Annotated in this window: 54 protein-coding genes (2 of these 54 cut by a window edge); 21 read left to right on the forward strand and 33 right to left on the reverse strand. The window is 60.3% G+C overall.

The genetic code is table 11. The features are described 5' to 3' along the window. The 7 genes from AC1DYF_RS05150 to AC1DYF_RS05180 all read right to left on the reverse strand — a co-directional run. Nucleotides 1-1684, reverse strand: partial view of a methyl-accepting chemotaxis protein gene (locus AC1DYF_RS05150; protein WP_477875666.1) — the 5' portion only. 647 nt of this gene lie to the left of the window's left edge; the window shows 1684 of its 2331 coding nt (coding positions 1-1684); it begins with the start codon at nt 1682-1684; its stop codon lies beyond the left edge, outside the window. 296 nt (nt 1685-1980) lie between these two features. After that, complete coding sequence (locus AC1DYF_RS05155; RefSeq protein WP_477875608.1) at nt 1981-2424, reverse strand: GNAT family N-acetyltransferase; 444 nt, start codon at nt 2422-2424, stop codon at nt 1981-1983. 43 nt (nt 2425-2467) lie between these two features. Continuing rightward, nucleotides 2468-3181 (reverse strand): aminoacyl-tRNA hydrolase, encoded by a 714-nt coding sequence (pth, locus tag AC1DYF_RS05160; protein ID WP_477875609.1) that lies wholly within the window; start codon nt 3179-3181, stop codon nt 2468-2470. A gap of 64 nt (nt 3182-3245) precedes the next feature. Further along, entirely contained in the window at nt 3246-4208 is a 963-nt protein-coding gene (locus AC1DYF_RS05165) for a helix-turn-helix domain-containing protein (protein ID WP_477875610.1), read from the reverse strand. A gap of 137 nt (nt 4209-4345) precedes the next feature. Further along, complete coding sequence (locus AC1DYF_RS05170; RefSeq protein ID WP_477875611.1) at nt 4346-5779, reverse strand: hypothetical protein; 1434 nt, start codon at nt 5777-5779, stop codon at nt 4346-4348. A 123-nt stretch (nt 5780-5902) separates the two neighbouring features. Next, complete coding sequence (locus AC1DYF_RS05175) at nt 5903-7339, reverse strand: hypothetical protein (protein WP_477875612.1); 1437 nt, start codon at nt 7337-7339, stop codon at nt 5903-5905. Nucleotides 7340-7463: 124 nt separating this feature from the next. Further along, nucleotides 7464-8918, reverse strand: a complete 1455-nt coding sequence (locus tag AC1DYF_RS05180; protein ID WP_477875613.1) for a hypothetical protein — start codon at nt 8916-8918, stop codon at nt 7464-7466. 521 nt (nt 8919-9439) lie between these two features. Between AC1DYF_RS05180 and AC1DYF_RS05185 the strand changes: the two genes are divergently transcribed. From AC1DYF_RS05185 to AC1DYF_RS05195, 3 genes are all read left to right on the forward strand, one after another. Beyond that, nucleotides 9440-10042, forward strand: a complete 603-nt coding sequence (locus AC1DYF_RS05185) for a 50S ribosomal protein L25/general stress protein Ctc (protein ID WP_477875614.1) — start codon at nt 9440-9442, stop codon at nt 10040-10042. Nucleotides 10043-10271: 229 nt separating this feature from the next. Continuing rightward, the gene (locus tag AC1DYF_RS05190; RefSeq protein WP_477875667.1) at nt 10272-12635 is read left to right on the forward strand and encodes a putative bifunctional diguanylate cyclase/phosphodiesterase; all 2364 of its coding nucleotides are present in this window, start codon (nt 10272-10274) and stop codon (nt 12633-12635) included. Nucleotides 12636-12666: 31 nt separating this feature from the next. After that, entirely contained in the window at nt 12667-13386 is a 720-nt protein-coding gene (locus AC1DYF_RS05195) for a substrate-binding periplasmic protein (RefSeq protein WP_477875615.1), read from the forward strand. Nucleotides 13387-13704: 318 nt separating this feature from the next. Here AC1DYF_RS05195 and AC1DYF_RS05200 read toward each other — a convergent pair whose 3' ends face one another. The 3 genes from AC1DYF_RS05200 to AC1DYF_RS05210 form a co-directional block, all read right to left on the reverse strand. Beyond that, entirely contained in the window at nt 13705-14568 is an 864-nt protein-coding gene (locus AC1DYF_RS05200) for a hypothetical protein (RefSeq protein WP_477875616.1), read from the reverse strand. An 85-nt stretch (nt 14569-14653) separates the two neighbouring features. After that, nucleotides 14654-15589, reverse strand: coding sequence for a ribose-phosphate pyrophosphokinase (locus AC1DYF_RS05205; protein ID WP_477875617.1), 936 nt, complete (start codon nt 15587-15589; stop codon nt 14654-14656). 167 nt (nt 15590-15756) lie between these two features. Further along, nucleotides 15757-16539: a TetR/AcrR family transcriptional regulator gene (locus AC1DYF_RS05210; protein ID WP_477875618.1), complete on the reverse strand. Its 783-nt coding sequence runs from the start codon at nt 16537-16539 to the stop codon at nt 15757-15759. Between AC1DYF_RS05210 and AC1DYF_RS05215 the strand changes: the two genes are divergently transcribed. Continuing rightward, nucleotides 16496-17242, forward strand: a complete 747-nt coding sequence (locus AC1DYF_RS05215; protein WP_477875619.1) for an SDR family NAD(P)-dependent oxidoreductase — start codon at nt 16496-16498, stop codon at nt 17240-17242. The genes AC1DYF_RS05210 and AC1DYF_RS05215 overlap by 44 nt on opposite strands. A 76-nt stretch (nt 17243-17318) precedes the next feature. Here the strand turns inward: AC1DYF_RS05215 and AC1DYF_RS05220 are convergent, their stop codons facing one another. Continuing rightward, the gene (locus AC1DYF_RS05220; protein ID WP_477875620.1) at nt 17319-17759 is read right to left on the reverse strand and encodes a MarR family winged helix-turn-helix transcriptional regulator; all 441 of its coding nucleotides are present in this window, start codon (nt 17757-17759) and stop codon (nt 17319-17321) included. A 112-nt stretch (nt 17760-17871) separates the two neighbouring features. Here AC1DYF_RS05220 and AC1DYF_RS05225 point away from each other — a divergent pair, with 112 nt between their 5' ends. Further along, nucleotides 17872-18696 (forward strand): p-hydroxycinnamoyl CoA hydratase/lyase, encoded by an 825-nt coding sequence (locus tag AC1DYF_RS05225; RefSeq protein ID WP_477875621.1) that lies wholly within the window; start codon nt 17872-17874, stop codon nt 18694-18696. Between the two features lie 20 nt (nt 18697-18716). Beyond that, a complete protein-coding gene (locus tag AC1DYF_RS05230; RefSeq protein ID WP_477875622.1) occupies nt 18717-20210 on the forward strand; it encodes an AMP-binding protein in 1494 nt (497 codons plus the stop codon). A gap of 57 nt (nt 20211-20267) precedes the next feature. On the opposite strand, the gene AC1DYF_RS05235 is transcribed toward AC1DYF_RS05230, so the two are convergent. From AC1DYF_RS05235 to lgt, 6 genes are all read right to left on the reverse strand, one after another. Beyond that, the gene (locus tag AC1DYF_RS05235; protein WP_477875623.1) at nt 20268-22451 is read right to left on the reverse strand and encodes a DUF4189 domain-containing protein; all 2184 of its coding nucleotides are present in this window, start codon (nt 22449-22451) and stop codon (nt 20268-20270) included. A 184-nt stretch (nt 22452-22635) separates the two neighbouring features. Further along, nucleotides 22636-23400 (reverse strand): hypothetical protein, encoded by a 765-nt coding sequence (locus AC1DYF_RS05240; protein WP_477875624.1) that lies wholly within the window; start codon nt 23398-23400, stop codon nt 22636-22638. A gap of 74 nt (nt 23401-23474) precedes the next feature. Beyond that, nucleotides 23475-24626: a M24 family metallopeptidase gene (locus AC1DYF_RS05245; RefSeq protein ID WP_477875625.1), complete on the reverse strand. Its 1152-nt coding sequence runs from the start codon at nt 24624-24626 to the stop codon at nt 23475-23477. A gap of 4 nt (nt 24627-24630) precedes the next feature. Then, nucleotides 24631-25428 (reverse strand): peptidoglycan editing factor PgeF, encoded by a 798-nt coding sequence (gene pgeF, locus AC1DYF_RS05250; RefSeq protein ID WP_477875626.1) that lies wholly within the window; start codon nt 25426-25428, stop codon nt 24631-24633. A 175-nt stretch (nt 25429-25603) separates the two neighbouring features. After that, complete coding sequence (locus tag AC1DYF_RS05255; RefSeq protein ID WP_477875627.1) at nt 25604-26698, reverse strand: class I SAM-dependent methyltransferase; 1095 nt, start codon at nt 26696-26698, stop codon at nt 25604-25606. A 7-nt stretch (nt 26699-26705) separates the two neighbouring features. Beyond that, nucleotides 26706-27551, reverse strand: a complete 846-nt coding sequence (lgt, locus tag AC1DYF_RS05260; protein WP_477875628.1) for a prolipoprotein diacylglyceryl transferase — start codon at nt 27549-27551, stop codon at nt 26706-26708. A gap of 176 nt (nt 27552-27727) precedes the next feature. Between lgt and AC1DYF_RS05265 the strand changes: the two genes are divergently transcribed. The 5 genes from AC1DYF_RS05265 (at nt 27728) to AC1DYF_RS05285 (ending at nt 30677) form a co-directional block, all read left to right on the forward strand. Further along, entirely contained in the window at nt 27728-27988 is a 261-nt protein-coding gene (locus tag AC1DYF_RS05265; RefSeq protein WP_477875629.1) for an accessory factor UbiK family protein, read from the forward strand. A 375-nt stretch (nt 27989-28363) separates the two neighbouring features. Next, nucleotides 28364-28864 (forward strand): type III secretion system chaperone family protein, encoded by a 501-nt coding sequence (locus tag AC1DYF_RS05270; RefSeq protein WP_477875630.1) that lies wholly within the window; start codon nt 28364-28366, stop codon nt 28862-28864. Then, on the forward strand, nt 28861-29679 hold the full coding sequence (gene proC, locus AC1DYF_RS05275) for a pyrroline-5-carboxylate reductase (protein ID WP_477875631.1): 819 nt from the start codon (nt 28861-28863) through the stop codon (nt 29677-29679). The genes AC1DYF_RS05270 and proC overlap by 4 nt, the downstream gene beginning before the upstream one ends. Nucleotides 29680-29681: 2 nt before the next feature. Beyond that, nucleotides 29682-30023 carry a tRNA-binding protein gene (locus AC1DYF_RS05280; RefSeq protein ID WP_477875632.1) on the forward strand — a complete coding sequence of 114 codons (342 nt, stop codon included), beginning with the start codon at nt 29682-29684 and terminating at the stop codon, nt 30021-30023. An 81-nt stretch (nt 30024-30104) separates the two neighbouring features. Further along, nucleotides 30105-30677 (forward strand): protein tyrosine phosphatase, encoded by a 573-nt coding sequence (locus AC1DYF_RS05285; protein WP_477875633.1) that lies wholly within the window; start codon nt 30105-30107, stop codon nt 30675-30677. 24 nt (nt 30678-30701) lie between these two features. On the opposite strand, the gene AC1DYF_RS05290 is transcribed toward AC1DYF_RS05285, so the two are convergent. The 3 genes from AC1DYF_RS05290 to AC1DYF_RS05300 all read right to left on the reverse strand — a co-directional run bounded on the left by AC1DYF_RS05290 (nt 30702) and on the right by AC1DYF_RS05300 (nt 33231). Next, entirely contained in the window at nt 30702-32015 is a 1314-nt protein-coding gene (locus AC1DYF_RS05290; RefSeq protein WP_477875668.1) for an ATP-binding protein, read from the reverse strand. 77 nt (nt 32016-32092) lie between these two features. After that, nucleotides 32093-32803, reverse strand: coding sequence for a response regulator (locus tag AC1DYF_RS05295; protein ID WP_477875634.1), 711 nt, complete (start codon nt 32801-32803; stop codon nt 32093-32095). After that, nucleotides 32800-33231, reverse strand: a complete 432-nt coding sequence (locus AC1DYF_RS05300) for a MarR family winged helix-turn-helix transcriptional regulator (RefSeq protein ID WP_477875669.1) — start codon at nt 33229-33231, stop codon at nt 32800-32802. The genes AC1DYF_RS05295 and AC1DYF_RS05300 overlap by 4 nt, the downstream gene beginning before the upstream one ends. A 281-nt stretch (nt 33232-33512) precedes the next feature. On the opposite strand from AC1DYF_RS05300, the gene AC1DYF_RS05305 reads away from it, so the two are divergent. Together AC1DYF_RS05305 and AC1DYF_RS05310 are read left to right on the forward strand one after the other, a co-directional pair. Beyond that, nucleotides 33513-34406 carry a branched-chain amino acid aminotransferase gene (locus tag AC1DYF_RS05305; RefSeq protein WP_477875635.1) on the forward strand — a complete coding sequence of 298 codons (894 nt, stop codon included), beginning with the start codon at nt 33513-33515 and terminating at the stop codon, nt 34404-34406. 212 nt (nt 34407-34618) lie between these two features. Further along, nucleotides 34619-34780, forward strand: a complete 162-nt coding sequence (locus AC1DYF_RS05310; protein WP_477875636.1) for a hypothetical protein — start codon at nt 34619-34621, stop codon at nt 34778-34780. A 56-nt stretch (nt 34781-34836) separates the two neighbouring features. Here the strand turns inward: AC1DYF_RS05310 and AC1DYF_RS05315 are convergent, their stop codons facing one another. Beyond that, nucleotides 34837-35202, reverse strand: coding sequence for a nuclear transport factor 2 family protein (locus AC1DYF_RS05315; protein ID WP_477875637.1), 366 nt, complete (start codon nt 35200-35202; stop codon nt 34837-34839). A gap of 172 nt (nt 35203-35374) precedes the next feature. On the opposite strand from AC1DYF_RS05315, the gene AC1DYF_RS05320 reads away from it, so the two are divergent. Then, entirely contained in the window at nt 35375-36022 is a 648-nt protein-coding gene (locus AC1DYF_RS05320; protein WP_477875638.1) for an MBL fold metallo-hydrolase, read from the forward strand. A 54-nt stretch (nt 36023-36076) separates the two neighbouring features. Here AC1DYF_RS05320 and AC1DYF_RS05325 read toward each other — a convergent pair whose 3' ends face one another. The 3 genes from AC1DYF_RS05325 to AC1DYF_RS05335 all read right to left on the reverse strand — a co-directional run bounded on the left by AC1DYF_RS05325 (nt 36077) and on the right by AC1DYF_RS05335 (nt 38323). Beyond that, the gene (locus tag AC1DYF_RS05325) at nt 36077-36688 is read right to left on the reverse strand and encodes a BA14K family protein (RefSeq protein ID WP_477875639.1); all 612 of its coding nucleotides are present in this window, start codon (nt 36686-36688) and stop codon (nt 36077-36079) included. A 192-nt stretch (nt 36689-36880) separates the two neighbouring features. Beyond that, nucleotides 36881-37096 carry a cold-shock protein gene (locus AC1DYF_RS05330; RefSeq protein WP_477875640.1) on the reverse strand — a complete coding sequence of 72 codons (216 nt, stop codon included), beginning with the start codon at nt 37094-37096 and terminating at the stop codon, nt 36881-36883. A gap of 336 nt (nt 37097-37432) precedes the next feature. Next, nucleotides 37433-38323: a DMT family transporter gene (locus AC1DYF_RS05335; RefSeq protein WP_477875641.1), complete on the reverse strand. Its 891-nt coding sequence runs from the start codon at nt 38321-38323 to the stop codon at nt 37433-37435. A gap of 327 nt (nt 38324-38650) precedes the next feature. Here AC1DYF_RS05335 and AC1DYF_RS05340 point away from each other — a divergent pair, with 327 nt between their 5' ends. Next, a complete protein-coding gene (locus AC1DYF_RS05340) occupies nt 38651-38785 on the forward strand; it encodes a hypothetical protein (protein ID WP_477875642.1) in 135 nt (44 codons plus the stop codon). Continuing rightward, nucleotides 38785-39207, forward strand: a complete 423-nt coding sequence (locus AC1DYF_RS05345) for a hypothetical protein (protein WP_477875643.1) — start codon at nt 38785-38787, stop codon at nt 39205-39207. The genes AC1DYF_RS05340 and AC1DYF_RS05345 overlap by 1 nt, the downstream gene beginning before the upstream one ends. On the opposite strand, the gene AC1DYF_RS05350 is transcribed toward AC1DYF_RS05345, so the two are convergent. After that, nucleotides 39208-40344: a PQQ-dependent sugar dehydrogenase gene (locus AC1DYF_RS05350; protein WP_477875644.1), complete on the reverse strand. Its 1137-nt coding sequence runs from the start codon at nt 40342-40344 to the stop codon at nt 39208-39210. It lies immediately after the preceding gene. 142 nt (nt 40345-40486) lie between these two features. Then, nucleotides 40487-41425: an EAL domain-containing protein gene (locus tag AC1DYF_RS05355; RefSeq protein WP_477875645.1), complete on the reverse strand. Its 939-nt coding sequence runs from the start codon at nt 41423-41425 to the stop codon at nt 40487-40489. Between the two features lie 213 nt (nt 41426-41638). On the opposite strand from AC1DYF_RS05355, the gene AC1DYF_RS05360 reads away from it, so the two are divergent. Next, complete coding sequence (locus AC1DYF_RS05360) at nt 41639-42841, forward strand: pyridoxal phosphate-dependent aminotransferase (protein WP_477875646.1); 1203 nt, start codon at nt 41639-41641, stop codon at nt 42839-42841. Nucleotides 42842-43486: 645 nt separating this feature from the next. Beyond that, a complete protein-coding gene (locus AC1DYF_RS05365; RefSeq protein ID WP_477875647.1) occupies nt 43487-44284 on the forward strand; it encodes an EF-hand domain-containing protein in 798 nt (265 codons plus the stop codon). Nucleotides 44285-44352: 68 nt separating this feature from the next. Here the strand turns inward: AC1DYF_RS05365 and AC1DYF_RS05370 are convergent, their stop codons facing one another. Continuing rightward, nucleotides 44353-45954, reverse strand: a complete 1602-nt coding sequence (locus AC1DYF_RS05370) for a calcium-binding protein (protein WP_477875648.1) — start codon at nt 45952-45954, stop codon at nt 44353-44355. Nucleotides 45955-46014: 60 nt separating this feature from the next. Between AC1DYF_RS05370 and AC1DYF_RS05375 the strand changes: the two genes are divergently transcribed. Both AC1DYF_RS05375 and AC1DYF_RS05380 read left to right on the forward strand, forming a co-directional pair. Next, complete coding sequence (locus AC1DYF_RS05375; protein WP_477875649.1) at nt 46015-46416, forward strand: hypothetical protein; 402 nt, start codon at nt 46015-46017, stop codon at nt 46414-46416. Nucleotides 46417-46744: 328 nt separating this feature from the next. Further along, the gene (locus AC1DYF_RS05380; RefSeq protein WP_477875650.1) at nt 46745-47464 is read left to right on the forward strand and encodes a membrane-anchored protein; all 720 of its coding nucleotides are present in this window, start codon (nt 46745-46747) and stop codon (nt 47462-47464) included. Here the strand turns inward: AC1DYF_RS05380 and AC1DYF_RS05385 are convergent. Both AC1DYF_RS05385 and AC1DYF_RS05390 read right to left on the reverse strand, forming a co-directional pair. After that, nucleotides 47461-48318, reverse strand: a complete 858-nt coding sequence (locus AC1DYF_RS05385; RefSeq protein WP_477875651.1) for a 3-deoxy-manno-octulosonate cytidylyltransferase — start codon at nt 48316-48318, stop codon at nt 47461-47463. The two genes, AC1DYF_RS05380 and AC1DYF_RS05385, sit on opposite strands and share 4 nt — an antisense overlap. Continuing rightward, complete coding sequence (locus AC1DYF_RS05390) at nt 48315-49259, reverse strand: glycosyltransferase family 8 protein (RefSeq protein ID WP_477875652.1); 945 nt, start codon at nt 49257-49259, stop codon at nt 48315-48317. The genes AC1DYF_RS05385 and AC1DYF_RS05390 overlap by 4 nt, the downstream gene beginning before the upstream one ends. 172 nt (nt 49260-49431) lie before the next feature. Here AC1DYF_RS05390 and AC1DYF_RS05395 point away from each other — a divergent pair, with 172 nt between their 5' ends. Continuing rightward, nucleotides 49432-51474, forward strand: a complete 2043-nt coding sequence (locus tag AC1DYF_RS05395; protein ID WP_477875653.1) for an acyltransferase family protein — start codon at nt 49432-49434, stop codon at nt 51472-51474. 99 nt (nt 51475-51573) lie between these two features. On the opposite strand, the gene lpdA is transcribed toward AC1DYF_RS05395, so the two are convergent. The 4 genes in view from lpdA to AC1DYF_RS05415 are tightly spaced (at most 3 nt apart) and all read right to left on the reverse strand, a layout consistent with a single transcriptional unit that may run on beyond the window. Next, nucleotides 51574-52965 (reverse strand): dihydrolipoyl dehydrogenase, encoded by a 1392-nt coding sequence (gene lpdA, locus AC1DYF_RS05400; RefSeq protein WP_477875670.1) that lies wholly within the window; start codon nt 52963-52965, stop codon nt 51574-51576. A gap of 3 nt (nt 52966-52968) precedes the next feature. Next, nucleotides 52969-54231, reverse strand: a complete 1263-nt coding sequence (locus AC1DYF_RS05405; RefSeq protein WP_477875654.1) for a dihydrolipoamide acetyltransferase family protein — start codon at nt 54229-54231, stop codon at nt 52969-52971. 1 nt (nt 54232) lies between these two features. Then, the gene (locus AC1DYF_RS05410; RefSeq protein WP_477875655.1) at nt 54233-55246 is read right to left on the reverse strand and encodes an alpha-ketoacid dehydrogenase subunit beta; all 1014 of its coding nucleotides are present in this window, start codon (nt 55244-55246) and stop codon (nt 54233-54235) included. 1 nt (nt 55247) lies between these two features. Next, nucleotides 55248-56439: the 3' portion of a thiamine pyrophosphate-dependent enzyme gene (locus AC1DYF_RS05415; RefSeq protein ID WP_477875656.1), read on the reverse strand. The gene runs 41 nt beyond the window's last position; only the last 1192 of its 1233 coding nucleotides appear in the window; its start codon lies beyond the right edge, outside the window; the stop codon is at nt 55248-55250.

Consider the following 56439-nt stretch of genomic DNA (forward strand, 5'->3'; position numbering starts at 1 on the left):
CGACGGCGTCGCTGACCACTTTGCCCGAGCTTTCGGCCTGGCTGCGGGTGCCGCGGACGAGATCACGGGCCTCGCCGGCGCGCATGGACGTCGACTTGACATTGGCCGTGACCTGTTCAAGCGCCGCGGCGGTTTCCTCCAGCGAGGCTGCCTGCTGTTCGGTGCGCTTGGAGAGGTTGTCGGAGGCGCTGGAAATCTCGGCGCTGCCGGTGCGGACCTGGGCGGCCGTCTGGCCGACGCCGCGCATGGCCTCACGCAACTGCCGTACCGAGGTGTTGAAGTCGTGGCGCAGGTGTTCGAACTGGGCGCCGAACTCGGTGTTGATTTCGCATTGCAGGTCGCCGGCGGCGAGACTGCGCAGGCCGTTTGCCAGAACGCCGGTGGCCTGGGTGAGGCGGGCCTCGGTATCGGCTTCGGCGCGGCGCTGCACGTCGATGCGTTCGCGCTCGGAGGCGGTGCGGGCGGTTTCGGCTTCGGCTTCCAGCGCTTTGTTGTGGACAGCGGCCTTCTGGAAGACTTCGACCGAACGAGCCATTTCGCCGATTTCGTCCTTACGCTCGGCGCCGCCGATCTTGATGGCGAGGTCGCCGTCGGCAAGGGCGTGCATGTTGCGGGTCAACGTGCCGATCGGGCGCGCTACGCGCAGGATGATGACGAAGATGCCGGCAATGCTGAGAGCGGCAGCAACCAGGAAGATTGCGAGGTAGCCGAGCATGGCGCTGAACGCCTGCTGTTGGCTGGCCCCTGCTTCATCCACCATGCCGTCGGCGGCGCTGGCGGCGACATTGGCAATGAACAGCAGCGCTGCATTGCCGACCGGGCGCCATTGGTCGATCGGTTCTGGAGACTTTGCACCTGCGGCCAGCTTCTGCATCAGGGCGGCGCGGTGCGGCGCATAGTCGCCACCGAAATAGCCCGTTGCCGCGGCCTGATAGGCATCCTTGACGTTCTGTGGCGTATCTTGATGATCGACCAGCACGCCGACGGCCTTCCAGAGGGCTGCCACGGTATTGTCGCTTGCAGCAATCTTCTCCAGGTCTGCGGCCGTCATTTTTTGGCCCGAGGCCAGCGTGGTGTTGATTGCCAGGTTGGCGGCGCCGGCAGTGGCGCGCGACGTCCAGGCAAGGGCGCGGACTTCGATCATTGCGGTCATGGACGGGTCACGCAGGCGAATCTGCCCTTCGGTCGCCGTCGAGCCTGTTTCCAGTGCGGTCAGCAACTGCTGGCCGAGCGTGAGGCACTTGTCCTGAAGGCCCTTGTCGCGATCGGCAAGTTTTTGCGTCAGGGCATTATCGATGTCACTGCGGAACGCGATCACCTGATCGAAGACGTTCATGACGTCGGCGATCGGTGCCTTCAGATCAGGATTGTCGATCGTCGCATAGACGGATTTCGCTTCGGCCATGGCCTGGTCGACAAAGCCGCGATCCTTTTTCAGCGAGTCGAGTGTCGCATCGAGCGTACCGAGCTCCATGGTGACGGCGGAGGCACCGTCACCGCGCTCGTTGCGAAATTTTGCAAGCGTCTTGAACAGCGCACGGTCCAACTGGGTCAACTGGGAGACTTCATTGAATACCGTGTGGCGGCTATAGGCATCCAAAGCTGCGGATGCGGTGAGAACGCAGATCGCTGCGCTCAGGATCAGGAACAACCCGATCAGCGTATTGCGAATGGAGAGAGTCACGTCGGCCCCTATGTCGTTGTCCAGCGGACGGGTGTGCCCCACATCAAATCCGCCGATCCGAAAAAAATCATGATGGCCAGCTGAGACCGCCATCTCTCTTCCGCGTTGCTGCGTTGCGTTGCGGCATTGCTGCAATGGTTACGGAGTGGCCGAGGATAGGCAGCTGTTTGTTGAAACAGAATTAATAGAGACCCGTCAAAATCCGTAAAATATACTGATATTTCCCGGAAAAACGATCGAGCACGACGCTTCTTTGTGGTGCTTTGCGCGGAATTGAAATTTCAGATTGTTGAATTTTATCTGTTTCTAATCTGAAAGCCGGTCTTGCTCTGGGTAAAACCGCAGCCTTCATAAAACCGATGGACCGCCGGATCGGCACGGCCGGTCAGCAACATCACCTTGTAGCAGCCGGCATCGAAGGCCAAGTCGATCGCGTTGCGAATGACGGCCCGTCCGTGACCGTTTTGCCGGTGGCCGGGATGCGTCACGACGTTTTCAACCAACGCGTAGGAAGCGCCGCCGCGCGTCAGGTTGGGGACGATGATGAGGGTGCAGGTCGCGACCACGGTTTCACCGGCCTGGACACAGAGGATCGTCATGCCGGGCTGGGCAAGCATGGCGCGCAGCCTGTCCTCCGCAGCTGCGCGCGGCAAGGGCGGATCGGCGGGATTGAGGTGATGGTAGAGAAGGAGAAGCGCATCGAGATCGTCGAGGCGCGCGGCACGGATTTCGCTCTTCATGTCAGAACCTTAGCCAGTCGGTCATGACACAGATGTGACGTCATCATTCGCTTTTGGAGCCGAACAGCTTTTTCAACATGTCGGCCATCGGGCCGGAGGTGGGGAGATTGGGCTTGTGGTTGCGTGCCTGGTGCACATGCGACTGGGTTGCCGGCTTCGGCTTCTCGGCGGCATCAGGCTTTTTCTTCTGCTCCGGCGCGTTGCCCGACAGCTTGTTCATGAACTGGCTGGCGTCGCCCTTGAACACTAGGCCGGCGTTCAGCGCGATGTCATCGAGCAGCGGTTCGAGCCAGCTAAGGTCGGCCTTGGAGAAATCGCCGAGCACATGGCCGTGGACCAATTCCTTGACACCGGGATGGCCGATGCCGAGGCGAACGCGGCGATAGTCGCGGCCGCAATGCGCGTCTATGGATTTGAGACCATTGTGGCCGCCATTGCCGCCGCCGACCTTGACGCGCACCTTGCCGGCCGGCAGGTCGAGCTCATCATGGAAGACGGTGATGTCGGCCTGTGTCAGCTTATAGAAGCGCATGGCATCGCCCACCGCTTCGCCGGAGAGATTCATGAAGGTCTGCGGCTTCATCAGCAGCACCTTCTCGCCGTCGATTTCGCCTTCGGAAACCTCCGACTTGAATTTCTTCGACCAGGGGCCAAAGGGCAGTTTGCGGTGGATCGTGTCGACCGCCATGAAGCCGATATTGTGGCGATTGTCCTGATACTTGCCGCCGGGATTGCCGAGGCCTGCAAAGATGAGCATGGCGCTGCCTGTATGTCGTTCCTACGCCGTTTAGGCCGACATATCAGGCAAAAGTCAACAGCGCTCAGTGATGCAGGTCGAGCTTGTTGATCTTGCGGTGCAGGGTGGCGCGGCTGATGCCGAGCATTTGCGCCGTCAGCGAGACATTGCCATTGTTGCGCGACAGCGCCCGCCGCAATGCGGCTCGTTCGGCTTCCAACAGGTCGCGGCCATCCGGTTCCGCATGCTCGCGCAGCAGATCGGCAGCCGGTATGCCGTCGTCGATCATATGGTCGTCCAGTTTCAGCGCCAACCGGGCGGCGCGGGTGGCGCCGAGCACCATGTCGTCGCGGTCGACGGCGAGCAGGGCCGAGCCGGCATGCGAGACTGAATTGACCATGACGATGCGGGCGCTGCTATAGGCGCGGCGAAAGAGGTTGACCTCGATGCGCGAGGCCGTGTCGCGCACGGCCTGCGCCAAGACCGGCATGATCATCTCGGTTGCGTCCTGACGCGCGGTGGAGATGTCGATGGCCGCAATGATCTGGCCCTTATGGTCGCGCACGGGGGCCGTGGCGCAGGAAAGACCGATATTGGCCGAGAGAAAATGCTGATCGCGATAGACGGTGACGATGCGGCCATCGGCAAGCGCGGTACCGATGCCATTGGTGCCGGCGCTCGCCTCGCTCCAGTCATTGCCGGTCCACAGGCCGAGATCGCGAAAATCCTTGTCTTCCGATGCGATACCGCGGCGATCCAGCACGACGCCATTGCTGTCGGTAAAGACGAGGCAGCAGCCGGCCTTGCCAACCATGGAAAACAGCCAGTCGAGTTCGCGCGATGCTTCCTCGACGACGTGGCCGGAATGTTCGATCACTTCCTGAAACTCCGCTTCGGTGAGGCGGACCGGGCCGCGAATTTCCTCCGGCGAGAGCTTGTGGCGGGTGAGGCAGCGGTGCCAGGAGGCCGTGATCGGCGAGCTTGCGCCGGCGGATTTTGCCTGCGCGATCGCGTAGACCAAATCGGAATGCTGATTGGCTGCAGCCATTGGCTCCTCCCAGAGCGCCAGTTCTCCTCATGCAGGCTGAACATTAGCACAACGGGATGAGAAGCCAATTGATCTAGGTCATTCCTTTGGTCGCGCGAGGCGGGGCGCTGTCGCAGATTTGCGACAGCGCCGTAACGTCAGAAGCGAGGCAACGGGCGCCCATTGACGGTGACGGCCGCGGAGCGGTCGATATTGACGTTCCAGACGATCGTGCCATCCGGCTGTTGCTTACCAAGACCCTTAGCCATGAGGACAAAGAAGGATGCCTGGCCGAACTGCGGCACGCTGTTGGCATTGGTTTGCAGGAAGCTCACGGTCTTGTCGAGATCGCGGGCTGTGATGGTGAAATTCGCTTCGCCCTGATCGCGCCGATCGGCGAGATTGAGATCGAGCGATCCTGAGAGAGTAATGTCGTAGAATTGGGATCGGGCATAAGTGTCCTGGAAGTCCACTTTCAGCCCATGCGAAAAGGCCGCGAGCGCGATGTCCCTGCGGCGCTTTGCCTTGTTCTGCAGGCGCTGCGTTCGCACCATAGTCAGGAGGGCTGCCTCAGGATCAAGCCGCCTTAAGGTGAAACCAAATGCCGCCTTGTCAGGCATGGCCTGCTCAATGGCGTGCGGAAAGCGGCCGGGCTTTGCAGTTGGGTGATCGACGCTCAGATCGACACCGACTGCATAGTCCTGCGGTGTGCCGAAAAACTTCAAATGATGTTCGATGTGGTTCGCGAACAGCTTGATATCCCGAAATGACAGTTCGTCATCATCCCAAGTTGCGTGATCATCGAGATTTTCCAACAAAGAAGGATGGTCCCGAAACGCGACAATCAACTTCACTATGGTGGTGTTTATCGGATCGTCCTTCTGCATGAGAGCGGTCGCGATGCTGGTCAGTCCGCCCGCGTCGAAGCCTGCAAACGACGTGAGATCATGAACCGATTTGGCCTGCAGGACATATTCGTCCGGCAGCCCGCGGAATTTGCGCATTTCCCGTGCCGCTTGCGAGGTTATTTCTGCCGAGCCCTGCACCAGACCTTTTTCGCCATGCGCCACTTTCGCTACCACTCTGTAGTCCTTGATCGAACTTGAACTCAATTGCTCATTGTTCGCGCTATGGCTGCTAATGTCCAAATCCTTGATCATGAGCTTGGCGGTCGTCGATCGGACGGCTTCGTCGAAAGCGGCAGTCAGGTCGTAGCTACCGCTAAGGTACTGAAAATGCGCGGTCTGCCCAGTCCAGAACGTATCGCCGACAACCGACATGGCTTGCCCATGCGCTGCAATATTCCAGGTTTGGCCGACCGCCTTGTCGAAAAGGAAGTCGAGCGGCGTCATTTCCGTGATCTGGAAAATGCTCTTCAATTGCGTCAGGCCCGGCGCCAGGTTGACATGCGCTCGATATCGGTTGTCGCCTTCGGGCGAGATTTGGAGAAGGTCGCGAAGCGTAGCCGGCAGGGCGCTTTTCAGCTGCCGTTCGATGCCAAGCGTGCCATCGACGTTCTTGTCCACTGCGGCTTTCGCGGCAACAGGAATGAGAGCCATAATAACACTGGCGAAATATGCAGAAATCTTCATAAATATGCCCCGGCTGACTTCAGACTGGTCACAGTCTGTTCAAAAAACCAGGACGTGGTCAACCATGGCGGGAACAAAAAACGTCGGCGCGAGGCCGGCGTTTAGACGCGTGGGACAGTGCGCTCAATGCGCCATTTCATGGCCGTTGATCGTCAGCTTACCGGCTTTGTCGGCCTTGATGTTCCAGATCATCAAGCCGTCGCCCTGCGGCTCACCCATGCCTTTTGCCATCAGCAGGAAGAAAGATGCATCGCCGAACCAAGGTACGGTGTTGGCATTGGCCTGCAGGAATGAGACTGTCCTGTCCAGACCGTGGGCAGTGACGGTGACATCCATCTCGGGGCAGGGGTTCGGCAGGGCGAGATTTACAGAAATCCAGCCGGATACGTTTGCTGAATAATATTGCGAGTGCATGTACGTGCCGACCAAATCAAGGCGCATAGTCCCCGGTCGCCATAATATGTTCGATACCCAGTCCTCTGAGTCGGGGGCATCGGTGAAAGTCGGTCGCGTGAAGAATGCGCGTAGCGCGTCCTGAATTTTAACGTCGCTCAAGCGCATGCCAAAACCGGCTTCGTCCGGCATCGCCAATTCGACAGGATGTGGAAAAGTGCCGGGCTTGAGCAGCGGCTTTTCCATCGCCATGGTCGCAGTCGCCACACCCGGTCTGTCAGCGCTGAGTCTGACCGCGATTCTGATCAAGTCGGCAGAAACTTCGTGACCGCCAAATGTGATTTTCGGTTTGGAAATGAAGGAGTTTTCAATCAGACCGGAGAACAGAGAGGAGCCCGGCTTAAGGAGGTTGGAAAGCTCCTGCCTCTGCTCGGGATTCAAGGCACCAAGCGACGGTGCGCCATTCACCACAAACATTTTGAAGACCTGTTGTACGGTTTCCAGGTCGATACCCGTGACATTGTCGGTGTCGATGACGGAGGCCCCCGAGATTTCCAGCGGCTGACCGTGAAACTCTTGGCCGGTTACTCTTATCCGAAAGTTCTCTGTCACGGCATTCAACATTGCATCGACCTTGCCGGCCTTCGGATCGGTAGTCGTGAGCTTCAAAACGTAGTCGTGTGCAGACTCTTCCTTGCGCTGCGTTGGGCTGCCATTGGAATATTTCCAATCTTTGAAATGCAGATTGGCGTGCAAGGGATAGAGGCGGACGGGATCATATAAAGCGTCTGCCTGATAATCTCCGGCGTCGAACTCCAGGTGATAGCCCCTCGTTTCGTCCATGACCTCGCCCTTCATATGCAGGCCGCCATGCGCGGCCAGAATCCAGAGACCATCACTTCGTGGTGCGATCGTGCCGGCAATCGGGGTCATCTCGGAAATATTCAGCAGTGTCTCTGCGGCGTCGGTGACGGCCTTGATATCGATCCGGGTGTCATAGCGGTTGCCGGCGGGTAATATCTTGAGGGCTGCCCGGAACGAGGGAGGCAACAGGCTGGCAATCTGTGCTTCGATGGATTTCGCATTCTCACGCGTAACATCAGCTGCATTCGCCGCAAGCGGCGTTAAGCCGAGGACAAAGAAACTTAAATATGCAAAATACCTCATAAAACATGCTCCCGGCTACGTCAGGCTGACCGCACTCTGTTCAAAAAATCAGGACGCGGTCAACCATGGCGGGAACAAAAACGCCGGCGCAAGGCCGGCGTTTTCATGAAAAAATATAGTCCGCTCAGTGCGGCATTTCGCGACCGTTGATCGTCACCTTGCCGGCTTTGTCGACCTTGACGTTCCAGGTCATCGAACCGTCGCTTTCCTGCTTGCCGAAACCCTTCATCATCAGCAGGCCGAAGGAGGCCTGGCCGTATTGCGGCACCTTGGCGGCATTGGCCTGCAGGTAGTTGACTGTCTTGTCGAGGTCGCGCGCCTTGATCGTCACGTCGGCTTCGGGCCTGTCGCTGTCATTGGGGTTGACCAGCATCGTGCCGGTCAGCGACACGTCGTAGACATCAGACTTGGCAAAGACATTGGTGAATTCGATGTGCATGCTGCCATCGGGAAGGATGATCTTGTCGATCGCGGCGGAGTCGGCTGCCGTCAGCGGGTCGTCCTTGGTGAAGTCAGCATGTTCGAGCGCGTAGGAGACGACACCCTCGACGTTAAGGCCGGTGATGGCTACGCCGAAGCTCACTGATTTCGGCACTGCGCCCTCCGTGCCCGGAGGCAGGAGGCCGGCCGGCACGGTCGGGTCATTGGCGCTGAATTCGAAGCCGACGCGCGTGTCAGGCTTGATGCCGTTGAAATCGACCTTGTAGCCGATATCCGCCAGCTTCATCTGCATGTTCTGGGCGCTGATATTGATGTTGTGGAACTTGATGTCCTCGACCAGATTGTCGGTGAAAGGCACGTTGGCCTTCAGCAGCACCTTGAGCTTGGCGCTTTCGTCGGCCGTCAGCGTTTTCGTATTCGCCTTGAACTTGTCGAGCGCGAAGACGATCAGGTCGCGCATTGGGGCGAAGCCGATCTTGTCGGCCTTGACGTTTCCGTCGAGGCTCTCGGCGGTGATCGAAACCGGACCGGAATTCGGATCCGAGATGATTTCACTGAAACCCTTGGCGTTCAGGACCGCAGTGAGATCGGCGAAGCCATTGTTGACGTTGTCGGTGTGGGATTCGCCCGTGTAGGAATCGATGCCGACCTGGACATTGCCCGGCCCATTGTCCGATGCGAATTGGAGCTTATTCACAGTGGCCTTCGACGTGCGGAAGAAGCTGAGCTGCGGATCGAAGAGGGATTCGTAAGAATATTTGCCGATCGAATAGGTGAAATTCGATTTCTTGCCTTCGGCGGTGAAGAAGCCGGAAACGTTGAGGTTGTCGTTCGCCTCGGTCTTCCAGGTACCGTCATCCTGCGGTGTCAGGAACTGCACGAACGGACGTAGCCCGTTGATGGCGAATTCGGTGGGTTTCAGGTTCTTCAGGAAGGGAGCGATATCGACCGAGACCTCATAGCGCTGGGTGCTCGGCGTCACTTTGAGGAAGCCGCTGTCGACAATGTCCTTCGGCAGATAGTAAGTCAGTTTGTCGAAGATCTGCTTGGCGCCGGCTTCCGAAACGTCGGCGGCTCTGGCCTGCATGGGCGAAAAAGCCACGACAATTGCAACGGTTGAATACAGCGCAGCGCGCATGGTAGAACCTCCAAATACCTGTTTTCCCCCGGCACTCTGCCCGCTCGCTTGGAGAGCGTCAATGCCGACTGAAGCTTTAGGATCAAAACTCAATTAGGATAGGTGTTGTGCAGGTTGGATTTTGTTTCTGAGTAGGAGGAAAGGTGCAGGAAATGCCGACCATTTTCAAACCTTTCCGACGCCCGCAGGAACAAAATCCAGCCTGCCCTCCGGGTTGGCCGGGATGGGCCGCCTGATTGCAAACAATGCTCGACAAGACCTCAGGTCTTGCCTTGCGCTTGTTTGCTTCCATTCAATCCCATCCCGGCCAACACAACACCTATCCTCATTGAGTTTTGATCCTAACGTCTGAGCGTGACGGTTATTCGAGAGCGCCTTGCGTTCACCCGACATTTGCTATATGAGCGCCGCCATCCACCGGGACACCCTTGGAGGCACGGTGGAGGTTTGTCGCAAGACAGGCCGGTTTTCGGCGTCAAAACTATGCCGGGGACCCTCCATAACACTAGAAAGGAATAGCCATGAGCCACGTTGCTTACGAGCTCAAGGCCGAGCTGCGCGATCGGGTTGGTAAGGGGTCCTCCCGCGAACTTCGCCGCAACGGCCTCGTTCCTGCCGTCATCTATGGTGACAAGCAGGCCCCCATCTCCATCGCGCTTCCGGTCAAGGAGCTGACGCTCAAGATCCATGCCGGTGGTTTCATGACGACGGTGGCAACCATCGACGTCGACGGCAAGAAGATTTCCGTCCTGCCGAAGGACTACCAGCTCGACCCGGTCAAGGATACCACTGTGCATGTGGATTTCCTACGCGTGTCGGCGACCACCAATGTGACCGTTGAAGTGCCGGTCCACTTCGTCAACGGCGAAAAGTCGCCCGGCATGAAGATCGGCGGCGTGCTTAACATCGTTCGCCACGAAGTCGAGCTGCATTGCCCGGCCAATGCCATCCCGGAATTCCTCACCGCTGACCTCAGCGGCCTGAAGATCGGCGACGGCGTCCACATCTCGCAGGTCAAGCTGCCCGAGGGTTCGACCCCTGTTATCGCCGACCGTGACTTCACGATCGCCACGATCGTCGCTCCGGCCGCCGGCGTTACCGAAGAGGCTGCTGCCGAGGCCTGATGTAAGGCGGGTCTCCCGCATCATCAAAGAACGATTGACCCCGCTCGGTTCCCCTGCCGGCGGGGTTTCGTTTTGTGCGCCCGGACCGTGAATAGAATTGCGGCTCCGGTTTTCAGCAGAATTTAAGACATGCTGGTGTAAGAACGCGGACGAAGGGGCTGGGGGGCACGCATCAGCCACGGTATGAAATTCGCGTTGCGGAAGTTCCAGGGGTCGAATTGCGCCGATGCTGACGCATTCAGTCGAGAACCGCTTCATTTCGATCATCTTTGCCGTCCTGGTATTGGTCGTCGCGCCTCTCTTCGTCCTGTTTTTCCATCTCTCCGAGGATAGGTCCGCCAAGGACGCCGCCGACCGCAGCCAGATCATGATCGAGGCGAACGCCAAGGCGCTCGGCAAGCCGCTCTGGGATTTCGATGACGAAAGCGTCGAGCAGATCGTCAAGGCAATGGCAGCCAGCCACGTCGTCGTGCAGATCGCGGTCCACGATCTCTCGGGCCAGATTCACGTGGCGATGCCCGAGAAGGCCGATGTCGGCAATTCCACGCGCCTCTCCCTGCCGATCACGTATCGGACGATCGAGGGGCTCAAGACCGTCGGCCAGATCGACATGTATGTCGCGCGGCGGTCGCTGTTCGACGGCACCTATCGAGACGAATGGGCTATCATCGCCATCTTCGTCTTCGCCGTGCTCGTCGTCTTCGTGACGGCGATCGTCGGAAACCGGCAGTTGGTGATCAAGCCGCTGGCGCGGTTGACCACGGCCATCGAGGCGACGCGACGGCTCGGCTCTCGCCATAAGGTCGACTGGGTTTCCGGCGACGAAATGGGCACGCTCGCCGCCAATTTCAATGAAATGCAGGACCATCTGGCCGCCGAGGAGCGACAGATCCGGCTGGCCCACGAACGCGCGACGGATATCTATAACCGGACACCGGCCATGCTCTACTCGGTGGACGCCGGCGACCGGTTGACGGCGGTCAGCGACTATTGGCTGCGTGCGACCGGCTATGACCGCGATGACGTGATCGGGCAGTCGTTCGAGAGTTTCGTTATCGACACCGACCGGCCGATCTACGAGGCACGCCATGGCGTTGCCGGCGGCATCACGGTCAAATTCCGCCGCGCAGACGACAGCTTCCTGGACGTGTTGATCATGGAAGCAACGGTCGCCGAAAGCGAGATGCAGGGCGAACTGTCGCTGGCGGTGATGACCGACGTCACCGAACTCAAGGCCGCCGAGCAGCGCAACCACCTGCAGGCGATCACCGATCACCTGACCGGCCTGCTCAACCGCCAGGGCTTCGAGCATGCTCTCGAGCAAAAGATCAAGGTTGCAGACAGCGATAAATCTGCGCTCGCCTGTCTGTTCGTCGATCTGGATCGCTTCAAGTGGATCAACGACACGCTCGGCCACGGTGTCGGTGACCGGGTGCTGCAGCAGGTCGTGGCGCGGATGCGCTCGCAACTGCGCTCCGTCGATACGATCGCGCGGATCGGCGGTGACGAATTTGCCATCCTGTTGTCGGCCTCTGCCGCAGAGCGGACAGGGCTCGACGTATCGAACCGAATCAGCCGCGCCATCGAGCAGGTTTTCGAGGTCGATGGGCAGACGGTCAATCTCAGCGCTTCGATTGGCGTGGCGCTCTATCCGGAACATGCCGAGAATGGTGCTGAATTGCTGCAGAAGTCGGATCTCGCGATGTATGCACGCAAGCGCAACGGCAAGAACGGCGCGCGGCTCTTCGACCCGACGCTTGCCAATGCCGCCCGCAACCGGGCCAAGATCGAAGCCTATATCGAAACGGGGCTCAAGGAAGACTGGTTCGACGCCTATCTGCAGCCGATCCTCGACCTCAAGACCGGCCGTGTTGCCGGCTTCGAAGCGTTGATGCGCCTCATCCATCCGGAACAGGGCGTCATACCGCCTGCCGGCATCATCCAGAATGCCGAGGAGACCGGCGCCATCATCCGCGTCGGCGACCGCATTTTCGAAAAGGCTGTGGCGCACTTGGCTCATCTCCAGCAGTATGAAGCGCTGCGGCAGATCTATGTCTCCGTAAATATCTCGCCGCTGCAGTTCGAGCCCGGCCTGCCGGAAAAGATGATGATGACCCTGATGCGCTATGGCGTGTCGCCGCGCAATATCGTCATCGAGATCACCGAAGCGGTGCTGATGCATCACAATCCACTGATCCAGCAGATCATCGAAGCTTTCGGCAAGGCCGGCTATCGCGTGGCGCTCGACGATTTCGGCACCGGCTATTCGTCGCTCAGCTACCTGCACAAATTCCCGGTCGACATTATCAAGATCGACCAGTCCTTCGTCCGCTCGCTCACTGAAGACGGGGAACTGGCGCGCAAAAAGAGCCGGATGCTGGTTGAAGGGATCAATACCATATCCCACCAGATGAACTGCCTGGTTGTCGCCGAAGGTATAGAAAAGGCGGAGCAGCGGGACATGCTGGCCCAGATGGGCGTCGATGCTGGTCAAGGCTATCTGTTCAGCCGTCCAGTGCCGAGCCGTGACATCATCGAGAAATATGCCTTGCCGGAAGGGCGCATCCCGGCGGCAAAGCAATTTGTATCTTAGACATGTGGATATCACGAGACAGGAGCGTGCCTTGAAAATTTGGATTCTTCTTTCGAGCTTGCTTGTTGCAACGACGGCTCATGCCGATCCCCTCAAGTTGGTGACGGAGGAATATCCGCCTTTCTCCTATCGCGAGGCGGGCGCCTACAAGGGCGCCTCGGTCGACCAGGTCGACCTGCTGATGAAAGACGCCGGCCTGAAATATTCGATCGAAATGATGCCATGGGCGCATGCGCTGGCGCTGGCGGAGACGCAGGATATGACCTGCATCTTCACGACGGTACATAACCAGGAACGCGACAAGCATTTCAAATGGGTCGAGCCGCTGCTCCTCGACCGCACGGTTCTGATCCGCAGGAGCGGCTCCGGTATCAATCCTGGCACACTCGCGGAGGCGACGAAGTTTGTCGTTGGCACCCAGCGCGGCGATTTCACCGCTGATCTGCTCAAGGAGAAGAAGTTCCCCAAGGTTGACCTGGCGAGTGATTTCAATCTTACCCTGAAGAAACTGCTCGCCGACCGGATCGACCTGATGCCGGTTTCGGAAAAATATTACGACAAGCTCAAGCGCGACGGCGTACATGTCGAGACCGTGCTCCTGCTGACCGAACAGATCTATTCGATCGCCTGCAACAAGAGCGTCGCCGACCAGGATATCGCTAAGATGCAGACGAGCCTCAACCGGCTGATCCATGACGGGACGCAGGATCGGCTCTTCAAACAATACGGGCTCGATCAGCAGAGCAACTGATACCGACAGCACTGCCGCGAACGGCACCCGAGGCGCAAAGCCGGTTGGGGTCACGCGCGGCTTTGCTGCAGGGCAATTGGACTCGGGTGCCATGCCGGTTCGCGACGCTTCACGATTACGTCTGGCCGGGATCCTGGTCAATTGAAACCGCGATGCTGCAAAAGACCATTTTTGGATGTAATCTGGGATTGCGTTTTCGAGCGGATGCATGTGCGTCCGCGATCGGATTTTCCGTAAGGCAGCCATAGACCGTTGTGATCAGGAGGCTGGCGGCCACGCCGATAGGCCCCTTGCATATTCTTTTTGGAACACCGTAATTTAGCTGCTCTGCGGCCCGAGTACCGCTTCCCAGGCCTGGTCGATGATAGCGAGCTTGACAGCCTGCGCGGTGATATATTCCTGGCGGAAGCCGGCCGACACCCAGAGGTCCGAATGTCCGCGGCGCCCCTCCCAGCCGATCGAGCCAAGGTCCTCGGCCTCCTTCAGCTTGCGGGCGAGGTGGGTTCGCGACAGGCTGAGATGCGCGGCCATTTCGCCGACAGAAAAGGCCCCGACCCGGACGCGTTCGGCTTCGAGGGGTGCTTGCTCCATATTGGTGATCAGCCAGTCCATGACCAGGCCGCCATTGTCAAGCCAGGTGAATAGCGAGAAGGTCTTGTCCGGCTGCCGCACCGCCTTGGCGGCAAGCAGACCGTCGGCGACCAGCGGCTGGACTCCAACCAGGGCGGATGGGTTTGCCTGGAATGTCGCGAACCGACGGCCGTCGGTCAGGCCGTCGAGGGTGAAAAGATGGGACTGCAGCCAGCCGGCCAGCATGTCGATCGCCGGCTGCGACGGCAGCATGGGCCGAAGCCGCCGGTCATGGGTGGCTACGGATAGCGTGACATATTTGTATTTCACCAGTTCCTTGATGTAAGCGTCGGCCGTATTGCGGCTGGCGACACGGTGCTGCTCTACTCCTTCGAGGAAGCTCGACAGGTAGAGCCCGCCGCCGGAACCGCTGCTCAACGCGCGAAAATGCAGCGACAGGCCGATATGGGACATCAGCCAGCGCTGTTGCGTCGCGAATGTCGCCGACAGCCGGGAATCGCTGCTGAACATATGAAGCATTCTTGCCGATTGCGCCTGCACGTGATCGTGCAACGCCGGCAGAGCGAGAATATCGTCTGCAGTCAGTGCCAAATGAATCTCCACCCCATTAGAGTTTCATTTTATCAATTATACCGGGATTATGTCAGTTGCCCTGCCGACTCTTCCCCAAAAATTATCAGTCGAACAGGCTCGACACCGATTCCTCGAGGCTGGTGCGATTGATCGCCTCGCCGATCAGCGGTGCCGTGGAAATCACCCGGATATTGCGCGCCGACAGCACCCTGGTGGGCGGCTGGATGGAATCGGTAATGACCAGTTCGCGCAATTGCGACGAAGAGACGCGGTCAACCGCGCCGCCGGAAAGCACGCCGTGGGTGATGTAGGCTGTGACGCTCTTGGCGCCGCTGGCGAGCAGCGCATCCGCAGCGTTGCAGAGTGTGCCGCCGGAATCGACGATATCGTCGATCAGTAGACAGTCCTTGCCATGGACGTCGCCGACAATGTTCATGACCTCGGATTCGCCGGCGCGCTCGCGGCGCTTGTCGACGATGGCGAGGTTGCGATCGTTGAGGCGCTTGGCCAGCGCGCGGGCACGCACCACGCCGCCGACATCCGGCGACACGACGACGACATTGTCGAGATCATAGGTCGACTTGATGTCACGCGTCAGCACCGGCACGGCAAACAGGTTGTCCGTCGGAATATCGAAGAAGCCCTGGATCTGGCCGGCATGCAGGTCGAGCGTCAGTACGCGGTGGGCGCCGGCCTCGGTGATCAGGTTGGCCACCAGCTTGGCTGAAATCGGCGTGCGGCCAGAGGCGCGACGGTCCTGGCGGGCATAACCGAAATAGGGAAGAACGGCTGTGATGCGTCGCGCCGACGACCGGCGCATCGCGTCGATCATGATCAGCAGTTCCATCAGGTTGTCGTTGGCTGGGTAGGAGGTCGACTGGATGACGAAGACGTCCTCGCCGCGCACATTCTCCTGAACTTCGACGAAAATCTCTTGGTCGGCGAACCGCCGGACGCTTGCCTTGCCAAGTGACACATTCAAATAGGTGCAGATCGCCTCGGCCAACTGCCGGTTGGAATTGCCCGAGAAAACCTTCATGACCCGTTGCCTGTTTACATGCCGGATGCGGGCTTAATAACCAGCTTTCGCTTGAATGCAAGCGGATTCAACGGTTTTCCAAATCGGCCTTTTGCCACGGCCATGTCGATATGATCGCATCCTTCTATGTCACGAGAAATACAAACGCCCGCGCTGCCCAGGTCGGCCTATTTCAGGATTTTCTCAAATAGCGTTTTCTTGAAGCGATCGACCGGCGCTGGGTCGCGGTGCGCCTTGGCCAGCAGGTTCGCACCTTGCAGGGACTGCAGGATCAGCGCAGCCGTCTCCGTCACGTCGAGATCAGCGGGGACTTCGCCCGCTTCGATCGCCGCCCGCAGGCAATAGGCGTAGGCGGCCTCGATTTCGTCGAAAACGGATAGCAGTTTGTTGCGCATCTGCTCGCTGTCCACCGAGGCTTCGGCGGTGAAATTACCGAGCATGCAGCCCCGGCGCATGCAATCCCCATTCAAGAGATCGCGGCCGGTGTCGATGCAGGCTTCGAGCCGCTGCAGCGGCGGGCGCGTGTCATCGAGCAGCGTCTTTTCCAGCACATCTCTCGTCGCCGCCAGGTAGCGATCGATGATCTCCAGGCCGAATGCTTCCTTGGAGGCGAAATGGTTGGTGAACGAACCCTGCGGCACGCCGGCGGCGGCGACGATGTCACGCACGCTGGCATTGGCGTAGCCATGCTCGTGAACGACCCGCAGGCCTGCTTCGAGAATCTTATCCCTGTTCGATGTTCTGGACATGCCGACAAAGTGGTGGAGCGGGGCGGTTTCGTCAAGCGAATCGAGAAAAATATGTACGAGCGTATTGATAGGTCTTGAATTAAAATATGTACGTCCGTATTTTTCCGGTGGATGCAGTTCTGAAGGTACGCATCGTCCAACAAGGAGTTTTCCAGATATGAGCGAACAAGTGGTTCTCATCACCGGGGCACTGACCGGCATCGGCCGTGCCGCCGCAGTCGCCTTTGCCCGCGAAGGCGCCAAGGTCGTGGTTTCCGGCCGCAGGCAGGAGGCGGGCGAGGCGCTGGCCGACGAGCTGCGCGGCCTGGGCACGGAGGCGGAATTCGTCAAGGCGGACGTGCGTCATGAGGACGAGGTGAGGGCGCTTGTCGACAGGACCGTGACCCGATTCGGACGGCTTGATGTCGCCGTCAACAATGCCGGCACCGAGGGGCAGATCGGGCCGATCACCGACCAGACCGCGGACAGCATTGCCGAAACCTTCGACACCAATGTCGTTGGCACGGTGCTTGGCATGAAACATCAGATCAATGCGATGAAGGCCAATGGCGGTGGCAGCATTATCAACGTCTCGTCGCTGCTCGGCCACCGCGCCGCCGCCTATACCTCCATCTACACCGCCAGCAAGCACGCCGTGGAAGGCCTGACCAAGGCCGCGGCGCTCGAGCTTGCCGAGGCAGGCATTCGCGTCAACGCCGTGGCGCCGGGGGCGACGGAGACGGGAATGCTGAACCGGTTTGCCGGCAGCGACGAGGTCAAGGCATCCTTGGCGGCGAGCATCCCGATGAAGCGGATCGGCCATGCCGACGAAGTCGCCAATGTCATCGTTTTCCTCGGTTCCAACAAGTCGACTTTCGTCACCGGCCAGATCTACAGCGCCGACGGCGGCAAGAATGCCGGCTGACCAGAGTGTGAAGTGCGGGCGCGCCCTTGTGGCCAGCCGCTGACGGTCAAGGAGGTCGGGCGCACGACGCCCGGCCTCATTCCTGCTCCCGCCAGATTCGGCGCAGCATGTCGAGGAAAAGGTCTCGCTCTTGCGAGCTCAGTCGAGCGAGCATTCGCTGCTCGTGCCGTGCAGCCATGGCACGCCAGCTGTCGAGCTCGTTTCGTTTTTCCGGATTAGGATAGAGCCGCTGGATGCGCTTGTCCTCTTCGTCGTCCCGCTTGAGGATGATGTTTCGCTCATCCAGCTCCGCCAGCAGGGCGACGATGTTGGCGCGTTGCAATCCCAACAGCCTGCAGATCTCGGCCGAGGTGATGCCCGGCTGCTCGTCGATGACACAAGCGACGCTGAAGCTCGTCGGCCTGAGAAATGTCCTTGCGAACATGTCGCCGAAGTCGCTCATCATCAGTGCCGAGGCGCGGCGGAGATTGTAGCCGATCAGGTCGTCCAGTCTGACTTTTGGTGGCGTGTCGTTCATGCGAGGTCCATGTCTTGCCAAATCCATATTGCTATGTCATATAGCAATTATCGGCCGCGCAATAGCGGCGTCCCGCTCTAGCATGACTGGGCGGCGGCGAGGAGGAGAGATCATGAGTGAAATAGCAGATACGGTGGCTTTCGACATCGAGGACGGAATTGCCTGGGTGCGGTTCAACCGGCCAGACAAGCGCAATGCGATGAGCCCGGCGCTGAACCGGCGGATGATGGAGGTGCTCGACGCGATCGAGTTCCGCGACGATGTCGGCGTTCTGGTTCTCAGCGGCGAAGGCGCGGCATGGTCGGCCGGCATGGACCTCAAGGAATATTTCCGTGAGACCGAGGCCAAGGGCCTTGGTGCCACGCGCGGTGCGCAGCGTGAATCCTATGGCTGGTGGCGGCGTCTGCGTTGGTACCAGAAGCCGACGATCGCGATGGTCAACGGCTGGTGTTTCGGTGGCGGCTATGGCCCGCTGTTCGCCTGCGATCTTGCCGTTGCGGCTGACGAAGCGCAGTTCGCGCTGTCCGAGATCAATTGGGGCATATTGCCGGGCGGTGGGGCAACCAAGGTGGTGGTAGACCTGTTGTCCATGCGCGACGCCATGTACCACGCGCTCACCGGCGAACTCATCGACGGCAAGAAGGCGGCGGCCTGGAAGCTCGTCAACGAAAGCGTGCCGCTCGCAGAGTTGAAGGGGCGGGTGACCGAGATCGCCAAAATCCTGCTGACGAAGAATCCGGTGGCGCTGAAAGCCACGAAGGATGCGGTCCGGCGTGTGGCCGAGATGACCTATGAGAATGCCGAGGATTTTCTCGTCCGCGCCCAGGAGGCGGCAAATTTCCATGACAATACCGGCCGCAAGGAGGGCATCCGGCAGTTCATAGATGAGAAATCCTATAAGCCCGGATTGGGCGCCTACGACAAGTCCAAAGGCTAGCGGCTCAGGGAGGGAGGAGGATGCCAGACTGGAAAACACCCGACCCGGTGGCGCTGCATGCCCGCGCCACGCCGGATAAAGTCGCCTGCGTCGATCTCGCAAGCGGCCGGCAATGGACCTATCGCGAATTCGACCTGTCGATCGGCCGGATGGCGGCCTGGCTCGCCGACGCTTTAGGCATTCAGACCGGGGAGCGAATTGCCACGATCGCCCGCAACAGCGCCGATCTGCTCGTCCTGCAGCAGGCGGCGATGCGCCTGGGGGCGATCTTCGTTCCCGTCAACTGGCGGCTTTCGCGCCAGGAGCAGGCGCAAATCCTTGCCGACTGTAGTCCGGCGATGCTGGTGACGGACGGAGATTCTACTTCGATGCATCTGCCGGCTGGTTGTCGGCCTTTCGATATTGCGACACTTGCGGCTAGTGCCGCCGCTGCCGAGCCCGCCGAACGGCGGGAACTGCCGCCAGCCGATGCGCCGATCATCATCCTCTACACATCAGGGACATCGGGAAAGCCGAAGGGCGTGCTGATCACCGGGCAGAACGCGTTTGCCACCGCGGCAAATTTCGGCGTGCTGGGACAGGTCGGGCACGACAGTGTTTTCCTCTGCGACACGCCGATGTTCCACGTCATCGGCCTGATCACCTCTATCCAGTCGCCGCTCCTGCAGGGCGGTCGGGTGCTGATGTCGGCCGGGTTCGATCCCGTCGCCACCAATGATCGGCTGGCGGCCGAAAGTCTCGGCGTCACGCATTATTTCTGCGTGCCGCAAATGGCGGCCGCGTTGAAAGGGGCGGCCAATTTCGAGCCGCAACGCTGGAGGACGCTGAAAGCGCTGTTCACTGGCGGTGCACCCAATCCGCCAGCCAATATCCGCTGGTGGTTGGAACAGGGCGTCAAAATGGTCGACGGCTATGGCATGACCGAAGCTGGAACGCTGCTCGGCATGCCGCTGGATGCGGCGCGGATTGCCGAGAAGGCCGGATCTTCGGGCCTGCCGCCGCCAGCATTGTCCATGCGGCTTGCCGATGATGCAGGCGAAGTCGTGGAGGACGGCACCGTCGGCGAGGTTCTCGTTTCTGGCCCGAGCGTCACGCCGGGTTATTGGGCGCGGCCGGAAGAGACGGCGCGGGCCTTCACCGCCGATGGCTGGTTCCGCACCGGTGACCTCGGCAGGCGAGACGCGGACGGCTTTGTCACCATCGTCGACCGCAAGAAGGACATGTTCATCTCGGGTGGCGAGAATGTCTATCCGGTCGAGGTCGAGGCTGTGCTGATTGCACATGCGGATGTGCGGGAAGCAGCCGTAATCGGCATCGCCGATGCGAAATGGGGCGAGGTGGGCCGCGCTTTCGTCGTGGCGGCACCTGGGGCTGCTCTGACAGCCGAGGCGTTGGCCGAGCATTGCGCCAATGCCATCGCGCGCTACAAGGTGCCGAAGGAATTCGTCTTGATCGAGAGCCTGCCACGCAGTGGCGCCGGCAAGGTGCTGAAGAATCTGCTCAGGGATCGGTAGCGTTCGCTGTTGAGGGACGCGGACGAAAGATAGCCCGCGTCCCAGCCGTATAGCCGATCAGTTCAGATCCGCTTTGGCATCGTTTTCCGGGGAGCACGAAGTGAAGCGTGTCGTGCAGGCCACGCCCATGCTTTCGCAGCGTTCCAGTGCCGTCTGGGCCGCTTTCCTCGAATCCTTATGGATGAAATAGGCGAAGTTGTCGCCGGTCGGTTGCTCTCCCTGAATGCGCGCCAGGCTGAAGCAGGAATTGGAATAGGTCGCCAGCGTCTCGCAATGTGAGCCGGACTTGTTGCGGCACATTTCATTGACATTGGTCACCGCGGCATCCTTGCTCGGCTGGTTCTGCAGGTGGTAGACGGCGCCCGACGTATCGATCGCGGTGGCGCCCCAGATCGTTTCCTGGGGGATCTGCGATGTCGTGGTGTTGTCGTCACCGGTCTTCGACTTTGTCTGCAGTTCGGCCACCGTCTTTTCCAGGTCGGTCTTCTGCTGCTGCAGCGCCGTGAAGCTCGCCGTCATTTTCTTGAGCTCGTCGGCATAGAGGTCGCGTTCTTCCTGCAGGCGGCTGGACGTCTCGGATTGCGGCGGCAACGCCTGCGTGGCGCCTTGCTGGTTGTTGTCCGCATCGGCGACAAGCTGTTCGTTGCGCTGGTTGGCCGAGGCCAGATTGGCTTCCGCGTCCTTGAGCTTGGTATTGGCGTCCGCCAGAGCCTGTTCGCGGTCGGAGAGCTGCTGCTGGGTCTTGTCGAGCTCAGCCGAAAGCGACACTACTTTCTGATCGAGCGCGCCCTTTTCGAGACCAGCTTCCGTCGTCTTGTTGGCGATGGTTTTCAGAGCATCGATCTGGATATTGGCGACCGAAAGCTTGGCCTGCACGTCGCGCAACTGCGAGTCACGTTGCGCCACTTGCTGTTTCAGTCCGTCCATCTGCTTCTTGAGATCGCCGGTCTGCTTGGCGAGGTCGTCGTTCAGCGCCTCGGCTTCCTGCTTGGCCGTTTCCTTGCTGGAATTAAGGCTATCGTTGGCGTCTGCGAGCTTTTGCTGGGCATCGTGCAATGTCTGCTCGCGATCTGCGAGCAGGCTGTTGGCCTTGTCGAGATCGGCGCTCAATGATCCGATCTTCTTGCCGAGCGCGGCAATCTCGGCCTTTGCCTTGTCGCTGGCGTCCGTCTTCACGGCTTCCAATTGCGTGGTCGCGGTGGCGAGCTTGGCCTTCAGTGCAGTGATGGTCTTTTCTTTTTCGGTCAGACTTTTGCGGGCGGCGTCGCGGTCCGCCATCAGCTTCTTCGTCTCGCCTGCCAGGCTGCTGGAGCTCTTGTTCAGGGAGGCTGCCTTGGCGTCCTTGAGCTGGCGATCGAACTCCCATTTCTGCCGTTCGATCTGGTTGGCCGCAGCCTCGCGCATCTCTTTCATGGCGGTGCTGCTGCCATAGCCGTTCCAGACGGCACCGATGGCGGTGCCGGCGACAAGGCAGATCGCGGCGGCGATGGCAATGGGTTTCCAGGTCGAGGGGCCGTTGTCGTTGTCACCCAGCAGGGCCGGCTCCGTCTTGCTGTCGCGTCTGTCGTCATCATCGAGATCGTCATGCATGATCGACGGTTCGAAGGAATCCAGCAGCAGCGGTTCGGAAGGCGTGGAAGGCTTGTCGCCGGCCAATGCCTTCACCACAGCCGGTTTGGCTGGCCCAGCATCTGCCTTCCCGATCTCCTCGACCGGAGGTTGGGTCTTTTCAGCCAGCTTCGTCTCCGCCGGGGTTTCGGCCTTGACGACCGGTATTGTCTCTGTCGGAGTCTTGGCTTCCGTCGCCGAAATGTCATCTGTCGTGTTCGCGACAATCGGCGCGGCGATGATGGCAGCATCTGCCTCGTCAGCCCCGTTTGCATTATCATCTGCGTCTTCAGTCGGCGTCTCTTCCGCAAGGATATGTTCGATCGGCATCGCGATCGGCAGCGGCCAGGTCAGTAGCTCCTGGAATTCGCCGGTGGGCTGGTCGAGCACGAGGTTGGTCCCCGGCACGATCCGGCGCGCCAGTTCGGCGGCAATCGGGACGGTGACAAGGCCATCGGCGGTGGTCGCCTCGGAGGGCAGAATTGCCGCATTCTTCGACCAGCCACGCTTGGTCAAATATTTTTCGGTATAGGGATCGCGGAGCCGGAAGCGTGTCTCGCTCAGTTCGGCGCCGCGGATTTCGATCGCGGCGGCACCCGAAGAGGGGTCATGCCTGACTGATATATCCGTCACGTGTGTGAAACTCCATGGTTCACGTTGAATGCCGTCCCTTGCTGAATGCTTTTTTGCCCCTTGTAGTCGGGCAGATTGGCGAGATTAGGACGAATTGCGGATTGTCCTATCTTGCTCTCTAAATGGCTAAATTAGGCTGTGAAGCCTTCGCGGAGCATGCGTGACGCCGCTCCGGTCGCTGAGGTCAACCCTGTGACTGCAGCCACTTCATATATTCGGCAATCGTCGCATTGCCGATCTGCTGCATGACTTCTGGCGGCACGTTGGACCAGGCGTCGGAGGCCCGGCTCGGCACACTCTCCTGACCCTGAATACGGTGCAGGCGGGAACCGGCATTGTCGAGCACATCCCAGACATAGACGACCGTGATTTTCTTGCCGTCGGCGAAAGCGGAAAGATAGCCCTTGAGCACATGCTTGGCGGTCTGGTCGCTGGAGCCGCGGATCACCAGGCCATTGGCGCGGGCGGAATTGCCGAGCTCGCGCGACAGCGGCGTCACCGCCTGCACCGGTGCGCCGATGATCGGCAGGAAGCGGATCGTTTCGGCGTTGGTATTGGCGCTGTAGAGGTTGTTTGCCGGCTTGGCGTCGCTGTTGGATTTATAGAGATTGGCACTCAGCGTCGTCGTCTGCTGGGTATTGTTGGCGACGACGGTGTTGTTGGGCTGGGTCATCGACGGGTTGGTGTCGCCCCGGTCCAGCGCTTGCTGCTGGGCTTCCAGCGTGTTTTGCGGCGGCTGGCCATTGTCATCCGGCTGGCTGGACGCGTCCTCATCGATTTTCGGATAGCGTTTGTGGGTCTGTTGCCGTTCGACCGGCTGGTCGTTGCGCGCCGTCTGCGTGCTGTCGGCGTTCGGGACATCGGCCTTCGGCGTCAGCGCATCGGTGTTGCAGGCGGAAAGCAGGAGGCAAAGACCGGCGGCGGCCAACGCATGATAAAGCCCGCGCATGACTCAAAACCTCCGCCTTTGCCCCTATGGCGAAATTTATGATCGTTTCGTCGCCAGGGGTCAATTCCCAATTGTCATACGGAAATCATGTCAAGGCTATGGCGGCTCAAGCTTTTCGGCGCTTCCGCCGTGGTCAGGTAGGTTCGACCGAGGGTCATGGCCGTGCCGGTTTCCGAATCCATGATGATCATATGGACGAACAGCGTCATGCCCGGCAGGATCGGCTCGGGATTGCCGACATGGAACATCTGATGCTCCATCCAGGACGGCGAGAAGCGGGCGCCGACGGAATAGCCGCAAGCATTCAGCCGGTGGCGGGCCAATCCACGCTCATCCATGATCCGCGCATGCGTGTCGAATACGGTGCCGAAGGTGTTGCCCGGGATCAGCACCAGCTCGATCGCCTCGATGGCGTCGCGGCAGGCGGCATAGAGTTCCTTCTGCCGGTCGTTCGGCGTGCCGACAATGACGGTGCGCATCATCGGTGCATGATAATGAGCATAGGCGCCGGCCCATTCGAGCGTCAGCTGGTCGACCGGGTCGAGCTTGCGGCGGCCAGCCTTGTAGCGGCAGAGAAGAGCGTCGGCGCCGGAGCCGATGATGAATTCATTGGCCGGGTAGTCACCGCCGCCGGTGAAGACCGCGCCCTGCATTGCGGCGAGGATGTCGGCCTCGTCGGCACCGGGCTTGATCAGGGCAAGCGCTGCATCGAGCGCATCGTCGGAGAGTACGGCGGCCTTTTCGGCATATTCGATTTCGGCGGCACTTTTGACCAGGCGCAGGCGGCTGACGATATAGGAGGCGTCGACCAGCGTGCCGAAACTCACCAGCTGGTGGTCGAGCAGCTTGGCGTTGCGACCGGTCAGGCCGTGCGTGTCATATTCGACGCCGATCCGTTTGCCCAGCAGGTCGAGGTCCATCAGCAGGTTCTTGAGGTCGAGCGCCGGGTCGGCATTGATGCGGTCGACCCAGATGCGGACGTCTTCCAGGATCGAGGTCAGCTTCGCCTGGCGCAGGTCAGCCGAGCGGGTGAGCAGCACCATCTGGCCATCTGCCTTGACGATCAGCGACTGGAAGAAGCAGTAGCCGAACGTGTCGTAGCCGGTCAGCCAATACATGCTCTCCTGGGCGAAGAGCAGGAGAGCATCGAGCTTCTCCTCCTTCATCCGGGCTTTGAGGAGTTCGAGGCGGGCGGCAAATTCCTCCCGGGTGAAATGCAGAGCCATGGTGTCAACTCTCCCTGAGCATGATTGCCGATATCTGGCGGCCGTAGTCCGGCTCTTGGCGGTGGGTGGTGCGGCGATACGAGAAAAAATTCTCCTCGTCGGCATAAGTGCAGATGTCGAGGTTTTCGGCGCGGATGCCGGCAGCTTCGAGACGGCTGACGGTCAGCCCAGGCAGATCGAACATGCTATGGCCGGGCTTGACGGAAGAGACAAAGAATTTTGCCCAGTCCGGATTGGCGGCGATGAAGCGCTCGACGAATTCCGGCCCGACCTCATAATTTTTCTGCGCGATCGACGGGCCTAGGCTGGCGACAATGTTCTCGCGGGCAGCGCCGAGGCGGATCATCGCTTCGATGGTGTTTTCAAGCACGCCGGTGAACGCGCCCTTCCAGCCGGCATGGGCAGCGCCGATCACGCCCGCCCGGGCGTCGGCGAATAGGACCGGACCACAATCGGCTGTCAGGACGCCGAGCACGATGCCGGGTTGGGCCGTGACCTGGCCGTCGGCCTCGGCACGCTCGGACGGCGCTTCGGTGACCGTCACCACGTCAGGCGAATGGATTTGATAAAGTGTCGCGAGATGATCGGTGTCAGTGCCGAACCAGTTGGCGACGCGGGCGCGGTTTTCGCGGATATGATCGGGATTATCTTTCGAGCCGAGGCCGACATTGAGGCCGGCATAGAGAGAGCCTTCGGACACGCCGCCCTTGCGACCGAAGAAGCCATGGGCAATGCGGCCGCCGGCATCCGCAAGCAGCGGGCTCTCAACAGGCGACGGGCCGGATCTGGGGGCTACGTTCATCGGGTGGCCTCGTATTTCTGATTCGAACATATAGACGGATCGGCCCGGTCCCCGCGACCGTCAAACGCGACATAGATGGCGGTGACGGGCATGGGTGTCAATTGGCAAATATTGGGTCGGGCGCCGCCGCGCTGCTCCAGCCCTGCCGGATAAGACACAATTGCCGAATGCAGTTTCAAGCCTCGAACGGCGTCAGCTTCACTTCTGGGCTGGAAACGGCGAGGACCTTGAAAAGTTCACCCATTTCACCTTTCCGGTCGCCGACCAGTCTTTCGACCGCGGTCAGGATTTCCGCCTGCTTTGCGCTATCCTTGCCGGCTCCCAATGCGCCAGCGCGCTCGGCGATTCCCAGTTTCAGCAGGAATTCGCCCTGTGCCATCATGCCGTTGACATGGACGGAGCACGACTGCGCCGCCTCCGCCAGAGCGGCGAAATCCACATGGCTGGTGAGATCGGCTTCGCCGGGATGGGCGAGGGGCGGATCGAATGCATGGTTCAGCACCGCCTGCAGCGTGTCGCCGAAGCCAGGTGCCAGATGGCCGTAATCGATGAACAGCGCGGTGCCGCCGGATCTAAACAGCCGGTCGGAGATTGCCTGCATGACGGCGCTGCGGGCCGGGGCGATTTCGGCGATGGTGCCGGGCGGCACGTCACGGTGGCCGGCGGGCAGTAGCGACGGATCCACGCCGCCGACGCCGGCGGCGAAGGTCAGCCCTTCATTGCCGTCGAGGCCGACGAGACGCTCGCGAAATCCTTGCGGTATTTTCACGAACTGGCGGATCGGTACGGCATCGAAGAACTCGTTGCCGACCAGCAGTAGAAATCCATCCGGAAGTTCGTCGAAGCCATTGTGCCAATGCGCCTTGCCGGCATGGGCGGCCAAAGTCTTGGCCTGTATTTCGGCCAGGACCGGGCTGGTCTCGATAAGGTGGACCGTGGCGATCTCGTAGAGTTCGGGCGCGAGCCGCGCGACGACCCGCAAAATGTCTGCCATCATCGTGCCGCGGCCAGGGCCAATCTCGGCGATGCGGACGGCGCGCTTCGGCTTGAGGTGTCGCTCCCAGGCGTGGACGAGGAAAATGCCGATCATCTCGCCGAACAACTGGCTGACTTCCGGCGCGGTGACGAAATCGCCCCCGCGGCCGAACGGGTCGCGGGTCTTGTAATAACCGTATTCGGGGTCGGCGAGGCAAAGGGCAAAATAGTCGGTGACGCTGATCGGTCCGTTGACGCGGATGATCGCCCTTATCTTTTCGGCGAGCGGGGTCATGCGGCGCCTATGCGAGCTTCAATGCCGCCGCCCTGGCCCGCCAGATGCCCCAGAGGCCGATCAGCAGCATGGGGGTGGAGAGCAGCATGCCCATGGTCAGCCAACCGCCATAGAGATAGCCGAGCTGACCGTCCGGCATGCGGACGAACTCCACCAGGATGCGCGACAGCGCATAGAGCGTGACGAAGACGCCGGAGACGAGGCCGGGCGTTTTAAGACCGCGGCGGAAGAAGATCAGGAAAGCAAGGACCAGGCCGGTGACCAGGCCTTCGAGGCTGGCTTCGTAAAGCTGGCTCGGGTGGTGGGCGAAGGGTTCATCTGCGGGAAAAACCACCGCCCAAGGCAGGTCGCTTACCTTGCCGTAGAGCTCGCCATTGATGAAATTGGCGATGCGGCCGAGAAACAGGCCGAAGACGCAGGAGGCGGCCACGACGTCGAACAGCGACCAGACGCTGAGTTTGCGCCGATAGGAGAAAAGGATCATCGCGATCACCGTTCCGGTGATGCCGCCATGGAAGGACATGCCGCCATTCCAGATCTCGAAGGCGCTGAGCGGGTTGGAGGCATAGGCGGGCAGATCATAGAACAGCACATAGCCCAGCCGTCCGCCGATCACGATGCCGATCGCCGCCCAGAAGACGAAATCGTCGATGTCGAGCTTGGTCATCGCAGGCGTGTCGCTGCGCCAGAGTCTGGGCGTCGAGACGATGGTGCGGGCATAGAGCCAGCCGAGCAGGATGCCGACGACATAGGAAATGCCATACCATTTCACGGCGATCGGGCCGATCTGGAGGGCGACCGGATTGATATTGGGAAAGGGCAGGATCGCCAGTTGCTGGAAGGCTTCGATCAAGGCTTTGGGTCCGATTGTCCGTTCGGGTGCTGAGGGCGGCTTATAGCAAGGTTATTTTCGCGGCAACAGAGCCTCTCTCGCGATCCGGAAATTTGCCGCTCAGGTGGAATTTGCTTGCAAGCGACCGGGCTTGCTCCTACCTGAAAGACCATAGGGTTGAACCTTCGGAGGCATCGATGAACACCGGATCCAATCGCATTCTCGACGATTTCGCCAAGCTGATGACGGACGCCGCCGGTGCTGTGCAGGGTGTCGGCAAGGAAGTGGAAACCGCCTTCAAGGCGCAAGCCGAGCGCTGGCTCAACAGCATGGACCTGGTCAAGCGCGAGGAATTCGAAGCCGTGCGCGAAATGGCAGTGAAGGCGCGTGAAGAGAATGACGTGCTGACCGCGAGGCTTGCCGAGCTCGAGGCGAAAATCGCCAGTCTTTCCAAGTAAATCTGTGGATAGCGGGCTTGGAGATTATCCACAGCCCGTTTGACGTTATCTTCAGAAAAATCCGGCCCTGTGGATAGGGCCGAAAAACCTTTTTCCGAGAGTCGGTTATCTCCAGAATTTGAATCTGATTATCCGGCTCTCCGATTCTCGATTTGCCGAAAATGCGAACCATGGGGCTGGCGTCGGGACTCTGCCGCTATACACTGAATTACAGAATGATTCGAAGCGGATGACGCAAGTTCCGGGCAGGTTTTGAAGCTTAGTTTGCCCTTGTCGGTTCGCGGATCAGTCCAGGAAAGTTCCCGGTCCCCTTGCCGGTCGCATCAGCCCTTCGGCTGGCGCGGGCGCTTTGGGATTCCTCATATCAGGTGCTGCATGAGCCTTTTTGACGTCAAAGCCGAACGCCAGTCCCATCCGGTGGACACGATCGAGTTCGTTGCCGACAGCAACGACTGGGCCTTTGACCGTCCGGCCGATGACGAGATCGCCATGACAGTCGAGGGCAAATGGTCCGACTATCATGTCTCCTTCGCCTGGATGGAGGAGTTCGAGCAGATGCATTTTTCCTGCGCCTTCGATCTCAAAATCCCGGAGGCGCGGCTTGCCGAAGTGCACAAGCTGGTGATGCATATCAACGGCGATGTGCTGATGGGCCATTTCGATGTCTGGCCGCGTGCCGACATGGTGATCTTCCGCCATACGCTGCTGCTCGCCGGCGGTCTGGAGCCGACCGGGAGGCAGGTGGAAAGCCTGCTATCGCAAGCGCTCGATACCTGCGAAGCATACTACCAGGCTTTCCAATTCGTCGTCTGGTCCAGCATGAGTGCGCAAGGCGCGATCGCTGCGGTGATGTTCGAAACCGTTGGTGAGGCATGATCCCGGCGCTCTCCGGCCCTATCGTTCTTATCGGTGCGGGCAATATGGGTGGCGCCATGGCGCTTGGCTGGGTGAAGAACGGCATCGATCCGGCGTCGATCATCGCCGCAGACCCCAATCCTCCTGAAGCAATGAAGGCGCGGCTTGCTGAAGCCGGTGTGCGTTTCGTTGTCACGGCGCCGGAAGGCGTCGTCGCTGGCGTGATCTTCGTGGCGGTCAAGCCGCAGGTGATGGCCGAGGTGCTGCCGGCTTACAAGGCTTTGATCGGGCCTGAGACCATCGTCGTCTCGATCGCCGCGGGCAAGACGCTTGCCTTCCTGGAAGAGCATCTTGGCGAAGCGGCAATGGTGCGCGCCATGCCGAACACGCCGGCCATGATCGGCCGCGGGGTCACCGGCGCCTTTGCCAATCGCCGCGTGACATCAGCCCAGCACAAGCTTGTCGATGCAATGTTAAGCGTATCGGGACCGGTCGAATGGGTAGAGGACGAGGCTCTCATCGATGCGGTCACGGCGGTTTCGGGCTCCGGCCCGGCCTATGTCTTCTATCTCGTCGAGTGCATGGCAGAGGCAGGCCATAAATTGGGCCTGCCGGCGGACCTCGCCATGCGGCTCGCGCGGGCTACGGTGTCGGGCGCTGGTGAATTGCTTCATCAGTCGCTCGGCGCGCCGTCCGAACTGCGCAAGAATGTTACTTCTCCTGGCGGCACGACGGCTGCGGCACTTTCTGTGCTGATGGCGGAAGATGGCATGCAGCCGCTGTTCGATGCAGCGATCAAAGCTGCGCGCGACCGCGCTGAAGAGCTGGCGAAATAGCGATGTCGGAAACCATTTCTTATGCCGATTTCGAGCGTGTCGATATTCGTATCGGTACGGTGGTCGAGGCCAATCCCTTCCCCGAAGCACGCAAGCCGGCGATCAAGCTCGTGATCGATTTCGGACCGGAGGTCGGCGTCAAGAAATCGTCGGCGCAGATTACGGTGCATTACACGCCAGAAGCGCTGATTGGCCGGCAGGTGCTGGCGGTGGTCAATTTTCCGCCGCGGCAGATCGGTCCCTTTCGTTCCGAGGTTCTGACGCTCGGTTTCGAAGACGAGAACGGCGCCATCGTGCTCGCCCAGCCGGAGCGCGCTGTCCCCAACGGCAAGAAGATGATGTAACTGATCCGTCACGACGGTGACTCATTTTACCCGAATTGCTGCAGTAGATTCGGATGTCGGTGATTTGGGGAGACGGGGGCTATGCCACTCAGCGCTATTCATGAGCGTTTTCGCGTATCGTGCCTGCCAAGGGCTGCGGAAGTCGCCGAACGCTGGCAGGCGACGCATGTCGTGTCGCTGATCGATCCCGGCATTGCTGACGAACATGTACCGGTGATCCGCAACGCCGAGCATATCGTCGCCCGGCTGCGTGACCAGGAGAACTCGGTCGATACCACCCATTTTCCCGACATTGTCGGCAGCCTGTTCGACACCGTGCGTCCGGCRATCGAAAGCCCGCGGTCGCGCATTCTCGTACATTGCCATGCCGGCATTTCACGCTCGACGGCCTTCTGCTATGCGATGATCGCCCACCGAGCCGGGCCGGGGCTGGAAGAACAGGCTTTCGGCGCCTTCCTCTCCATCGTCAACAAGCCCTGGCCGAACCGCCGCATCATCGAAATCCTCGATGCCACCTGGGGCAGGGGAGGCGCGCTGCTGGCGCCGCTCGACGCCATGCGCGCCCGCTATCCACGCCGCATGGAGGCGTTGCACCGCTTCAACATCAAGCGGAAGTTCTTTGAACTGGTGCCGTGCGAAATTTACGGGCGTTGAGCGGATAAGTCGATTGGAACGCGTTTAAACCGGCACTCTGACCGTCGCCCTCAACCCACCCAGCGGGCTATCCGACAGCGTGACATTGCCGCCATGGCCGCGGGCGATGTCGCGGACGATGGCGAGGCCCAGGCCCGTGCCGGAGGCGTCGAGGTTGCGGGCTTCGTCGAGCCGGAAGAAGGGCTTGAACACTTCCTCCCGCATCGCTTCCGGAATACCGGGACCATCATCCTCGACGATGATGGTGAGGAATTTCTTGGAATTGCGTGCCTCGATGCGGATATTTTCCCTGGCATGCCGCCAGGCATTGGCCGTCAGGTTGGTGACCAGTCGGGTGAACGCATTCGGACGCACCGTCACACTGCTCTGTCCTTCGATCGAGGCGGTCAGCATCTTGCCATGCAGCGCCGCACTCTGCTCGAGCTGGGTGAACAGCTGGTAGAGGTCGAGTTCGCCCTGGTGCTCTTCGGTCTGGCCGCGGGCGAAATCGAGGTAGCCTTCGAGCATGGAATTCATGTCGTCGACGTCACGGTTCAGCCCGTCGAGGTCTTTTGGGCTCTCGGCAATGGCAAGCTGCAGGCGGAAGCGGGTGAGAATGGTCCTGAGATCGTGGCTGACGCCGGAGAGCATCATCGTGCGTTGCTCGATCTGGCGTTCGATGCGCTCGCGCATCTGCAGGAAGGCGAGACCGGCGCGGCGGACTTCGTCGGCGCCGCGCGGCACAAAGGGGTTCCCGGGCTTCTGGCCCTTGCCGAACAGTTCCGCCGCCTTGGTCAGGGCGACGATCGGCCTGATCTGGCCGCGCAGGAAGAGGATGGAGATGATGATCAGCACCAGCGACGTGCCGCCCATCCAGAACAGGAAGATCTGGGTGTTGGACGCATAGGCACGATCGCGGCGGGTAATGATGCTGAGGATGCGGTTGTCGGCGATCTTGATGCGGATTTCCATCGTCCGCGCATCATTGCTGGTATTGATCCAGAAGGGGCGGCTGACCTGGGCATTGATCTGTTCCGATAAAGTCCGATCGAGAATGGAGAACAGCGGGATGGGCTTCGGCGACGGCAGCTTGCTGCCGGATATGATCGCCAGCTTCAAGTCCATGGCGTCGTTGGCGATGCGGATCAGCTCCTTGTCGCTGATCGGCTGTGGCGACGTCTCTGCAAGATCGACCAGGGCGGCCATGTCGCGCGAGACATCGGCGGAGAGCCGTGTGGTCACCATCTGCCAGTGCCGCTCCATGAACACCGCGGCGACGACGATCTGCAGCAGCACCATCGGGATGATGATGATCAGCAGCGAACGCGCGAACAGACCACGCGGCAAATTGCGGCGCATGACGCGGCTGAGCGCGCCATCGCGGTAGATCGAGCGCTGTTCCTCGGGAACGAGGGGACTGCTTTCGATCTCGGAGGTCATCCGTTCTGGTCCAGACAGAGTTTATAGCCGATGCCGCGCACGGTCTGCAGCCAGACCGGGTTTGCCGGGTCATCCTCGATCTTGCGGCGCAGCCGGTTGATCTGCACGTCGATCGTGCGTTCGCCGACATCGACGCCATTGCCGGCAAGCTCGTGGCGGGCAATGGTCTGGCCGGCATTGGCGGCAAAGATCATCATGATCTCCTGTTCGCGTCCGGTGAGCCCGATCAGACCGGACCCTCGGCGCAGTTCTCGCTTGACCAGGGAAAAGTTGAAGGGTCCGAAGATCAGCTGATCGATCTTCGGCTTGGTCGGATTGACGGAACGCTTGAGGATGTTGTTGACCCGGAGAACCAGTTCGCGCGGATCGAAAGGCTTTGCCAGATAATCATCAGCGCCGGCCTCGAGGCCCGCGACGCGTGATTCCGCCTCGCCCAGCGCGGTCAGCAGGATGACTGGGATATTGCGGACTTCTCTCAGCGCCCCGGTCAGTGCGATACCGTTTTCGCCCGGCATCATCACGTCGAGCACCAGGAGGTCGAAATCGAGCCCTTCGAGCTTGCGGCGCGCCTCGGCAGCATCAGCGGAGACGGTGACGCGAAAGCCCTTGCCGGTCAGAAATTTCTGCAGCAGTTCGCGGATTCGCTTGTCGTCGTCGACGATCAAGAGATGCGGTGCATCGTCCAGGAGAGCGGCTTCCTCCGTCATTCTCTGTCTCCCTTGTCGCGCATGCCGCCTAGGAACCGGACGACATCGGCGCGTTTCGCCTCGTCGCCCAGTGCCGCGGCAATGCGGCGTGATTGCGGCCCGGCGAGCGCCAGCGCCAGTTCCCGGCCCGCCTGGGTCGGGTAGAGGCGGCGCTGCCTGCGGTCGTCAGGTCCTTCCTTCTGCCTTATATAGCCCGAATCGATGAGCTGTTTGAGGACCCGGGCCAAAGATTGCTTGGTAATCCTCAACGTATCGAGCAGATCGGCCACCGTCATGCCCGGATCGCGATTGACGAAATGCACGACCCGGTGGTGCGCGCGTCCGAAGCCGCTCTTTTCCAGGATCGCATCCGGATCGGAGATGAAATCGCGATAGGCGAAGAACAGGAGCTCGATGATCTCGAAATCGATATCGCCGTCACCCGTCATCCGCTCGCAGATGACGTCATCCTCGGTCTTTGCTGCGGCCGGCTTTTTCGCCAAGAACGGCTCCTTTGCATTTGAAGGAAATATGTCAGCTTCGTTGACTTAATTTCCAGCCCCTGTTAGCCTGAATCCGATTTTGAAGACAGGAAAAGTTCATCCTGAAGCGATTGCTACACGTTTGATGAACTTTCTTCAAACCCGCACACCCGCCGCCTATATCTTGTGGATGCGCCGGCGCGGGAGTATCACAACGAAAATAGGCGAAGTCGCCGGGAGGTTAAACCATGGCAGTTCCTTTTGACCAGTTGGACGGCGTTATCTGGATGAACGGCGAATTCGTGCCGTGGAAGGATGCGAAGGTCCATGTGCTGACGCATGGCCTGCATTATGCCAGCGCCGTCTTCGAAGGCGAGCGCGCCTATGGCGGCCGGGTGTTCAAGCTGACTGAGCACAATCAGCGTCTGCATGATTCCGCCGCCATCATGGGTTTCAAAATTCCCTATAGCGTCGCCGAACTCGATGCCGCGACGATAGAAACGCTGAAGCGCCAGGGCTTTTCCGATGCCTATGTCCGGCCGATCGCCTGGCGCGGTTCGGAGCAGATGGGCGTGTCGGCGCAGAACAACAAGATCAACGTGGCGATCGCCATCTGGCAGTGGGGCAGCTATTTCAACCCGGCCGAGAAGCTCAAGGGCATCAAGCTCGACCTCGCAGAATACCGCCGCCCCGATCCGATGACGATACCCTGCAAGGCCAAGGCGGCCGGCCTTTACATGATCTGCACCATCTCCAAGCATGCGGCGGAAGCCAAGGGCTATGCCGATGCGATGATGCTCGACTATCGCGGCCGCGTCGCCGAGGCCACCGGCGCCAATATCTTCTTCATCAAGGACGGCGTCATCCATACGCCGGATCCGGATTGCTTCCTCAACGGCATCACCCGCCAGACGGTGATCGAGCTCGCCAAGCGCCGCGGTATCGAAGTGATCGAGCGGCCGATCATGCCGGAGGAACTGACCGAGTTCAGCGAATGCTTCCTGACGGGCTCGGCGGCGGAAGTCACGCCGGTTTCCGAGATCGGCGGCAAGTGGACATTCACGCCCGGCAAGATCAGCGAGACGCTGATGAACGACTATATGAAGGAAGTCTATCCGGCCACGGCGCAGGCCGCCGAATAGACTGTTGCAAAAATATCAGAATTGCGAGGCGGCCTTCACGGGCCGCTTTTTTGTTGATGACTTTCCTGGAACCAGCCTCGCTCAAGCGCATTTGTTTCACAAGTTTCAGCCACCTGTTCCAGAGGTGACATGCCGGCGATACGAACGGGTGTAACAAGAAGGCAAGTTAAGTGGTGACTGCACGCCACATTATCGGACAAGGGAACAAACCAGTGAACATCGACACCGCCATCGAAACCCCGGTATCCATCCGCCTCCGCCCGATCGTTCTACTGGTCGCCGCCGTCAGCCTCTGCGTCGCGATGCTTCTGATCACGACCGCAAGCTTCGGCGCTTCGCCGATCAATTCCATGGAAGTGGCGAGCCTGACCTGAGCTCGTATCCTGGACGGCGCGGCCTTTCCCTGCCGGCCGCGCCGCCCGGTTTCTGCTCAGGCCGCAGCCGGGACTTTGTCGAGGAAGCCGACCACCTTCGTCATCCTGCCATTGTCGTGATGAACGATGTCGCTGCCTTCGATGATCGGTTCAGCACCTTCCGGTCCCAGCCCCCATGAAAAGCGCACCCAGCCATTGTGGCCGTCCGGCCTGCCCTTCAGCGAAAATCGGAAGCCGGGAAAGCGTTCCTGCACGGCGCCGATCATGCCGGACAGCTCAGTCGCATTGCTCGCCGCCATCAGCGGATCGATATAGCTCGCATCGTCAGCCCAATGGCGGGCGAAGAGCTTTTCGCGCTCGGCTGCTTCGATGGCGTTCCAGGTGGCGATATAGTTGCTGGCGATTTCATTGGCTTCGATCATGATATTCTCCTTCATGTCTCTGTTGACGAAGACAGGATCGGCGATCGAGGGAATTGTCTCAATTACCTCTGAGGTAAGTATACCTCTGAGGTAAGCGAAATGCGCATCGCAGGGTGACAACGCCCGCCTGCATCTATATCTCGGGCAGCAAAACGAGAGATAGGACAGTCCGATGCCGCAGCTCCAGGCCGGGATCATTCCGGTGACGCCATTCCAGCAAAACTGCACGGTGCTTTTCGATGCCGGGACGAATGAAGGCGTCATCGTCGATCCGGGCGGTGACGCCGACGTGATCCTGCAGACGATCGGCGAGAACGGCATCACGCTCAAGGAGATCTGGATCACCCACGGCCATCTCGACCATGCCGGCGGCGCGCTCGACCTCAAGCAGGCGCTCGGCATCGACATCATCGGGCCGCACCGCGACGACCTGCCGCTGTTGCAGTCGATGGAAGCCAGCGCCGCGAGATTCGGCGTCACCTCCGGGGTTCGCAACGTCACGCCCGATCGTTTCCTGGAAGAGGGAGAGACGGTGTCCTTCGGCGAGCATGTCTTCGAGGTCTACCACACGCCGGGTCATGCGCCGGGGCATGTCATCTATTTCAATCGCGCGCAGAAATTCGCCCATCTCGGCGACGTGCTGTTCAGCGGCTCGATCGGCCGCACCGACCTGCCGGGGGGCGATCACGGGCAATTGCTGGATTCGATCAGGGACAAGGTGCTGCCGCTCGGCGATGATGTCAGCTTCATCTGCGGCCACGGGCCGGGCAGCACGATTGGCGAGGAGCGGCGGAACAATCCGTTCTTGGCTGGTCTATAAAACGAAGCCCCGCCGGATCGGCAGGGCTTGTAAAGTCAGGAGCGTTTCCGGAACTTACTCGGCTGTGCAGAAGTGCTGCTTGCCGTCGTAACCCGCATAGGTGCCGGTGGTCGAATTAAAGGTGGAGAAGCGCTGCTTGCAGTAATTGCGCCACTTGGCTGTCCATGGCTGGAGGGTGCCCTGTTGTGCCATGTCGGTGTTGCGGTGGGTCACATGCTCCCGCTGCGGACGATCGGGGAAATAACCCTCGTTGTCAGCCTGGTCGTCTATCGGGCCGGTATCATCGGGATCGCCACTGTCCTGGTACTGGTCGTCGGGTGCGGTGCGAACGACATGATGGGCGCGCGGCGGTGCATAATCCGGATCGTCCGGATCCACATTGCCATCGGCCGGGCCGACATATTCGGCGTCCGGGCCGGGATCGCCTTCATCGACATAGACCCTTTCACGCGGCTGTGATAAAGCTTCGCCGACGATCACACCGGCCGTCAGACCGATAATGCCCGCCGCTGCCCAGCGGCCGCGCCAGCCGGGGCCATGGTGATAACGCCAGTAGCGGCCATGGAAGCCGCGGTCACGCCAGCCGGCGGACGACACTTCCACCGTGCTGGCCAAAGTGGCGATCACGGCGACGCCGAGGATAAGGGTTTTGGTGAGTTTTTTCATAGCGATCTTCCCTGCAATGGGCCGGCCATGGGCCAGACTTGGGGAAAATCTAGGGCTCGGCCGATGAATGTCGGCTGAACGGAAAAGGGCAAGTTTGTGGCGGCCGTGTATACCGCGCGGTGTCAATGAAAAGGGCGCCGCCTGCCATTCCGGCAGCGGCGCCGTGTATACACTGCGCCGATCAGGCCTGGATCAGCCGGTGACTTGAAGGTTGACGGCCTTCGGACCCTTGCCGCGGCGGTCCGGCTCGGTGTCGTAGGTAACTTTCTGGTTTTCAGTCAGACCGGTGAGGCCTGAAGCCTGCACGGCGGTAATGTGGACGAAGATGTCGGAACCGCCTTTGTCAGGTTTAATGAAGCCAAAGCCCTTCTCGGCGTTGAAGAACTTTACGGTGCCAGTATCGGCCATGGAATAATTCCCTTTCCTCGCCATCCCCTCATCGGAAGGCATCCTCACTTCTGCAGGCAGATTTCGACTGTAAGGAAAGGTCCTACTATCGTGGTAGTCGGCCGGTTTCCCGTCGTTCCGCCACCCGGAGCTTGTTGCGCCTCCGGCGCGTTATTCTCAAGGTTCTTCCCAGTTGTTCGCAAATTGCCCGAACGCGGACAGAGTGAGGGCATTCCTAATTTTTGGCAAGCAAAACTTTCACGAATGATGCAAATTTAGCACGAAACGTGATCGATTCGCCTGTTCCAAAATGAGAAAAAGTATGGATTTCTTATTACTTTCGCCATTGTTTACAGTCTAGACTTGTTTGGCTGTTGCCTTTGTAAGCTCTGGTACAATTTCCACCATGACCATTGCGGCGAAGATAAGGCCGCACCCGATATAGCCTATGAGCGTGATCCGTTCGCCCAGCAAGAGCGCGCCGAACAATGCGCCAAACAGGGATTCACTGGCGAGAAAGATCGCGGCCTGCGGCGAGGTTGTCCAGCGCTGACCGACGACCTGCAGTGTATAGGCAACACCGGAAGAGAAGACGCCGGCATAGAGGATTTCGGGTGCTGCGTCCCGAAGGCCCGACCAGGTGACCGGCTCGACCGCAATGGCCACCGCGAGGCCGGCGATGCCGCAGATCAGGAACTGGACGGCGGACAGCGTCAGCGGCCTGGCGCTTTCGGAAACGAACATGCCGACAAGCAGAATCTGAGTGGCGAAGCAGACGGCGGAGGCAATCACCCAGAAGTCGCCGATCTTGAGGCGCGTGAGGTCGCCGCCGCTCAGATAATAGATGCCCGCCAGCGCCATCAGCGCCGCCGGCCAGATGATCCAGTGCGGCGCCCTGCGCAAGACGATGACGCTCAGCATCGGCACGATGATCACATAGAGGCCGGTGAGGAAGCTGGTATTGGTGACCGATGTCGTCAGCATGCCGATCTGCTGGGTGACCGCGCCGCCGAAGAGGGCCAGGCCGATCACGCCGAATGTCATCATATCCCGGGGTGCAATCGGCCTTACTGCCTTGCGGTCCTCGCGAATGGCAAACGGCAACACCACGAGGAAGCCGATCACGAACCGTGTGCCGACAAACCACCAAGGACCGATCGACTTCATCGCCAGATTCTGGCTGATGAAGGCCGCGCCCCAAATGGCGGCCGTCAGGAGGAGGATAAGATTGGCCTGGATACGGGTCATTTTCGTGGATTTTGCTCGGCTGGTTTGTTGGCGAGGCTTACCATTTCGATCAAGCCGGGACAATAATTACACGGTTGAAGAATTTTGATGCTTTCATTCACTTTTGAACATGCCGGCGCGTGGCATGGCATGGCCGGTTGATACCGCGAAAGCCAGTCGTCGCGCATTCATCACTGGCGTGAATGGTCGATGCTGCAATCGGCCTGTTTTCTTCATTGCAGCCGGCGTCGCCGCATGAATAAGATCGAGCCATATCCCGCGTTCCAGGAAACCGCTTCAGCGAGCCGGCACGCATGTAGGTGCAATCGGCCGTTCCGGGTAAAGACGATGACGATCAAATGGAAAATGACGGAGGGCAGGAAGCCGATGTTGAAACTGGTCGAGGGGCGACGCAAGGACGGTTTCGATGGCAGCGACACGGGGCCGGATCAATTCCTATTGGCTTGGCCGGCGTCCAAGTGATGGCAGGCTATTCCGGTACGCCGCTCGGCAAAAAGCTTGGCCTTAAGGACGGCATGCGGGCGCTGCTGCTCGGCGTGCCGGCGCATCTCGACGAAATCTTGGGCTTTCCAGGCTTTGCCGTCGTGGAAACGGCGATGCCGGATAGGCCAAGCCGCGCTTGTGATTACATCCATGTGTTCGAAACGGATCGCGCGCGGCTGGAAAGCCTGGTGCCGGCATTGCGTGCGGGCCTGAAGGCCGATGGCACGTTGTGGATCTCCTGGCCGAAGAAGGCGTCGAAAGTGCCGACGACGGTCACCGAGGACTGTTTGCGTGAGATTTTCCTGCCCGTCGCACTTGTCGATGTGAAGGTCGCGGCGATCGACCAGGTCTGGTCGGGGCTGAAATTCATGTTCCGCAAGGAAGTGCGCAGCAGTCTGTAGCTACTTGGCCCGCGAAATCCTGAGCACCTTGCCGTCATTGGAATCGGTGGTGATCAACAAGGCTCCGTCCGCAGTCGCCTTGATGTCGCGGAGCCGGCCATAGCGACCTTTCAGCATGCGCTCCTCGCCGGTGATCTTGCCGCCGGCATCGCGCGAGATGCGTGCCAGGAGCTGGAATTTCAGCGCCGTCACCAGAAAATCGCCGTCCCATTCCGGAAACATCTCGCCGCGATAGACCGCGAGTGCGCCCGGCGCGATCGACGGGTCCCAATAGTAGAGCGGCTGCTCCATACCGGCTTTCCTCGTGCCGACGCCGATTTTCGAGCCGTCATAGTTGACGCCATAGGAGATTATCGGCCAGCCGTAATTCTTGCCGGGCTCGGGATGATTGATCTCGTCGCCGCCCTTGGCGCCGTGCTCTACGCTATAGAGCACTCTCGTCTTGGCATCGAATGTGATGCCCTGAGGGTTGCGGTGACCCTTCGACCAGATTTCCGGCCGCGCCTTTTTGCCATCTGCGAACGGATTGTCCGCCGGTATCGAACCATCGCGGTTGATGTGGATGACGGCACCGTGGTCGTCGTGGAAATCCTGGGCGAGGTCCGGGGTAAATTGGTCGCCGATGGTGACGAACATGCTCTTGTCGGGCGCGAAGACAATGCGGGCGCCGAGATTGGCGGGGCGATCCTGCGGGTTGTTCGCACGGAAAACGGTCTTGATATCGGCTATGCTTTTCTCGTCATCCGCAAGCCGGCCGGAGAAAACCGCGATGCCGATCCCGGCATCGTAGTCTTCGGAAGCAGTGAAATAGAGCGTGCGGTCGTCGCCAAAATCCGGAGACAGCGCGACATCGAGGAGCCCACCCTGTCCTTCGGCATGGACTTTGGGCATTCCCTTTATCGGTTTGGAAAGCTTGCCATCGCGCAGGATGCGCAGGTTGCCGGAGCGCTCGGTGATCACGATCGCATTGTCGGGCAGGACTTCGACCGCCCAGGGATGATTGAGACCGGCGGCAAGGGTTTCGATGGAGATCGTCACTTTCTCGGTCTTCACCACTTCCGCAGCCAGGGCGATCAGCGGCGAGCCCGCGATAAAGCCAGCGAGAACAAGGCAATGGAGGTAGAGGCTGCGCGGCATGCTGTTCCCTATGGCGACAATGGTGACGGCAAGTTGGAGCAACAACCGGGCGGCAGCGTGTCAGGTTCCGGGAAATACAGTCACATTCGCATTACCGCCGATTGATCGGCTGTGCTCAAATCATCCATGGATGAATTTGGTATCAGCGCGTCCGCTTGCCGAAAGCAGCACCTTTGCGCGCACCCGTATTGAAGCTCGGCACGGCCGTCCTCGGCATGTGGACCTCTGGATTGTAGCGCTCCAGATCGGCGGCCGGTTTGACCACGGTCGCCGCGGCACCGCCCACTTCGGGAAACTCTTCGTTGAACGTCGTCGGCGCCAGTTGCGGGCGGGCCAGGGCATAGCCCTGCAGCAGCGGCACGTCGACCTGCCGGCAGATCTCGACCTGGCGGAGATCTTCCAGGCCTTCGAAGATCGAGAGAATGCCCTGTTCGCCGAAGCTGCGGACGAGATGGCGGAGCAGTGCCAGGCCGGCGGAATTCTCCAGGAAGTCGCGGACCCATTCGGCCTCGAACTTCACATAATCGGGCTTCAACAGGTTGATGCGCTCGCTGTCGCGCTCGTCGGCGCCATATTCGTCGATGGCAATACGGAAACCATGCTGGCGGAAGGCCTGGACGAGGCGGGTCGGCAGTTCAGCGCTTTCCGTGCCACGGCGTGTCAGCTTGCAGACGATCCGATCGGGGCTCATGCCGGCCTCGTGGGCGGCGAGCCGGATCATCTCGATCTCGCGCGCAATGTCGGCTTCAGCGACGAACAGGCCGGGACGGAAGCTCAGGATCAGCCGGGCATTGCGGCGGCGGAGCGCGCCGGTGTTGAAAATGTGCAGCGTGCGGCAGAGGCTGTCGATCATCATCATGTCAGGCTTGGCGACCTGCGGGAAGAATTCCGCCGGCTGAACCGGGTCGTCGCCACGCATCGGCCGGATCAGGCCTTCGAAGGCCTGGATATCGAGATAGCCTTCCCGATCCTGGCTGAAAATCGGCTGCAAGGCGGAATGCAGCGTGAACGGCCCGTAATCCGCGATCCAGGATCCGTCGTCGTCCTTGCGAAGATTGGAAAATACGCTGTTGCCCGCCATGTCGTCCAATACTCTCCACGCTCGCACAGACACGCAACATTAGCGCGTAAACGTTACTGCTGGCTTAAGTCGGAATTCACAATTGTTAATGTTGAGCATCAAAACAATGCATGTGCCATCGGGCTGCAAGAGCCGGGTTCCGCTTGATCGAGAGCCACCCATCTCCTATAAGGCCCACGCCCGTTTATGACAGCCATTTGAAGGAACAAGAGCATGGCCTTTCTCGCCGACGCGCTCTCCCGCGTGAAGCCCTCCGCAACCATCGCCGTGTCGCAGAAAGCCCGCGAACTCAAGGCGAAAGGCCGCGACGTCATCAGCCTTGGTGCCGGCGAGCCGGATTTCGACACGCCCGATAATATCAAGGATGCGGCAATCGCGGCGATCAAGCGCGGCGAAACGAAGTACACGGCTGTTGCCGGTATCATCGAACTGCGCGAGGCGATCGCGAAAAAATTCAAGCGCGAGAACAATCTCGACTATACCGCCAACCAGGTCATCGTCGGCACCGGCGGCAAGCAGATCCTGTTCAATGCGCTGATGGCAACCCTGAACCCGGGCGACGAAGTCGTGATTCCGGCGCCGTATTGGGTTTCCTATCCGGAAATGGTGGCGATTTGCGGCGGCACATCGGTTTTCGTCCCGACGACGATCGAGAGCAAATTCAAGCTGCAGGCGGCCGATCTGGACAAGGCGATCACGCCGAAGACCAAGTGGCTGATCTTCAACTCGCCGTCCAACCCGTCGGGTGCCGCCTATACCCGCGATGAACTGAAGGCGATCACCGACGTGCTCGTCAAGCATCCGCATGTCTGGGTGCTGACCGACGATATGTATGAGCACCTGACTTTCGACGACTTCAAGTTCACCACGCCGGCGGAAGTGGAGCCCATCCTCTACAATCGCACGCTGACGATGAACGGCGTCTCCAAGTCCTATGCGATGACCGGCTGGCGTATCGGCTATGCTGCCGGCCCGATCGAGCTGATCAAGGCGATGGACATGATCCAGGGCCAGCAGACCTCGGGCACCAATTCGATCGCTCAATGGGCGGCGGTCGAGGCGTTGAACGGTCCGCAGGACTTCATCGAGAAGAACAAGAAAGTCTTCCAGGGCCGTCGCGATCTGGTCGTCTCCATGCTCAACCAGGCCAAGGGCATCAATTGCCCGGTGCCGGAGGGCGCTTTCTACGTCTATCCATCCTGCGCCGGCCTGATCGGCAAGACCGCGCCTTCGGGCAAGGTGATCGAGACCGACGAGGATTTCGTCTCCGAACTGCTGGAATCGGAAGGTGTTGCCGTGGTGCATGGTTCGGCCTTCGGCCTCGGCCCGAACTTCCGCATTTCCTATGCGACCTCGGAAACGCTGCTTGAAGACGCCTGCAGCCGCATCCAGCGCTTTTGCGCCGCCTGCCGCTGACGCATTTTTTGCTGCGACAAACTGTAGCCGCTACTGGGATACCGGTGGCGGCTTTTGTTTTGCATTGCTGTAGTTGGCTGACGGTGATGACGGTCACTGGCGGGAAGATGCTAAGGATAGCTTAGTGTCTTGTGGAAAAGCGCGAAACTGGTGATCAAGTGATTACAGTATTTTTGGGGATAGATCGCAGTTTTAGATTGTGAATATTCGGTTAAAATTGCCGCCTATTTTTGATTTCCCGGGCTGTTCGCTTGCCGATATCGGCAGGAAGTACGCTTTCGTAGGAATATACATTCGGTTCACAAGACAAAAAGTCATAGAATTGCCTGCCGCGTTGATCCCGGGACTGCGGTGATGGCGCTGGAAGCGGCGTGAAATCAGTATATTAGCGCTACTTGCTTTGACGGACGGGGCAAATCACTTTAATTCGGCTGTGTTCCTGACGCCAAAGTGTCGGGAACAGACCATCGCTCGTGACGGTGTCACGCAAGAGCGGATGGATTCTTCGGTTCGGGGCAGCCCTGTTCTTCGTATCCGGCATGAGGCCGGATTATCGGGCTGACACCGCAGCAAACCTCCCTCGATTTCCGTCACCCGCTGGGCAAAGCGGCGAACACATGATTGACCCCTTGAAGGAGGGTTTGGATGAGCAGCGTATCATCTGCGGGCGGCAATGCGTATTACTATACGTTGCAGCAAAACGCGTTCAAAAAGCTGGATACCGACGGCAACGGCACACTGGACCAGAACGAGGTCGACGCGGGCAAGCCGAAGACAGTGACAAATGACCAGGCGACCAAGATCTACAACAACATGGACACCGACAAGTCCGGTACCGTGACACAAGATGAATTCATCAAGGGCACGACCACCGGCGGCGGCGTGGGGCTGATCAACCAGCTTCCGACCGATGCGATCGACGTGCTCTTGAAACTGCAGCAGGGTGGGGCGCTCACCCAGGCAGCGCCGGCCGAAGCCGACGACAGGCAGGGCGGAAGCAATGGCGGCAGCGGCGGCGGTTCCGGCTCGGGCGGCAGCCAGACATTCGATCCGCTCGACACGAACAAGGATGGCATCGTTTCCGAACAGGAATTCCTTGCCGCGCATCCTGAAGACGCGCCGAAGAGCGCCTCCGATACGTCCTCTTCATCTGACGCTTCAAAGACGTCCACCGCAGGCGGCCAGTCGAGTTCTTCAGACCCGAATTCGACGGCGACGCAAAGCCTGCAGCAGCAGGAACAGGAGCAGGCGCTCGCCATGCTCAACACGCCGCCGCGGCTTATGGGGCCGGATTTCTTCGACTCGTTCAATGACACGTCGGGCATGAGTAGCCTGGCCTCGATGTTCGGCAACTCGGGCAGCAGTCAGAACGGAGCGTCGAATATCTTCCAGCTGCTCGAAAACGAGCAGAATGGCGGAGCGTCGGCGGCAAGCCTGCTCTGACGATTTGCCGACAAAGGTTGCAAAGGGGCGGGGATGGACTCGCCCTTTTGTTGTGTGTCAGACTCGGCTCAATGGCTGAAAATGAAATCGTCGGCCGACAATTGACCGAGCCAGGCATGGCGGATGAACAGCGTATCGCCGCCGCAATCGATCATCACATCCGGTCCGATCTGGTCGGCGTGGCTGACGACGTCGTCGAAGTTCTTGAGGCTGTCGAGATGGGAGAAATCGACGCGATCGCCGTCGAAGAAGCCGCGGATCGTGTCGTGGCCGTATCCGGTCTTGAAGACGAAGGTGTCCTTGCCGTCGCCACCGATCAACAGGTCGTCACCGCGGCCGCCGTCGAGCCGGTCATTGCCGCCGCCGGCATTGATCGTGTCCTTGCCGCCCTTGCCGTGGAATATTTCAGCATCATCCTTGCCGGTCAGGGTATCGTCGTGCTTGGTGCCGTCAATCTCCGGCTCCGGAATGATGATCGGGATAAAGTGGGCGCTGTCGGGAGCCGCATTCGACACAGGCTTGAAGACGCGCTGCATGACGGCGCCTTTGTCGCCGTCGATATCATAGGACTGCCACTCGATGACGAAGCCGCCATGTTTAAGGGCAGTCACCGACGGATCGAGCTGTTCGCTGTTGGTGTGCTGGTTGACGCGGAATTCCTTGCCGTCCTTCGATCCGTCCGCGTGGTAGACCTGGGTATAGATGCCGCCGGTATTGCCATCCTGATTGTCCGATTGCCAGGTCACCACCCAACCGCCATTCGAAAGGGCGGCGATGTCAGGCGCCTGCTGGTCGAGGGCTGTGTGGGTGTTGACCCGCTTCTCACCGCCGATCTTGTCGCCGTCGATGTCGAAATGCTGCTGGTAGATGCCGTCGCCGCTGCCATCCTGGTCCTGGCTGTCCCAGGCGACCACATAGCTGCCGTCGGCAAGGCTGGTGACGGTCGAGTGGTATTGGTTGCCGGCGGTATGCGTGTTGACCCGCATTTCGTCGCCCGCCGGCGTGCCGTCGGCATTATAGGCCTGGCGATAGATGCCGCTGAAATCGTTCTGGTGGCCGTAGGACGACCAGGTGACGATCCAGCCGCCATTTTTCAGTGCAGCGACATCGGCATCGAATTGATCCGAGGCCGCGACGGTATTGACTGTCACCTCTCCGCCAAGCGGCTTGCCGTTCTTGCCATAGGCGCGCTGGTGGATGTCGAAATTGTCGCCGTGATCGGACTGCGTCTGCCAGGTCACCACCCAGCCGCCGTCCTTCAAAGCTGTCACCGCTGAATGTGACTGTTCGCCGGCGGTTTCGGTGTTGACACGTGTCTCGCCGCCGAGCCGCTTGCCGTCTGCGCCGTAAGCCTGCTGGTAAATTTCGAACGAGGTTGCGAGTTTGTCGCGCGAGGACCAGGTTTCAACCCATCCGCCATTCGGCAAGGCGGTGATCGCCGGCTCGAACTGGACATCGGCGGTGGTGGTGCTTACATGTTTCTCGCCGCCATGTTTGCTGCCGTCGGCATCGTAGCGCTGTTGGTAGACGCCATCCTGATCGCCGTCCTCGCCTTCGGAAGCCCAGGTGACGAGCCAACCGCCATCCTTGAGTGCGGCGACGGCTGGCATGTGCTGGTCGCCTAGCGTATAGCTGTTGACGCGTGTTTCCTTACCGCCTTTGTAAGCCATGGCGCTCTCCAGTTGTTTGCGGGCGCATCGCTGTGCGCCCTACTTGACCGGATAACGAGCTTGGAAGCCGTATTATTTGCGGCATTCAAAAATAATATTCGTTGTTATGTCGATCTGCTGCGAAATCAGCTCCAAGCAATGGGGGCAAAAGAGGGAAATTTGGGCAAAAAAAGAGGGCCACGAGAAATCTCGGGCCCTTATAGGTGTGAAGGTAATTTAAACCTCCAGAGGGGAACAGCTGATACGGCGGCACTGGGAGGAAAACCGCCATGTGCATCAGCTGAGGGAAATATGGTGGTTTTTTGTGCATTGCGCAAGGAGTTTAGGCGCATGACAGGTATGCAATTGGTGCATGCTGTATGTGATATATCAATAAGTGATTGTTTCAATGAAGTAATTTTGTGCTTTGAGGCACGTCATTCAGGCTTGCTGGCTAAACAATTTTGTTCGTGTACGTGCTAATTTGTGCGCAGGCCTTGAAAATGCACCTTCGCAGCACCGTGTCGGAAAATCAAGTTGCGCGCTCTGGCGACGATCGAATCATAGGGAAGCTTGAGCTTTGGGGCGCTCTCAGGTTCGTTCAGATAGCGGAAATTGGCGCCGAGGACAGCATATCGGCATGAATGATGAGTTGCATCCAGCCAGATTGCTTTGGCGACGGCGCGCTCCCTGCGGGCCTGATATCCAGCGCCGTTTAAGCCATAGACGCTTCTATTTGATCGGGAAAGGCTCTAATGCTGTCGCCGTTTGCCAAGGTGAACACCGTGCCGACAAGGAGCGTCAACCCACCGTGCATAGCAGACTGTTTCAAGCCCGGCAGTGGACACACCGGTTTATCAAATATCTCATTCTCAGGCCAAAACCCTGGCAGGATGAAGGATTGCGTGGCGCCAACGTCGTCGTGGTCGGCTCGGCGCCGGTCGCGACCAAGCCGGTCGGTCTCGACGACAGCTACCGGATCGTTACGATCAATGCGTCCCAGCATTCCCTGCGGGGATGGGATGTGTCGGACCCCTATGCGACGATCATGATGTTCAATCAGATCGATGGCACCAATACCAATGCCTCCGAGGTCCGCCGCGTGCTTTCGGGCGAACGCACCGGCAATCTCTATCTCATGCTTTGGCGCCATGGCCGTCCGCGAGCGGAGGACGGGCTCAAGGCGATGGGCTACAGCTATGCCAGCCTGACCCTGATCGACCGCTACCGGCGTGTCGCCCTGGTGCGCACCGTCACCGGCGAGCTCAATTTCGAGCTCGACGCCTCGACCAAATATTCGAACGGCATCATCGCCGTCCTCCTGGCGCTGCACAGCGGCGCCCGCGCGGTGATCCTCTCCGGCATCAATCCCAATTCGACCGGGCACGTCTATAATGCCGAAGACCTCGAGCGCAAGCATGTCGGCAAGGACAGCGCCATGCTCAAGCAGTTGATGGCGATGGGCATGCCGATCTATACCGCCGATCCCGCCGTTGCCGAGGATTTTGGTCTGCCATTGTGGAAGGGTTAGCCGCCAGCCTTCTTGTCAGCCTGCTTGGCAAGATGGCGCTGCTTGCGGGTCTTCGGCTTCAGGCTGGCGAAGAAATTGTAGACGCTCCGCTCAAGCTTGGTGATCGACATCAGCTTATCGATCTGCTGGTTGGCGTCGTCGAGCCGCCTTGCGAGCACTTCATTGGCCTCGGCCAGGATTTCGACCGGCGCGACATCCGGCATCGCCTTCATCAGCGTTTCGATCGGTGTGGCCTCGTAACGGCCTAGCATGGTGATATCGCCGCGCCGGGCGCGAACGGCGAGATAGATCTGCTCGAAATTCCAGTCGTGGACGTCGAACACCTTCCACTTGTCGCTGCGCTTGGCCGAAAATCCGGCCAGCACCACCTTGCCAGGCAGGCCGAGGCCTAGCAGCCACAAGGTCAGCGCAAAGCCGCTGGTGGCGAATTTCCCTGACGGATAGGTCTGGCCGAGGATATCGCGGAGGTCGAGATGCCGGACCGTGGCGCCGTTGAAGGCGGAGGCCGGGCTCAGCGTCTCGGAGCCATCGACGCGGACATTGACGATGCCGAGAAAGCGATCCGTCTGGAAAAATTTGAGCACGTCAGCCACTTCGCGACGATGAACGATATTGGCGCCCATCGTGCCGCTGCGCGAGATCAGCAGGCAAGGCGCATCGAAGCCGGCATCGAGTACCTTGTAGACTTTGTTGAAGAACACGAACAGCGTCGTGGACGGATATGTCTGGCGCAACTGCTCCGGCTGGGCCGCCTCGCTATTGCCGATCAGGACGATATGGGAATAGGGCGAAAAGAACGCCCGCCATTCCTCAAGCAATGAAAAGCGAAAATCCTGGCTCTGGTCTGTGCTCATTGGCTAAGGCCATTCCGGGCCAGAGACACGGCTTTCACCCGCTGCTTGAAATAGGATCGCGCCTGCGCCTCGCGCGGCGAATTGATGATCCGTGTGCCGGCGTAGCGCAGGAAGTCGCCGAGGTCACGGGTGAAGCTGCGCCCGGCGCAAAAATCCTTCCACGGCGTCCGCACCAGGGCTTCATAATAGAAGCGAACGAAAGCCCTGTGGCTCCAGTTGCGTGAGGTCTGCCACGGCTTGCGGCGGCCGGTGAAATGGAAGATCGTCGGCCGTTCGACAAAGGACGCAATGCCGGTCTGGGTATTCCAGCGATGTTCGAGCGGCAGCCACCGTCCCTGGAAGACGATGTTCAGCACATCCTGGTCGTTGGCCTCGAAGGTGCGGGTGGGGTCGGACAGCAGGTCGCGGGTTTGCGCCAGCACATTCTCGGCCAGGCATCGCTGCCAGTCGAACATCAATACGCCGGCGTTGAAATAGAGTGGGCCGTGGGCGAGGCCGAGCTGACTTTCGCGTCGCTCCGCCTTTTCCGGGAAAGCCATGAGATAGTCTTCGACCGCACCCAGCAGATTGCCGCCAAGATCCACGCTCCAAAGCGGGTCGATCGGCGCATCGACCAGAACGTCGGCATCGACATAGAGCAGACGGTCGAGGTCGGCGGGCAGGAGCCCATCCATGAACAGCCGCGCCAGTGTGGCCTTCGACCAGCGGCCCTTGGTTTCCCGCAGTGTTTCGGGGGCGCTATAGGCGACGATCTCGATGGTGACGCCGTTCTGGCGGCCGAACAGGGCGACGCGCTCGATATCTTCCGCCGTCAGGTCGATGCCGATCAGGTAATAATGGGTTGCCGGCGCTGCATTGTGGCGGGCGATGGACAGCAGGGCGCAGCAGGCGGCCGGCAGCATGTTGATATCCGAACATGTGACAACGGCACATCTTGACATTCAACCCGAACTCCAGTCTGGCAATCGCACCGACGGCGCCGGGCGATCCGAGCGATCTCATACTGTCTGGCGATGGTCCGATCAAGTATTGACCATGTCCATAACGGCTCGTAAATGCTGCCCGCCTTTCGCGCCGGCTCGAGTATCGGTGGCGATGCACAAGGAGAATTGCGTGACGCATGCAGGCCGATATCGCCCCGAACTCGATGGCCTCCGTGCGGTCGCCGTTGCCCTGGTCGTGCTCTATCATGCGGGCATAGCGGCATTTTCGGGCGGTTTCATCGGCGTCGACGTGTTCTTCGTGCTGTCGGGCTATTTCATGACGGCGATCATTTCGCGGGAGATCGACGAGGGCCGGTTCGAGCTGTCGCGGTTCTACGTGCGGCGCATCCGCCGGCTGTTTCCGGCGCTGGCGACGGTGCTGATCGTCTCCTCGGTGTTTGCCTGGGCGTTGCTGATGCCCGAGGAACTCAAGCACTTTGCCAACAGCGTGCGCGCCGCCGCGATGCTGCATGCCAATGTCCTGTTCGAGCGCGAAAGCGGTTATTTCGACCTTGATTCCCATATGAAGCCGCTGCTGCATACCTGGTCGCTGTCGGTCGAAGAGCAATTCTATCTGATCTTCCCGCTGGCGCTTGTCCTGCTCCGCCGCTATGGCGGTCGGGGCTTGGCGCCCTTGGTCTTGGTGATTGCAACGGCGCTTTCGTTTCTGCTCAGCATCTGGGGAGTCTTCACCGAGCCGACGGTTGCCTTCTACATTCTGCCCTACCGGCTTTGGGAACTGCTGCTCGGGGCGCTGGTGGCGCTCAATCCAAAGGCCATCAAACAGGATGGGGCCAATTTCCTGACCCTGGTGGGCCTTGGCGGCATCATCGCCGCCGGCCTGCTGTTCGACACCGAGACACCCTTTCCGGGGCCTGCAGCGATGTTGCCATGCCTGTCGACCATGCTGCTGATTGCCGTCGGCGGACAATCGAGCATCGCCCGGCGGTTCCTGGGGGCCAAGCCGATGCTGTTCCTCGGCAAGACCTCCTATTCGATCTATTTGTGGCACTGGCCGATCATCGTCTTCCTGCCCTATTTTCTTCCCAAGTCGTCGATGATCTGGGCACCGTTGCTGGTGATCGCAAGCTCGATCGTGCTCGGCTACGTCTCGTGGAAATTCGTTGAACAGCCGTTCCGCTATGCCCGCCCGAATGCCGCGCGCCGGACGGTTTTCGCGAGCTTTGCGGGCGGCCTCGCTTGCGCTGCGATCTTTGCTATCGCGGTCAGCGCCGGGGAGGGCCTGCCGAGCCGGCTTCCGGACAGCGCCCGCAAATTCTACGCCGCCAAGCTTGACGCCAGCCCCTATAGTGACATGCGCTGCTTCATGGATTCCGATGGCAAAGGCCTGGATCCTGAGCAGGTCCGTATCGGCAATCTATGCCATATCGGCGCCGAAGGCGTCCCGCCGACCTTCCTGCTCTGGGGCGATTCCCACGCTGCGGCCATCGCGCCCGCCGTAGATGTTGCCGCCCGCAAATTTGGCATATCGGGACTGTTTGCCGGCAGGGCGTCTTGTCCGCCGCTGCCGGATACGGTGTTCGGTCCGGCCTCCTCGGTCGCCCGCTGCGTCAAGATCAACGCCGCCGTGCTCAAGCTGCTGAAGCGCCAACATTTCCAGGCCGTATTCATGGCCGCCTACTGGCCCAAATATGTCCACCGCGCCGAATTGCCCACTGCCGGCATATTCTTCGACATCCACCAGCCGTTGCCGCTGCAAGACTGGTCGGCGCCAGTCATGGCCGGCCTGAAGACGATGACCTCGACGCTGACCGATGCCCACACTCTGCCGGTCCTGATCCTGGACGTGCCGGAAATGGGCTTCAACATTCCCGAAGCCCTGGCGCGAGCCCAGACGACCAACGGCACGTTGGATATCGCCCCGCCGCTCGATTATACCCTCAGGCGCCAGGCGCTGGCCCGGCGCGTGCTGACCGAGACGGCGGCTGTGCAAGGTGCTGCCTTGGTCGATCCGCTGCCGGCGATCTGCTTTGACGGCCACTGCAATGCCCGGCTCGGCGATATCGTGCTCTACAAGGACACCGACCACCTGACCAACAAGGGCGCGATCGCCATTTCGCGCGTTTTCGACCCGATCATGATACGGCTGGCGAAAGGCGATGCGTTGGCGAAGAACGATACGCTGATAAAGGCCGATGCGCCGTTGAAGTAGGCGAGTGCGTCGCGGCGGGTGCCGGGAGCGATTTGGGCAAACCGGCGTCAGAACGGGAACTGTCCTCGGGGCACGCTATGTTCGGCGATCCGGACGTCGTTACGAATGGAGAGCGTGGCCAAGTGCCTTCATCGCCGCCTCCTGGAAGGCCTCGCTGCGCGTCGGATGAGCGTGGATCGTGCCTGCTATGTCCTCGAGCCGGGCGCAGGTCTCGATCGCCTGCGCGAACGCACTCGATAACTCCGACACGCCCGCTCCGACTGCCTGGATTCCCAGGATGAGATGGCTGTCGGCGCGTGACACCACCCTGACGAACCCTTCTTCCGCCTGCATCGTCATCGAGCGTCCGTTGGCGAGAAATGGGAACTGTCCGACCTTGACGTCCAACCCGGCGGCTCGCGCCTCGTCCGGCGACAGGCCGGCAGTCACGATCTCGGGATCGGTGAAGCAGACGGCGGGTATGCACCGCTTGTCCCATGTCCTGCGCCTGCCGGAGACGATCTCCGCGACCATCTCTCCCTGAGCCATGGCGCGATGGGCGAGCATCGGATCTCCCGTGACGTCGCCGATGGCGTAGACGCCGCGCATCGACGTCCGGCATTGATCGTCGATACGGATGAAGCGGCCGTTCATCTCGAGGTCCAGTTCCTCAAGACCGCATCCTTCGAGCCGCGCGCGACGTCCGACTGTGACCAGGATCTTCTCCGCCTCGATCGTTTCTTCGGCTTCATCCTTCTCGACGACGAGACCTTTGCCATTGCCGGCGAGGCCTTTGGCCTTGGTTTCGGTGAGGACGCGGACACCGAGCCTCTCAAGTTTCAACGCCACGGGTTTGGTCAGGTCGGCGTCGTATTGCGGAAGAATTTTTTGCGTTGCCTCCACGACCGTCACCCGCGAGCCGAGCTTGGCGAAGGCGGTTCCCAATTCAAGCCCGATATAGCCGCCGCCGACCACGGCGAGGTTCGCCGGAACCTCCGTCAGGGCCAGAGCCTCCGTGGAAGACAGAACCGCATCTCCGAACGGCAGCGTCGGAACTTCGACGGCCGCGGACCCCGTCGCCACGACGACATATTCGGCGTGGATGAGCTGAGCGCCCGTCTCGGTCGCGACTTCGACAGTCTTGCCGTCGCGGAACGTCGCGGTTCCGATGACGATCTTCACTTTCGCCTTCCTGAGCAGCCCCTGGACGCCGGAATTCAGCCGAGCGACAATCCCGTCCTTCCATCTGACGGCGGCGCCGAGATCGATCGTAGGATGTCCGACTTTAATGCCAAGCGGACTGTCGGCGGAAAATGCCGAGACCTTCTCGAACTCGTCGGCCACATGGATCAGCGCCTTGGAGGGAATGCAGCCGATGTTGAGACACGTGCCGCCGGGCTTGCCCGTCTCGACAATGACCGTGTCGACACCGAGCTGGCCCGCCTTTATCGCGCAGACATAGCCACCGGGGCCCGCACCGATCACCAGAAGCTTGCAGTTGATTTCCTTCAYGACTCAGCCTTCCAGAAAGATCATCGCGGGCGTTTCGAGCAAAGCCTTGACGCGCTGGATGAACGTGGCGGCATCCCAGCCGTCGACGATCCGATGGTCGAAGCTTGACGACAGGTTCATGCTTTTGCGGGGCACGAACTGGCTTCCGTCCCAGGCCGGCTTCATCACCAGCTTATTGACACCGACGATGGCGACTTCCGGGTGGTTGATGATCGGCGTCGAGACAAGCCCGCCAAGCGCTCCGAGCGAGCTGATCGTGATCGTCGATCCCATAAGCTCCTCACGGGTCGCCGTACCGTCGCGCGCGGCTTGCGACACGCGTGCGATCTCGGCCGCGCAATCGCGAAGGCCACGGGCCTCGACATGCCGGACCACCGGGACCATCAGTCCAGTCGGCGTCTGTGTCGCGACGCCGACATGCACGGCCTCATACCGGAAGACCACGCCTTTCTCGTCGTCGAACGTGGCGTTGACCACAGGATGGTCTTCGACAGCCCTGGCGATCGCCTTCATCAGGAATGGAAGGATCGTGAGCTTCACCGCGTCGCCGCGCTTGTCCTGGTTCAACTTCGTCCGCAACTCCTCGAGCGCGGTCATGTCGACGTCCTCGACATAGGTGATATGCGGAATGCGGCTCGCGGCCATCGACATCTTCTCCGCGATACGTCGCCGCAATCCCGTGACCTTGATCTCCGTGATACCAGTCCGCTTCTGCGCGACCTTTGGGGAGGCTGCCTGATCACCCTGCTGCAGGTGACGGTCGAGGTCCTCATGGGTGATGCGGCCTGCCGGACCCGTCGCCTTCACCTGCCTGAGATCCACCCCGGACTCGGTCGCGTGCAGCCGGACCGCCGGAGATGCCAATGGTTTGTCAGCAGGCTTGGCCACGACATGCCGTGCGTGGGAGCCTGWTGCCGCCGACACGGCATTCTCTTGCGGATTTGCCTTGGGCGCGAATGGCGGCGACTCCGGCTTCACGGGGGCGATGGTCGGTTCGGCCTCGTCGGCTGTCCCGGCAGGCGCGTCCCCGGCGACATCGATTTTGATCAGGGCCGCTTTGACGGCGATCTTGTCGCCGATCTCGCCGCCGAGCCAGGTTACCGTGCCACTGACCGGCGATGGGATTTCGACCGTCGCCTTGTCGGTCATGACGGCGGCGACGATCATGTCCTCGCGGACTGGATCGCCCACGCTGACATTCCATTCGACGAGTTCGGCTTCAGCGACGCCTTCGCCGACATCCGGCATTTTGACGACATGTTCCATCTCAAGCCCCCAGCGCTTCGGCCATGGCCCGGCCTACGCGGTCGGGTCCAGGGAAGTAATCCCACTCCTGCGCGTGGGGATATGGGGTGTCCCAGCCCGTGACGCGGGCGATCGGCGCTTCGAGATGATAGAAGCAATGTTCCTGGACCAAAGCTGCAAGTTCGGCCCCGAAGCCGGAGGTCAGCGTAGCCTCGTGCACGATGACGCACCGGCCGGTTTTCGACACCGAGGCGACGATCGCTTCCAGATCGAGAGGAAGCAACGAGCGGAGGTCGATGATCTCGGCGTCGACGCCGAACTGCTCTGCGGCGGCGATGGCGACGTGCACCATCGTTCCATAGGCCAGCACCGTGATGGCGCTGCCATCCCTGACAACCTCGGCTTTCCCGATCGCAATCGCGTAGTGTCCGTCAGGGACTTCGCCTTTCGGATGCTTCGCCCAGGGCGTCACCGGCCTGTCGTAATGGCCGTCGAACGGGCCGTTATAGAGCCGCTTCGGCTCAAGGAATATGACCGGGTCCGGATTCTCGATCGCCGAGATCAGCAAACCCTTGGCGTCATAGGGATTGGACGGCACGATGACCTGGAGGCCGGCAACATGCGTGAACAGGGCCTCGGGGCTCTGGCTGTGGGTCTGGCCGCCGAATATTCCACCACCCGTCGGCATGCGCACGACGATCGGACAGGTGAAGTCACCATGCGACCTGTGGCGAATGCGCGCCGCCTCCTGCGTGATCTGATCATAGGCGGGATACATGTAGTCCGCGAACTGGATTTCGACGCAGGGCCTCAGGCCATAGGCAGCCATACCAATGGCGACACCGACGATGCCGGATTCGTTGATGGGGGCGTCGAAGCATCGCGAAGCGCCGTACTTTGCTTGCAGGCCCTGGGAACAGCGGAACACGCCGCCGAAATAGCCGACATCCTCGCCGAACACGACGACGTTCTCGTCTTTCGCCATCGAGACATCCATGGCGCTTCGGACCGCTTCGATCATTGTCATTCTGGTCATGTCAGTAGCCCGCCTGCTGCCTCTGCCGCCGGATGTGTGGCGGCATGTCCTTGTAGACACCCTCGAAAATGTCGCGGACTGACGGCTTGTGGCCCGAATGAAGGGTGCCGAAAGCCTCGGCCTTCTTCTGCGCCTCGATCACCTCGTCGTCGATCTCGCTCTGGGCCTGCACGTGCCGCTCCTCCGTCCAGGCGCCCCTGGCGATCAGATGCTTCTTGAGACGTTTCAATGGGTCGCCCAAAGGCCACGCCTCGAATTCGTTTTTGGGCCGATAGGCGGACGGGTCGTCCGAGGTGGAGTGCGGCCCGGCCCGGTAGGTGACGTATTCGATCAGCGTGGAGCCAAGGTTCCGACGCGCCCTTTCTGCGGCCCAGGATGCGACCGCGTGGACAGCGAGGTAATCGTTTCCATCGACACGCAGCGACGGAACGCCGAAACCGAGACCTCGCGCCGCGAAGGTCGCGGAACTGCCGCGCGCGATCCCCTGGAAGGTGGATATGGCCCATTGGTTGTTGACGATGTTCAGGACCACGGGTGCCTTGTAGGTCGACGCGAAGACCAGCGCCGAATGGAAATCGGCCTCCGCGGTGGCCCCGTCGCCGACCCAGCCCATGGCGATCTTATGGTCGCCCTTTATCGCCGACGCCATGCCCCAACCCACCGCCTGTACGAACTGCGTGGCGAGGTTGCCCGAGAGCGTGAAGAAGCCGTGCTTCTTGGAGGAGTAGAAGGTCGGAAGCTGCCGCCCCCGCAAAGGATCGTGATCATTGGAGTAGATCTGGCACATCATGTCGGACATCGGATAGCCGGACGCGATCAGAAGGCCAGCTTGCCGATAGGTCGGGAAATTCATGTCGCCATCCCGGAGCGCCATCCTGGCCGCGCAGGCGACAGCCTCTTCGCCGAGATGGACGACGTAGAATGACGTCTTTCCTTGCCGCTGCGCCAGCAGCATCCTGGCGTCGAAGGCGCGCAGCTTCATCATATGCCTCAATCCGGTGAGAAGCTGCTCGTCGGTGAGGCCGCCGCTCCATGGACCGACCGCTTTTCCCTCGTCATCGATAACCCGGACGATGGAGTAGGCCAGGTCGCGTATCTCGTCAGCGGACACATTCACCGGCGGCCGTCGGACCGCCCCTGCCTCCGGCACCTCGAAGGCGGAGAAGTCCGGGGCCGCACCGGGCCGAACGGTG

Source organism: Rhizobium sp. P2_G9 (assembly GCF_056403475.1).

Excerpts from the sequence above, each read along its gene's own strand:
- AC1DYF_RS05155 (WP_477875608.1), bottom strand. The coding sequence starts at position 2,424 with ATGAAGAGCGAAATCCGTGCCGCGCGCCTCGACGATCTCGATGCGCTT.
- pth (WP_477875609.1), bottom strand. The coding sequence starts at position 3,181 with ATGCTCATCTTTGCAGGCCTCGGCAATCCCGGCGGCAAGTATCAGGAC.
- AC1DYF_RS05165 (WP_477875610.1), bottom strand. The coding sequence starts at position 4,208 with ATGGCTGCAGCCAATCAGCATTCCGATTTGGTCTACGCGATCGCGCAG.
- AC1DYF_RS05170 (WP_477875611.1), bottom strand. The coding sequence starts at position 5,779 with ATGAAGATTTCTGCATATTTCGCCAGTGTTATTATGGCTCTCATTCCT.
- AC1DYF_RS05175 (WP_477875612.1), bottom strand. The coding sequence starts at position 7,339 with ATGAGGTATTTTGCATATTTAAGTTTCTTTGTCCTCGGCTTAACGCCG.
- AC1DYF_RS05180 (WP_477875613.1), bottom strand. The coding sequence starts at position 8,918 with ATGCGCGCTGCGCTGTATTCAACCGTTGCAATTGTCGTGGCTTTTTCG.
- AC1DYF_RS05185 (WP_477875614.1), top strand. The coding sequence starts at position 9,440 with ATGAGCCACGTTGCTTACGAGCTCAAGGCCGAGCTGCGCGATCGGGTT.
- AC1DYF_RS05205 (WP_477875617.1), bottom strand. The coding sequence starts at position 15,589 with ATGAAGGTTTTCTCGGGCAATTCCAACCGGCAGTTGGCCGAGGCGATC.
- AC1DYF_RS05215 (WP_477875619.1), top strand. The coding sequence starts at position 16,496 with ATGAGCGAACAAGTGGTTCTCATCACCGGGGCACTGACCGGCATCGGC.
- AC1DYF_RS05210 (WP_477875618.1), bottom strand. The coding sequence starts at position 16,539 with ATGCCGGTCAGTGCCCCGGTGATGAGAACCACTTGTTCGCTCATATCT.
- AC1DYF_RS05220 (WP_477875620.1), bottom strand. The coding sequence starts at position 17,759 with ATGAACGACACGCCACCAAAAGTCAGACTGGACGACCTGATCGGCTAC.
- AC1DYF_RS05225 (WP_477875621.1), top strand. The coding sequence starts at position 17,872 with ATGAGTGAAATAGCAGATACGGTGGCTTTCGACATCGAGGACGGAATT.
- AC1DYF_RS05230 (WP_477875622.1), top strand. The coding sequence starts at position 18,717 with ATGCCAGACTGGAAAACACCCGACCCGGTGGCGCTGCATGCCCGCGCC.
- AC1DYF_RS05240 (WP_477875624.1), bottom strand. The coding sequence starts at position 23,400 with ATGCGCGGGCTTTATCATGCGTTGGCCGCCGCCGGTCTTTGCCTCCTG.
- AC1DYF_RS05245 (WP_477875625.1), bottom strand. The coding sequence starts at position 24,626 with ATGGCTCTGCATTTCACCCGGGAGGAATTTGCCGCCCGCCTCGAACTC.
- pgeF (WP_477875626.1), bottom strand. The coding sequence starts at position 25,428 with ATGAACGTAGCCCCCAGATCCGGCCCGTCGCCTGTTGAGAGCCCGCTG.
- AC1DYF_RS05255 (WP_477875627.1), bottom strand. The coding sequence starts at position 26,698 with ATGACCCCGCTCGCCGAAAAGATAAGGGCGATCATCCGCGTCAACGGA.
- AC1DYF_RS05265 (WP_477875629.1), top strand. The coding sequence starts at position 27,728 with ATGAACACCGGATCCAATCGCATTCTCGACGATTTCGCCAAGCTGATG.
- AC1DYF_RS05270 (WP_477875630.1), top strand. The coding sequence starts at position 28,364 with ATGAGCCTTTTTGACGTCAAAGCCGAACGCCAGTCCCATCCGGTGGAC.
- proC (WP_477875631.1), top strand. The coding sequence starts at position 28,861 with ATGATCCCGGCGCTCTCCGGCCCTATCGTTCTTATCGGTGCGGGCAAT.
- AC1DYF_RS05280 (WP_477875632.1), top strand. The coding sequence starts at position 29,682 with ATGTCGGAAACCATTTCTTATGCCGATTTCGAGCGTGTCGATATTCGT.
- AC1DYF_RS05290 (WP_477875668.1), bottom strand. The coding sequence starts at position 32,015 with ATGCGCCGCAATTTGCCGCGTGGTCTGTTCGCGCGTTCGCTGCTGATC.
- AC1DYF_RS05295 (WP_477875634.1), bottom strand. The coding sequence starts at position 32,803 with ATGACGGAGGAAGCCGCTCTCCTGGACGATGCACCGCATCTCTTGATC.
- AC1DYF_RS05300 (WP_477875669.1), bottom strand. The coding sequence starts at position 33,231 with ATGACGGGTGACGGCGATATCGATTTCGAGATCATCGAGCTCCTGTTC.
- AC1DYF_RS05305 (WP_477875635.1), top strand. The coding sequence starts at position 33,513 with ATGGCAGTTCCTTTTGACCAGTTGGACGGCGTTATCTGGATGAACGGC.
- AC1DYF_RS05315 (WP_477875637.1), bottom strand. The coding sequence starts at position 35,202 with ATGATCGAAGCCAATGAAATCGCCAGCAACTATATCGCCACCTGGAAC.
- AC1DYF_RS05320 (WP_477875638.1), top strand. The coding sequence starts at position 35,375 with ATGCCGCAGCTCCAGGCCGGGATCATTCCGGTGACGCCATTCCAGCAA.
- AC1DYF_RS05325 (WP_477875639.1), bottom strand. The coding sequence starts at position 36,688 with ATGAAAAAACTCACCAAAACCCTTATCCTCGGCGTCGCCGTGATCGCC.
- AC1DYF_RS05330 (WP_477875640.1), bottom strand. The coding sequence starts at position 37,096 with ATGGCCGATACTGGCACCGTAAAGTTCTTCAACGCCGAGAAGGGCTTT.
- AC1DYF_RS05335 (WP_477875641.1), bottom strand. The coding sequence starts at position 38,323 with ATGACCCGTATCCAGGCCAATCTTATCCTCCTCCTGACGGCCGCCATT.
- AC1DYF_RS05340 (WP_477875642.1), top strand. The coding sequence starts at position 38,651 with ATGACGATCAAATGGAAAATGACGGAGGGCAGGAAGCCGATGTTGAAA.
- AC1DYF_RS05345 (WP_477875643.1), top strand. The coding sequence starts at position 38,785 with ATGGCAGGCTATTCCGGTACGCCGCTCGGCAAAAAGCTTGGCCTTAAG.
- AC1DYF_RS05350 (WP_477875644.1), bottom strand. The coding sequence starts at position 40,344 with ATGCCGCGCAGCCTCTACCTCCATTGCCTTGTTCTCGCTGGCTTTATC.
- AC1DYF_RS05355 (WP_477875645.1), bottom strand. The coding sequence starts at position 41,425 with ATGGCGGGCAACAGCGTATTTTCCAATCTTCGCAAGGACGACGACGGA.
- AC1DYF_RS05360 (WP_477875646.1), top strand. The coding sequence starts at position 41,639 with ATGGCCTTTCTCGCCGACGCGCTCTCCCGCGTGAAGCCCTCCGCAACC.
- AC1DYF_RS05365 (WP_477875647.1), top strand. The coding sequence starts at position 43,487 with ATGAGCAGCGTATCATCTGCGGGCGGCAATGCGTATTACTATACGTTG.
- AC1DYF_RS05370 (WP_477875648.1), bottom strand. The coding sequence starts at position 45,954 with ATGGCTTACAAAGGCGGTAAGGAAACACGCGTCAACAGCTATACGCTA.
- AC1DYF_RS05385 (WP_477875651.1), bottom strand. The coding sequence starts at position 48,318 with ATGAGCACAGACCAGAGCCAGGATTTTCGCTTTTCATTGCTTGAGGAA.
- AC1DYF_RS05390 (WP_477875652.1), bottom strand. The coding sequence starts at position 49,259 with ATGTCAAGATGTGCCGTTGTCACATGTTCGGATATCAACATGCTGCCG.
- AC1DYF_RS05410 (WP_477875655.1), bottom strand. The coding sequence starts at position 55,246 with ATGACCAGAATGACAATGATCGAAGCGGTCCGAAGCGCCATGGATGTC.